This is a genomic window from Caballeronia sp. ATUFL_F2_KS9A (assembly GCF_023630765.1).
Classification (GTDB): Bacteria; Pseudomonadota; Gammaproteobacteria; order Burkholderiales; family Burkholderiaceae; genus Caballeronia; species Caballeronia zhejiangensis.
The window spans coordinates 1-56,435 of record NZ_JALQEK010000046.1 but is presented as its reverse complement, the minus strand read 5'-3'; the positions used below and the strand labels follow the sequence as shown (position 1 = coordinate 56,435).

The 56,435-nt window shown below is 63.2% G+C and carries 53 protein-coding genes and 1 pseudogene (1 of these 54 running past the window's edge); 28 read left to right on the top strand and 26 right to left on the bottom strand.

The features are described 5' to 3' along the window. The 4 genes in view from NCS67_RS27145 to NCS67_RS27130 are tightly spaced (at most 20 nt apart) and all read left to right on the top strand, a layout consistent with a single transcriptional unit that may run on beyond the window. Window positions 1-503, top strand: partial view of an NAD(P)/FAD-dependent oxidoreductase gene (locus NCS67_RS27145; RefSeq protein WP_250437409.1) — the end only. It extends 811 nt beyond the left edge of the window; 503 of the gene's 1,314 nt are visible here — the last part of the coding sequence; its start codon lies beyond the left edge, outside the window; its stop codon occupies window positions 501-503. Beyond that, on the top strand, window positions 500-1,411 hold the full coding sequence (locus tag NCS67_RS27140) for an ABC transporter permease (protein WP_008346976.1): 912 nt from the start codon (window positions 500-502) through the stop codon (window positions 1,409-1,411). The genes NCS67_RS27145 and NCS67_RS27140 overlap by 4 nt, the downstream gene beginning before the upstream one ends. After that, window positions 1,408-2,205 carry an ABC transporter permease gene (locus NCS67_RS27135; RefSeq protein ID WP_008346975.1) on the top strand — a complete coding sequence of 266 codons (798 nt, stop codon included), beginning with the start codon at window positions 1,408-1,410 and terminating at the stop codon, window positions 2,203-2,205. Before NCS67_RS27140 ends, NCS67_RS27135 begins: the two co-directional genes overlap by 4 nt. Before the next feature lie 20 nt (window positions 2,206-2,225). Further along, on the top strand, window positions 2,226-3,653 hold the full coding sequence (locus NCS67_RS27130) for an aldehyde dehydrogenase family protein (RefSeq protein ID WP_250437408.1): 1,428 nt from the start codon (window positions 2,226-2,228) through the stop codon (window positions 3,651-3,653). Here the strand turns inward: NCS67_RS27130 and NCS67_RS27125 are convergent. The 11 genes from NCS67_RS27125 to NCS67_RS27075 form a co-directional block, all read right to left on the bottom strand. Beyond that, window positions 3,641-5,356, bottom strand: coding sequence for a GMC family oxidoreductase (locus NCS67_RS27125; RefSeq protein WP_250437406.1), 1,716 nt, complete (start codon window positions 5,354-5,356; stop codon window positions 3,641-3,643). The two genes, NCS67_RS27130 and NCS67_RS27125, sit on opposite strands and share 13 nt — an antisense overlap. Before the next feature lie 7 nt (window positions 5,357-5,363). Further along, window positions 5,364-6,425 carry an ABC transporter substrate-binding protein gene (locus tag NCS67_RS27120; protein WP_008346971.1) on the bottom strand — a complete coding sequence of 354 codons (1,062 nt, stop codon included), beginning with the start codon at window positions 6,423-6,425 and terminating at the stop codon, window positions 5,364-5,366. Window positions 6,426-6,621: 196 nt separating this feature from the next. Beyond that, window positions 6,622-6,966, bottom strand: coding sequence for a cupin domain-containing protein (locus NCS67_RS27115; protein WP_008346969.1), 345 nt, complete (start codon window positions 6,964-6,966; stop codon window positions 6,622-6,624). Window positions 6,967-7,803: 837 nt separating this feature from the next. After that, window positions 7,804-8,784, bottom strand: a complete 981-nt coding sequence (locus tag NCS67_RS27110; RefSeq protein WP_250437404.1) for a M14 family metallopeptidase — start codon at window positions 8,782-8,784, stop codon at window positions 7,804-7,806. Further along, window positions 8,781-10,253 (bottom strand): NAD-dependent succinate-semialdehyde dehydrogenase, encoded by a 1,473-nt coding sequence (locus tag NCS67_RS27105; protein ID WP_250437402.1) that lies wholly within the window; start codon window positions 10,251-10,253, stop codon window positions 8,781-8,783. Before NCS67_RS27105 ends, NCS67_RS27110 begins: the two co-directional genes overlap by 4 nt. Before the next feature lie 17 nt (window positions 10,254-10,270). Then, window positions 10,271-11,335: a tartrate dehydrogenase gene (locus tag NCS67_RS27100; RefSeq protein WP_008346962.1), complete on the bottom strand. Its 1,065-nt coding sequence runs from the start codon at window positions 11,333-11,335 to the stop codon at window positions 10,271-10,273. 95 nt (window positions 11,336-11,430) lie between these two features. Beyond that, entirely contained in the window at window positions 11,431-11,928 is a 498-nt protein-coding gene (locus tag NCS67_RS27095) for an Lrp/AsnC family transcriptional regulator (RefSeq protein ID WP_008346961.1), read from the bottom strand. Between the two features lie 43 nt (window positions 11,929-11,971). Further along, window positions 11,972-13,381 (bottom strand): aspartate aminotransferase family protein, encoded by a 1,410-nt coding sequence (locus tag NCS67_RS27090; RefSeq protein ID WP_250437401.1) that lies wholly within the window; start codon window positions 13,379-13,381, stop codon window positions 11,972-11,974. A 172-nt stretch (window positions 13,382-13,553) separates the two neighbouring features. Beyond that, window positions 13,554-14,480, bottom strand: a complete 927-nt coding sequence (locus tag NCS67_RS27085) for a 2-hydroxyacid dehydrogenase (protein WP_250437461.1) — start codon at window positions 14,478-14,480, stop codon at window positions 13,554-13,556. Between the two features lie 5 nt (window positions 14,481-14,485). Beyond that, window positions 14,486-15,358 carry a GNAT family N-acetyltransferase gene (locus NCS67_RS27080; RefSeq protein WP_250437399.1) on the bottom strand — a complete coding sequence of 291 codons (873 nt, stop codon included), beginning with the start codon at window positions 15,356-15,358 and terminating at the stop codon, window positions 14,486-14,488. A gap of 74 nt (window positions 15,359-15,432) precedes the next feature. Beyond that, complete coding sequence (locus tag NCS67_RS27075) at window positions 15,433-16,632, bottom strand: YbfB/YjiJ family MFS transporter (protein ID WP_250437397.1); 1,200 nt, start codon at window positions 16,630-16,632, stop codon at window positions 15,433-15,435. A gap of 97 nt (window positions 16,633-16,729) precedes the next feature. Between NCS67_RS27075 and NCS67_RS27070 the strand changes: the two genes are divergently transcribed. Beyond that, window positions 16,730-17,620 carry a LysR family transcriptional regulator gene (locus NCS67_RS27070; protein WP_008346954.1) on the top strand — a complete coding sequence of 297 codons (891 nt, stop codon included), beginning with the start codon at window positions 16,730-16,732 and terminating at the stop codon, window positions 17,618-17,620. 46 nt (window positions 17,621-17,666) lie between these two features. Here NCS67_RS27070 and NCS67_RS27065 read toward each other — a convergent pair whose 3' ends face one another. Both NCS67_RS27065 and NCS67_RS27060 read right to left on the bottom strand, forming a co-directional pair. After that, complete coding sequence (locus tag NCS67_RS27065) at window positions 17,667-18,650, bottom strand: phytanoyl-CoA dioxygenase family protein (RefSeq protein WP_250437396.1); 984 nt, start codon at window positions 18,648-18,650, stop codon at window positions 17,667-17,669. A 156-nt stretch (window positions 18,651-18,806) separates the two neighbouring features. Continuing rightward, the gene (locus tag NCS67_RS27060) at window positions 18,807-19,430 is read right to left on the bottom strand and encodes a TetR/AcrR family transcriptional regulator (RefSeq protein ID WP_175981473.1); all 624 of its coding nucleotides are present in this window, start codon (window positions 19,428-19,430) and stop codon (window positions 18,807-18,809) included. 122 nt (window positions 19,431-19,552) lie between these two features. Here NCS67_RS27060 and NCS67_RS27055 point away from each other — a divergent pair, with 122 nt between their 5' ends. Next, window positions 19,553-21,589, top strand: a complete 2,037-nt coding sequence (locus NCS67_RS27055; protein ID WP_250437394.1) for an NADH:flavin oxidoreductase — start codon at window positions 19,553-19,555, stop codon at window positions 21,587-21,589. A 6-nt stretch (window positions 21,590-21,595) separates the two neighbouring features. Here NCS67_RS27055 and NCS67_RS27050 read toward each other — a convergent pair whose 3' ends face one another. Continuing rightward, on the bottom strand, window positions 21,596-22,189 hold the full coding sequence (locus NCS67_RS27050) for a BPSL1445 family SYLF domain-containing lipoprotein (RefSeq protein WP_008346946.1): 594 nt from the start codon (window positions 22,187-22,189) through the stop codon (window positions 21,596-21,598). Window positions 22,190-22,314: 125 nt separating this feature from the next. Between NCS67_RS27050 and NCS67_RS27045 the strand changes: the two genes are divergently transcribed. Continuing rightward, on the top strand, window positions 22,315-22,773 hold the full coding sequence (locus NCS67_RS27045; RefSeq protein WP_250437392.1) for a septal ring lytic transglycosylase RlpA family protein: 459 nt from the start codon (window positions 22,315-22,317) through the stop codon (window positions 22,771-22,773). Window positions 22,774-22,787: 14 nt separating this feature from the next. On the opposite strand, the gene NCS67_RS27040 is transcribed toward NCS67_RS27045, so the two are convergent. Further along, window positions 22,788-23,675: a PTS sugar transporter subunit IIA gene (locus NCS67_RS27040; RefSeq protein ID WP_239295252.1), complete on the bottom strand. Its 888-nt coding sequence runs from the start codon at window positions 23,673-23,675 to the stop codon at window positions 22,788-22,790. A gap of 606 nt (window positions 23,676-24,281) precedes the next feature. Here NCS67_RS27040 and NCS67_RS27035 point away from each other — a divergent pair. After that, entirely contained in the window at window positions 24,282-25,829 is a 1,548-nt protein-coding gene (locus NCS67_RS27035; protein ID WP_250437390.1) for a methyl-accepting chemotaxis protein, read from the top strand. A gap of 56 nt (window positions 25,830-25,885) precedes the next feature. Then, a complete protein-coding gene (locus tag NCS67_RS27030; RefSeq protein WP_175981487.1) occupies window positions 25,886-26,392 on the top strand; it encodes an NUDIX domain-containing protein in 507 nt (168 codons plus the stop codon). Here the strand turns inward: NCS67_RS27030 and NCS67_RS27025 are convergent. Continuing rightward, window positions 26,383-26,829 (bottom strand): type II 3-dehydroquinate dehydratase, encoded by a 447-nt coding sequence (locus tag NCS67_RS27025; RefSeq protein ID WP_008346936.1) that lies wholly within the window; start codon window positions 26,827-26,829, stop codon window positions 26,383-26,385. The two genes, NCS67_RS27030 and NCS67_RS27025, sit on opposite strands and share 10 nt — an antisense overlap. A 4-nt stretch (window positions 26,830-26,833) precedes the next feature. Further along, window positions 26,834-28,117: an MFS transporter gene (locus NCS67_RS27020; protein ID WP_250437460.1), complete on the bottom strand. Its 1,284-nt coding sequence runs from the start codon at window positions 28,115-28,117 to the stop codon at window positions 26,834-26,836. Window positions 28,118-28,305: 188 nt separating this feature from the next. On the opposite strand from NCS67_RS27020, the gene NCS67_RS27015 reads away from it, so the two are divergent. Further along, the gene (locus NCS67_RS27015; RefSeq protein ID WP_250437389.1) at window positions 28,306-29,091 is read left to right on the top strand and encodes an IclR family transcriptional regulator; all 786 of its coding nucleotides are present in this window, start codon (window positions 28,306-28,308) and stop codon (window positions 29,089-29,091) included. A gap of 132 nt (window positions 29,092-29,223) precedes the next feature. Here NCS67_RS27015 and otnC read toward each other — a convergent pair whose 3' ends face one another. Next, on the bottom strand, window positions 29,224-29,859 hold the full coding sequence (gene otnC / locus NCS67_RS27010) for a 3-oxo-tetronate 4-phosphate decarboxylase (RefSeq protein WP_008346930.1): 636 nt from the start codon (window positions 29,857-29,859) through the stop codon (window positions 29,224-29,226). Beyond that, window positions 29,859-31,160: a 3-oxo-tetronate kinase gene (gene otnK / locus NCS67_RS27005; RefSeq protein ID WP_250437387.1), complete on the bottom strand. Its 1,302-nt coding sequence runs from the start codon at window positions 31,158-31,160 to the stop codon at window positions 29,859-29,861. Before otnK ends, otnC begins: the two co-directional genes overlap by 1 nt. A gap of 186 nt (window positions 31,161-31,346) precedes the next feature. On the opposite strand from otnK, the gene NCS67_RS27000 reads away from it, so the two are divergent. The 4 genes from NCS67_RS27000 to NCS67_RS26985 all read left to right on the top strand — a co-directional run bounded on the left by NCS67_RS27000 (window position 31,347) and on the right by NCS67_RS26985 (window position 36,850). Beyond that, a complete protein-coding gene (locus NCS67_RS27000; protein ID WP_250437385.1) occupies window positions 31,347-32,726 on the top strand; it encodes a homoserine dehydrogenase in 1,380 nt (459 codons plus the stop codon). 59 nt (window positions 32,727-32,785) lie between these two features. Further along, on the top strand, window positions 32,786-34,135 hold the full coding sequence (locus NCS67_RS26995; RefSeq protein WP_033537184.1) for a GntT/GntP/DsdX family permease: 1,350 nt from the start codon (window positions 32,786-32,788) through the stop codon (window positions 34,133-34,135). A gap of 54 nt (window positions 34,136-34,189) precedes the next feature. Further along, on the top strand, window positions 34,190-34,999 hold the full coding sequence (locus NCS67_RS26990) for a DeoR/GlpR family DNA-binding transcription regulator (RefSeq protein ID WP_008346923.1): 810 nt from the start codon (window positions 34,190-34,192) through the stop codon (window positions 34,997-34,999). Window positions 35,000-35,269: 270 nt separating this feature from the next. Then, the gene (locus tag NCS67_RS26985) at window positions 35,270-36,850 is read left to right on the top strand and encodes an isocitrate lyase (RefSeq protein WP_250437383.1); all 1,581 of its coding nucleotides are present in this window, start codon (window positions 35,270-35,272) and stop codon (window positions 36,848-36,850) included. A 72-nt stretch (window positions 36,851-36,922) separates the two neighbouring features. Here NCS67_RS26985 and NCS67_RS26980 read toward each other — a convergent pair whose 3' ends face one another. Beyond that, a complete protein-coding gene (locus tag NCS67_RS26980) occupies window positions 36,923-37,369 on the bottom strand; it encodes an SRPBCC family protein (RefSeq protein WP_239295253.1) in 447 nt (148 codons plus the stop codon). Here NCS67_RS26980 and NCS67_RS32120 point away from each other — a divergent pair. Both NCS67_RS32120 and NCS67_RS26970 read left to right on the top strand, forming a co-directional pair. Continuing rightward, window positions 37,359-37,835: a hypothetical protein gene (locus NCS67_RS32120; protein ID WP_502801877.1), complete on the top strand. Its 477-nt coding sequence runs from the start codon at window positions 37,359-37,361 to the stop codon at window positions 37,833-37,835. The two genes, NCS67_RS26980 and NCS67_RS32120, sit on opposite strands and share 11 nt — an antisense overlap. Further along, window positions 37,832-38,542, top strand: a pseudogene (locus tag NCS67_RS26970) (GNAT family N-acetyltransferase); the annotation flags it as partial. The gene NCS67_RS32120 and the pseudogene NCS67_RS26970, both read left to right, overlap by 4 nt. A gap of 36 nt (window positions 38,543-38,578) precedes the next feature. Here NCS67_RS26970 and NCS67_RS26965 read toward each other — a convergent pair. Continuing rightward, window positions 38,579-38,977, bottom strand: a complete 399-nt coding sequence (locus NCS67_RS26965; RefSeq protein ID WP_008346914.1) for an FKBP-type peptidyl-prolyl cis-trans isomerase — start codon at window positions 38,975-38,977, stop codon at window positions 38,579-38,581. Window positions 38,978-39,027: 50 nt separating this feature from the next. Beyond that, window positions 39,028-39,324 (bottom strand): DUF4148 domain-containing protein, encoded by a 297-nt coding sequence (locus tag NCS67_RS26960; protein ID WP_175981500.1) that lies wholly within the window; start codon window positions 39,322-39,324, stop codon window positions 39,028-39,030. Window positions 39,325-39,562: 238 nt separating this feature from the next. On the opposite strand from NCS67_RS26960, the gene NCS67_RS26955 reads away from it, so the two are divergent. After that, window positions 39,563-40,810 carry an MFS transporter gene (locus NCS67_RS26955; RefSeq protein ID WP_250437381.1) on the top strand — a complete coding sequence of 416 codons (1,248 nt, stop codon included), beginning with the start codon at window positions 39,563-39,565 and terminating at the stop codon, window positions 40,808-40,810. A 57-nt stretch (window positions 40,811-40,867) separates the two neighbouring features. Next, a complete protein-coding gene (locus tag NCS67_RS26950; protein ID WP_008346907.1) occupies window positions 40,868-41,797 on the top strand; it encodes a LysR family transcriptional regulator in 930 nt (309 codons plus the stop codon). Window positions 41,798-41,845: 48 nt separating this feature from the next. On the opposite strand, the gene NCS67_RS26945 is transcribed toward NCS67_RS26950, so the two are convergent. Continuing rightward, window positions 41,846-42,727, bottom strand: a complete 882-nt coding sequence (locus tag NCS67_RS26945) for a LysR family transcriptional regulator (RefSeq protein WP_250437379.1) — start codon at window positions 42,725-42,727, stop codon at window positions 41,846-41,848. A gap of 113 nt (window positions 42,728-42,840) precedes the next feature. Between NCS67_RS26945 and NCS67_RS26940 the strand changes: the two genes are divergently transcribed. Then, complete coding sequence (locus NCS67_RS26940; protein WP_250437376.1) at window positions 42,841-44,040, top strand: amidohydrolase family protein; 1,200 nt, start codon at window positions 42,841-42,843, stop codon at window positions 44,038-44,040. Window positions 44,041-44,043: 3 nt separating this feature from the next. Here NCS67_RS26940 and NCS67_RS26935 read toward each other — a convergent pair whose 3' ends face one another. From NCS67_RS26935 to NCS67_RS26925, 3 genes are all read right to left on the bottom strand, one after another. Further along, window positions 44,044-44,880, bottom strand: coding sequence for a bifunctional allantoicase/(S)-ureidoglycine aminohydrolase (locus tag NCS67_RS26935; protein WP_250437373.1), 837 nt, complete (start codon window positions 44,878-44,880; stop codon window positions 44,044-44,046). Window positions 44,881-45,096: 216 nt separating this feature from the next. Continuing rightward, a complete protein-coding gene (locus NCS67_RS26930) occupies window positions 45,097-46,437 on the bottom strand; it encodes an ArsB/NhaD family transporter (RefSeq protein WP_250437371.1) in 1,341 nt (446 codons plus the stop codon). Between the two features lie 18 nt (window positions 46,438-46,455). Continuing rightward, a complete protein-coding gene (locus NCS67_RS26925; RefSeq protein WP_250437368.1) occupies window positions 46,456-47,493 on the bottom strand; it encodes an amino acid ABC transporter substrate-binding protein in 1,038 nt (345 codons plus the stop codon). A gap of 193 nt (window positions 47,494-47,686) precedes the next feature. On the opposite strand from NCS67_RS26925, the gene NCS67_RS26920 reads away from it, so the two are divergent. The 9 genes from NCS67_RS26920 to NCS67_RS26880 all read left to right on the top strand — a co-directional run bounded on the left by NCS67_RS26920 (window position 47,687) and on the right by NCS67_RS26880 (window position 56,415). Further along, window positions 47,687-48,088 carry a hypothetical protein gene (locus NCS67_RS26920; RefSeq protein WP_250437366.1) on the top strand — a complete coding sequence of 134 codons (402 nt, stop codon included), beginning with the start codon at window positions 47,687-47,689 and terminating at the stop codon, window positions 48,086-48,088. A 99-nt stretch (window positions 48,089-48,187) separates the two neighbouring features. After that, on the top strand, window positions 48,188-48,691 hold the full coding sequence (locus tag NCS67_RS26915) for a MaoC family dehydratase (protein WP_008346896.1): 504 nt from the start codon (window positions 48,188-48,190) through the stop codon (window positions 48,689-48,691). Between the two features lie 174 nt (window positions 48,692-48,865). After that, window positions 48,866-50,212, top strand: coding sequence for an MFS transporter (locus NCS67_RS26910; RefSeq protein WP_008346894.1), 1,347 nt, complete (start codon window positions 48,866-48,868; stop codon window positions 50,210-50,212). Further along, entirely contained in the window at window positions 50,209-51,606 is a 1,398-nt protein-coding gene (locus tag NCS67_RS26905) for an MmgE/PrpD family protein (protein WP_250437365.1), read from the top strand. The genes NCS67_RS26910 and NCS67_RS26905 overlap by 4 nt, the downstream gene beginning before the upstream one ends. A 27-nt stretch (window positions 51,607-51,633) precedes the next feature. Then, on the top strand, window positions 51,634-52,818 hold the full coding sequence (locus NCS67_RS26900) for an acyl-CoA dehydrogenase family protein (RefSeq protein ID WP_008346890.1): 1,185 nt from the start codon (window positions 51,634-51,636) through the stop codon (window positions 52,816-52,818). Continuing rightward, window positions 52,815-54,005 carry a CaiB/BaiF CoA transferase family protein gene (locus NCS67_RS26895; protein WP_008346888.1) on the top strand — a complete coding sequence of 397 codons (1,191 nt, stop codon included), beginning with the start codon at window positions 52,815-52,817 and terminating at the stop codon, window positions 54,003-54,005. Before NCS67_RS26900 ends, NCS67_RS26895 begins: the two co-directional genes overlap by 4 nt. A gap of 71 nt (window positions 54,006-54,076) precedes the next feature. Then, window positions 54,077-54,826 carry a GntR family transcriptional regulator gene (locus NCS67_RS26890; protein WP_051078976.1) on the top strand — a complete coding sequence of 250 codons (750 nt, stop codon included), beginning with the start codon at window positions 54,077-54,079 and terminating at the stop codon, window positions 54,824-54,826. A 19-nt stretch (window positions 54,827-54,845) separates the two neighbouring features. Next, window positions 54,846-55,640 carry an HpcH/HpaI aldolase/citrate lyase family protein gene (locus NCS67_RS26885; RefSeq protein WP_250437364.1) on the top strand — a complete coding sequence of 265 codons (795 nt, stop codon included), beginning with the start codon at window positions 54,846-54,848 and terminating at the stop codon, window positions 55,638-55,640. A gap of 25 nt (window positions 55,641-55,665) precedes the next feature. Then, window positions 55,666-56,415, top strand: coding sequence for an electron transfer flavoprotein subunit beta/FixA family protein (locus NCS67_RS26880; protein WP_250437363.1), 750 nt, complete (start codon window positions 55,666-55,668; stop codon window positions 56,413-56,415). The last annotated feature ends 20 nt before the right edge of the window (window positions 56,416-56,435 follow it).

Genomic DNA, 56,435 nt, shown 5'->3' with positions numbered 1-56,435 from the left:
TCGCGACCGCGCCCTTATCTCCGGAACTCGATGCGCAGTTGATGGTGAACCGCCGCAGCTACACCGAAACGCGCCGCATGATGAAGTGGTTCCGCAAGGTCGATGGCCGCATGTTGTTCGGCGGCCGCGACGCGTTCGGCAAGGAAGGCGAGCCGACCGGCTTCGATGCGCTGCAACGCGCGATGGTCGCGCTCTTTCCGCAATTGAAGGACGTGCCGGTGGAATTTCGCTGGTCGGGTTATGTCGGGATGACCTTCAACGCATTGCCGCACGTGGGCCGCAGCGACGATGCGACCACGTTCTGTCTCGGCTATAACGGCGCCGGTGTCGCGATGGCGAGCCTGATCGGTCAGCATGCCGCTGCGCTTGCGCTCGGTGAGAAGCCCGAACTCGCGCTGCTCGCGCAAGACGGCTTGCGGCCCGTACCGTTTCATGCGTTGCGCGCGCCGGGTGTGCGGCTCGTCGCTGCGTGGTATCAGTTCCTCGATGCAGTAGGTGCATGATGACGACAGCCAAACGGATTCTCCAGGACCCCGCCGTGATGCAACCCGCGACGATCGATCCATCGGTGCGGCATCAGCGACGCGAAGACCGCGCGATGCTGCTGTTGATGGCGCCCGCGCTGTTCGTGGTCGTCGTATTGCTCGTCGTGCCGCTCGCGTGGCTGTCGTGGCAATCGTTCTATCACGACGGCGTGTTCTCGCTCGTCAATTACAAGCGTGTCTTTACCGGTGCCTATCTCGACACCTTTCTGCTGACGTTCAAGCTCAGTTTCATCGTGACGGCGATTACGCTGCTGCTCGGCTATCCCGTCGCGTATTTCGCGGCATCGATATCGCCGCGATGGAGCGCGCTCGTGCTCGGCATGGTGATTCTTCCGTTCTGGACGAGCGTGCTCGTGCGAACGTACGCGTGGCTCGTGCTCTTGCAACGCACCGGTCTCATCAACAAGGCGCTGCTCGGCATGGGTCTGATCGAGCGCCCCTTGCAGCTTTCGTATAACCAGTTCGGCACGATCATCGCGATGGTGCATATCCTGTTGCCGTTCATGGTGCTGCCGCTCTACTCCGCGATGCAGAAGATTCCGCCGAATCTCTCGCAAGCAGGTGCGAGTCTCGGCGGTTCGCCGCTGCATGTGTTCTTGCGCGTGTTTCTGCCGCTGTCCATGAGCGGCGTGCTCGCGGGCGTCACGCTCGTCTTCGTGCTGTGCCTCGGCTTCTATATCACGCCCGAGCTGATGGGCGGCGGCAAGTCGATGATGGTCTCGATGATCGTGAGCCGCAACGTCGAGATCTACAACAGTTGGGGCGCGGCAAGCTCGGTGAGCGTGGTGCTGCTTATTTGCGTGTGCGCGATCTTCTATTGCGTGAGCCGCGTGATTCCGCTCGAAAAGACACTGGGGGCGAAATGAATACCTTATCGTTCGGCCGCGTGACGCTCGGTGCATCGGTGATGCTGATTCTCGCGTTTCTGATGATTCCCGTGGTCATCGTCGTGCCGCTGTCTTTCTCGGATGCGCGTTTCCTCACGTTTCCGCCGCCTGCGTATTCGTTGCGCTGGTATCACGCGTTCTTCGATAATCCCGCGTGGATCGATGCGGCGAAGACCACCTTTGCGGCCTCGACGTGCGCGGCCTTGATCGCGACGCCGGTCGGCATCGCGGCGGCATACGGCATCCAGTATGGATCGCACTGGTCGTTGCGCTATCTGCGCACATTGCTGATGCTGCCGCTGATGGTGCCGATCATCATCGTTGCAGTGGGCGTGTTCTTCGTCTTCACGCAGATGGGTTATGTGAACACGCTTGGCGGTCTCATCATCGCGGATACGATGCTCGGCCTGCCGTATGTGCTCATCTCCGTCGGCGCGGACTTGCGCACGTTCGATCGCACGCAGGAGATGGTCGCGCGCAGTCTCGGCATGAATCGCTTTCGCGCGTTCATGGCGGTGACGTTGCCGCAGATCAAGGCGAGCGTGATCTCGGGTGCCGTGTTCGTGTTCATTCAGGCGCTCGATGAAACCGTCGTTGCGCTCTTCATTTCGGGCGGCAACAATCAGACGCTCACGCGCCGCATGTTCGTCACGCTGCGCGATGAAATCGATCCGACCATCGCCGCCATCAGCACGATGCTGACGGCGTTGACCTTGTGTCTCGTGATGATCGTCGTCGTGAGCCGGCGATCTTCGGCTGCGGCGCGAGCCTGAATCTTTCACAACGAAAAACCATGCGACATCTACAGCAGTTCTATATCGACGGCGAATGGGTCGAACCGTACGGCGATACACGTTTGCCGGTCATCGATCCATCGACTGAAGAAGCGATCGGCGAGGTCGCGCTCGGCGATGCGCGCGATGTCGATCGCGCGGTCGCGGCGGCGCGGCGTGCGTTCTCATCGTTTTCACGGGCGAGCGTCGCAGAGCGCGTTGCGTTGCTCGAGCGTTTGCTCGAAGCGTATGTCGCGCGTTACGACGAGATGGCCGATGTCATCTCGCGCGAGATCGGCGCACCGGCGAAGCTCGCTCATGCATGGCAGGCCGCGCTCGGCAAGCGTCATATCGAAGAGACGCTGCGCACGGTCGAACGCTTTCAATGGCAACGCAAGAAGAACACGACGCTCGTCAATCACGAGCCCGTGGGCGTGGCCGCGCTCATCACGCCGTGGAACTGGCCGATCAATCAGATTGTCTGCAAGGTCGCGCCTGCGCTCGCGGCGGGATGCACGGTGGTGTTGAAGCCGAGCGAAGTGTCGCCGATGAACGCCGTGCTTTTCGCCGAAATCATCGATGCGGCCGGCGTGCCCAAAGGCGTCTTCAATCTCGTCAATGGCGATGGTCCGACCGTCGGCGCGGCATTGAGCGCGCATCCGGATGTGGATATGGTGTCGTTCACCGGATCGACGCGCGCGGGCATCGAGATCGCGAAGCTGGCCGCGCCGACAGTGAAGCGCGTGCATCAGGAACTCGGCGGCAAGTCGGCGAACATCCTGCTGGACGATGCCGATTTCGAAGTAGCCGTCACGGCCGGCGTGAATTCGTGCTTCAGCAACAGCGGTCAATCCTGCAATGCGCCGACGCGAATGCTCGTGCCCGCATCGCGGCACGACGAAGTGGTGCAGATCGCGTTGCGCGCGGCGCAGAAGCAGCGCGTCGGCTCACCGAGCGATCCGGCGACGACGATGGGCCCCGTCGTCAGCGACGTGCAGTTCGAACGCGTGCAGCGGATGATCGATGTCGGCATAGAAGAGGGCGCTGCACTGGTGACGGGCGGCGCGGGGCGTCCCGCTGGACTCGAACGCGGTTATTACGTGAAGCCGACCGTGTTCGCTAACGTGAATCCTTCGATGACCATCGCGCGCGAGGAAATCTTCGGCCCGGTGCTCGCGATCATGCCGTATCGCGATGAAGAAGAAGCGATCGCCATCGCGAACGACACGCCTTATGGCCTGGCGGCTTACGTGCAATCGCAGGATCAGGAGCGCGCGCGCCGCGTGGCGATGAGAATGCGCGCGGGCAGTGTCTACGTGAACTATCCGGCGTGGGATCCGGGCTCGCCGTTCGGCGGCTACAAGCAGTCGGGCAATGGGCGCGAATATGGCGAGTGGGGACTGGAAGCGTTTCTCGAAGTGAAGGGCATCGTGGGTTACGGCGCCTGAGTCACGGCGTGCGCGGCCGGTTCATGCTTGTCGAGGACCGTGCCGCGCAATGCATCCGCCACGCGCTCGGCGATCATGATCGTCGGCACGTTCGTATTCGCGCATGGAATCGACGGCATCAACGACGCGTCGCATACATGCAGACCTTCGATGCCATGCACCGCGCCGCGCGCATCGGTCACGGCCAGCGGATCGCTCGATGAACCCATGCGGCACGTTCCCGACGGATGCCATGTCCCGCCGACATGGCGCATGACGAACTCGATCATCTTGCGATCATCGGCGAGCAGTTCGTCGATCGTGATGCCTTGCGTCACGACGCCTTTGATCAACGCACCACGCAACGGCCCGGCGATATCGAGCAGCGCGCTCAACGCGCCGCGCTGGAGCGCATTCCATGTTCCCGGCACCGCCACCGCTGCAACGCGCGGTGAATAGCTCGATGGAAAGATCGCATCCATCGAAGCCGATGCAAGCGTTGCAGCGCCGAAACGCAGCGCGAGCTTGAGCCGTTCGAGATCGCGGGAATCGGAGAGCATCGCGAAGTCGACGTTGGGTTCATCGAATGCATTCGCCGATGCCAGCGTGACGCGTCCGCGCGAATAGGACTTGTTGACCCAGAAGAAGATCGTGCCCAGCCGATAACCCACCGAATGCCAGCCCGAGCGCGACAGGATCGCGCCGTGCATGTCGCCTTGAACGGTGTCGGCCAGGCCGGATGAAAAGCGCACGATCGCCTGCTCGTGATGTTCATCCGGAAACGGCGTGCGTGCGGCGCGCGGCAAAAACGCGGAGACCGCTATCGAAGGATGTTCCATCAGATTGCCCCCGACGCCGGGACGATCGGCCACTACGTCGATGCCGAGCGCGGCGAGTTCATCGCCGGGGCCGATGCCGCTTCGCATCAGCAATGCGGGACTGTGAATCGCACCCGCCGATACGATCACGCGATGCGCGCGCAAGTCTTCACGCGTGCCGTCGGCGCGAACGATGCGCGCACCGATCGCGCGCTTGCCATCGAACAGAATGCATTCGACGACATCGCCGGTGCGTATCGTCAGATTGCCGCGAGCGCGCGCGGCATCGTCGAGATAGCAAACCGAGGTCGGTATGCGTTCTCCGTTCGCGCTGACCGCGATCGAACCGATGAACGTGCCGTCTTCCCAAGGTCCGTTCTGATCGTCGCGCAAGGCGTGGCCCCTATCGGCAAGCGAGGCGAGCACCGTGCGCACGAACGGCGAAATGCGCGGCCATGCCGTGCGTTGAATGCGTAACGGGCCATCGCTGCCGTGCAGCGGGCCGGTGACATCGCAATCGGTTTCCAGCTTGCGAAAGTAGGGCAGACACGCTTGCCAGTTCCAGCCATCGGCGCCGAGCGCTTCCCATTCATCGTAATCGGATGGAGAGCCGCGATTGGCCATTAACGCATTGATCGCCGAGCCGCCGCCGAGAAGCCGCGCCTGTTCATAGCGTCGCAGCGCCGCGGCGCGTTCGCTCATGCGCGCTTTCAATGCCTGCCAGATGTTGCGCGTGTCGAGATATGCGCGGCCCGGATAGCGGCTGCGGATGGCATCGGGCATCGTGCGCGCGGAGATGTCGCGGCCCGCTTCGACGAGACACACGGTCGCGCGCGCATCTTCGGAAAGGCGCGCGGCCAGCACGCAGCCGGCCGAGCCGCCGCCAAGAATCAGAAAGTCGAACACGTCGGCGTTATTGCATGAACTTGAGCCAGCGCGCCTTCGCCTGAATGCCGGACTCGGAAGCCCACCATTCTTCGGAAAGCAACGCCTGCTTCGCCGCATTCGCGGGCGCGCTCGGCAATTCGGATGCGCGCTTGTCGGTGATCTTGCCGGTCTTGAATGCAGCCGGATTGCCCGGACCATAATCGATATAAAGCGGCAGATTCGCCTGCAATTCCGGCGATACGGCCGCGTTAAGGAAGCGCACGGCTTCGTTCATGTTCGGCGCGTTCTTGAGGATGCAAAGCTGCGTGTTCTGCAGAATGCCGTCGTTGAACGTGAAGGCGACATCCGGATTGTCCTTCATTACGGCGCTCGCGCGGCCGTTCCAGATCATCGTCATGTCGACTTCGCCGTCGTGCAGCAATTGCGCCGACTGTCCGCCCGAAGTCCACCACACCGTGACGTTCGGCTTGATCTCTTCGAGCTTCTTGAACGCGCGATCCACGTCGAGCGGATAGAGCTTGTCGCGCTGCACGCCATCCGCGAGCAGTGCGGCTTCGAGCACCGTCATCGGATCGTTGCGCAGTGCGCGCGTGCCGGGGAAGTTCTTGACGTCCCAGAAGTCCTTCCAGCTTTGCGGCACTTTCTTCAGCGACTTCTTGTTATAGCCGATGACCGTCGAATAGAACTCGTACGCCACCGAATAGGGCGTGCGGTATTTTTCGGGAATGGCTGCGGCGTTGGGTAACTTCGAGAAGTCGAGCTTTTCGAGCAGCCCTTCGCGCCCGCCGCGCAAGCAGTTCGACGTGGGCGTATCGACGACGTCCCAGATCGGCTTGCCGGTTGAGCCTTGCGCCTTGATCTGCGGCCACGCATCCGGAATGCTGTCCTGGTTGATCGTGATGCCGAGCTCTTTCGCGGCGGGATCGAGAATCGCCTTGGTTTGCGCTTCCTGATACGCGCCGCCTTGCGATACGAACGTGATCTTGCCCGCTGCGAACGACGGCGCCGCGCTCGCGATGGAGAGCAGCAATGTCATGGCCAGCGGACGAACGGGAAAGTGCGGGCAGCGGAATCTTGCAATCTTCATCACGGCGTTTTCCTCGACAAGATTGAAGCAGTGGACGTCCTGCAGATCGCGGTCCCGTCCGGCTTCGAGCGAAGACGAGGACGGCGCGCGGATGACTAAAAATATATTGAGTCAAATACGCGGGGGCAACGCCGGAATTGTTGGAGTGACCATGACCTGATGTTATGTCAGCGCAATGGCCACGTCCGATGCACGTTCAGAAGATCACGTAGACCTTGCGCATGGTTTCATCGACTTCCCATGTGCCTTCGGTGTTCGCCGCGAAGAAGAGCGTATCACCGCCGGTGAAGTGGATCGTGTCCTCGCCATCGGGCGTGAAGCGGCCACGGCCGGCCAGAAAATGCATGACCTCCGCTTCCTTCACCGAACGCCGGTACGTGCCCGGCGTGCATTCGAATACGCCCGTATCGATTGCTTCGCTGCCGGGAATCACTTTTTGCACGCCGGATATCTTTATTTCCTGCGTGCCGGGAAGTCCCGCCGTGCCCCAGTCTTCCAGTCCTTCGATTGCTATGCTCTGTTTGAGTTGCTGTACTTTCATTTGCTTTCTTGCCTCTTGATGGTTTTGGGTGATTGCCGGATCCCGTTATCGCGTCGGTCTATTAGCGTTGCCCCTGTGCGGGGCGGCAGTCACTTTCTTTGCCGTCGACCAGAGTTAGCGCTTTAGCGCTTACTCTGGTCCTGTGCAAAGAAAGCAACCAAAGAAAGCAGCTTCCGATACGCCCGCGGTCACACGCAATTTGGGTAGTCCTCTCGTCGTTCGTGGGCTGCCTAAAGAGTGCCCTCATAGGCCCCATCGGGCTTGGCTCGCGCACGGTCTGTCTCATCGCACCACACAACAAACTGGTTCAGCACCAAATAGCTCCGGCTCGCTTCGCGGCCGACCGGTCAATCGGGAATGCGCGTGCTTCTCTAAAAACGTCTCCATCTCGCCGCCTTCGCCGGACGTTGGTTTCCCTTGCATACCCGGCGGCAGCGCGTAGCGCTGTGCCGAAGGTCTTTCGTGCTGAACCAGCGCGCTCGAAGTTATTGGGCGGCGGACCGTGCGCGAGCCAAGCCCGGTTATTGTGATGAGGGCACTCTTTAGGCGAGTGCCATCGAGGACGAGAGAACTACCCAAATTGCGTGTGACCGCGGGCCTGAAAAGCTGCTTTCTTTGCTTACTTTCTTTGCAGCAGCAAAGAAAGTGAGTGCCGCCCCGCACAGGGGCAACGCTAATAGACCGACGCGAAAGCGGGATCCGGCGACTACTGGAAGGAAAGTGAGTGCCGCCCCGCACAGGGGCAGCGCTGATAGACCGACAAGTACACGGGATCCGGCGACCTCACATCACAACCGTAGAACAGTGCTTCAACGAGCCAAACCACCTGCCACGGTTCTAAACAGCTCGAATGCGCCGTTCGACCTTGCCGAGCCGCACGACCGTCACGCCCGGACGCAACTGCCGCAGCGACGGCATCACGAGCATGCAATCCTCATAGGGCGTTTCGACCGCAACGCCCTCCGCCCAGCCGATCACGCTGCCCGCTTTCGGAAACACTTCGAGCCCCGTGTAGGCATCGGCGAAACGGAAGTCCATGCTCCTGGCTACGACCGGTTCCGTCACACGGACAACGAGCATTTCCTGCGGCGATGGCTGAACCCATCCGGCGGGCAAGTCTTCTTCGTCGATCACGCCGGATAGCAAAAGAAAGCGCGCGGTCACGTCGCGCGCGACGGTCACGGCATTCGCTTCCCAGTGCTGTCCGCATTCGATGAGCAACGCGTTCTTGTCGCTCGACGGATCGCCGAAGCCTTCGTAATCGCGCATGCGCCGTCCTTCCGGATGACCTTCGTCGCAGATCACGGTCGCAGGCGTGCCGAGCCTCGCCGACAAGTCGATGCCTTTATCGAGCGGTCCCGCGACGATCAACGGCTTGCTCTTCTCGTGCATCGAATGAAGATCGAGCAGGAGGTCCACCGTATCGATGACGGGCCGCATCGCGCGGGCGCGGCGCAGCTCGCTCGAATCGCGCGACATGTCATCGAGCGCTTGCGCGGTCCATACGCGATTGAAGTCCTGATCGACGAAGCGCGATGCATCGGGCTTGCTCGCATCGAAACGCGCGTAAGCATCGACGTTCGCGAACGCGAGCGTGAGCTTGCCGCGCCGCGGGCGCAGTCCGGCACGCAGCAAGGCATCGACGACGATCGCGCCGCACACTTCGTTGCCGTGCGTGAGCGCGTTGATCATCACATGCGGACCGTCGATGCCCGAATCGAACGTATGCACATACGGCACGCCCGCGTTGCCCGAGGCATGCGCGCCGATATCGGGGAACGCGATCTCGATCGGGTATGCGTTGGAATGCGCGTTCATTCGAGCCCGCCCTGGCAGAGATATTTGATCGAGAGGTAATCGTCGAGGCCGTACTTCGAGCCTTCGCGACCATAGCCCGATTCCTTGACGCCGCCGAACGGCGCGGCCTCGCTCGCGATCGCGCCTTCGTTGATGCCGACGAGTCCCGATTCGAGCAGACGCGATACGCGATCGATGCGCTTCAGGTTTTGGCTATAGAAATACGCTGCGAGGCCGAAAGGCGTGTCATTGGCGGCGCGGATCGCCTCGGCTTCGTCGTCGAAGCGAAACAGCGGCACGACCGGGCCGAAGGTTTCTTCGCAGCTCAACTGCATGTCGGACGTTGCATCGGCGAGCACGGTCGGCGCGTAATAGTTGGGGCCGAGTTCCGCGAGACGCTTGGCGCCCGTCAGCGCGCGTGCGCCGCGCTTCAACGCGTCGTTTACATGACGCTCGATCTTTTCGACCGCGCGCGCGTTGATCATCGGGCCGATCTGCGCATCGGAATCAGTTGCAGGCGCAACTTTCAATGCGGCGACGCGCTTCGCGAGCAGGTCAGCGAACTTGTCATACACGGACGACTGCACATAGACGCGATTCGGGCACACGCAAGTCTGTCCGCCATTGCGGAATTTCGATGCCATCAATCCGGTGACGGCGGCATCGAGATCGGCATCGTCGAATACGATGAAAGGCGCATTGCCGCCGAGTTCCAGCGACAGCTTCTTCAACGTGCCCGCCGATTCCCGCGCGAGATACTTGCCCACCGGCGTCGAGCCGGTGAAGGTGATCTTGCGCACGCGGCCATCTTCGAGCCAGTCGGCGACCGCGTCCTGCGCGTTTTCGCGCGATGCGCTGACGAGATTCAACGCGCCCGCCGGCACGCCCGCTTCATGGGCGAGCATCACGAGCGCGAGCGCCGTGAGCGGCGTATCTTCGGCCGGCTTGCCGACGACCGTGCAACCCGCCGCGAGCGCGGGCGCGATCTTGCGCGCAATCATCGCGAGCGGGAAATTCCACGGCGTGATCGCAGCGACGACGCCGACCGGTTCCTTCACCGCGCTCATGCGCTTGCCGCGTTGCTGCTGCGGAATGATGTCGCCGTAGATGCGCGTGGCTTCGTCCGCGAACCACGCGACGTAAGACGCGCCGTACATCACCTCGCCGCGGCCTTCCGCGAAGGGCTTGCCCTGTTCGAGCGAGATGAGACGTCCGAGCGCATCGGCATGCTCGACGATCAGCGCGTGCCAGCGATGCAGGACCGCGGCGCGATCTTTCGGCAGCGTATCGCGCCACGCGGGGAAGGCGCGCGCGGCGGCATCGGTGGCGGCGCGGGCATCGGCGGGGCCGCTGTCGGCCACTTGCGCGATGACGTCGCCCGTCGCGGGATCGGTGACGGCGAAGCGTCGGCCGCTTGCAGCGGCAACCCATTTGCCGTCGATGAAGTTATCGGCGCGAATCAGATCGCTCGGTTCATATCGTTGCGTCATGGTGGTCTCCAGAAAAGTCAGGCGAGCATTTGCGCAATGGCCGCGCCGACTTCCGTCGTCTTCGCCTTGCCGCCGAGATCGCCCGTATGCGGACCTTCCTTCAATACCGCCGTGATCGCGGCAAGCATCGCATCGTGTGCTTCGCGTTCGCCGAGGAAGTCGAGCATCATCGCCGCCGACCAGATCATCGCGACGGGATTCGCGATGCCCTTGCCCGCGATATCCGGCGCGGAGCCATGCACCGGCTCGAACAACGACGGGAAGTTGCGCTCCGGATTCATGTTGGCCGAAGGCGCGATGCCGATCGTGCCCGTGCAGGCCGGACCGAGATCGGAAAGAATGTCGCCGAAGAGATTGGTGGCGACGACCACATCGAAGCGATCCGGGCTCAGTACGAAGCGCGCGCACAGAATGTCGATGTGCTGCTTGTCCCACTTGATCTCGGGATACTGCGCGGCGATTTCGGCGGCACGCGTATCCCACCACGGCATGCTGATCGAAATGCCGTTGCTTTTAGTTGCGACCGTAACTTTCTTCTCGCGCTTTTGCGCAAGATCGAATGCGAACTTCAACACGCGCTCCGCGCCCTTGCGCGTGAAGATCGACGTCTGCGATACGAACTCGCGTTCGGTGCCTTCGAACATCGTGCCGCCGACCGATGAATACTCGCCTTCGGTGTTCTCGCGCACGATCATGAAGTCGATATCGCCCGCCTTGCGATTCGCGAGGGGCGAGGGCACGCCGTCGAAAAGACGAGCGGGGCGCAGATTGATGTATTGATCGAACTCGCGCCGGAATTTGAGCAGCGAGCCCCACAGCGAGATATGGTCGGGAACGGTATCGGGCCAGCCGACCGCGCCGAACAGGATCGCATCGGCATCTTGCAACTGCGCCTTCCAGTCGTCCGGCATCATCTGGCCGTGCTGCGCGTAGTAATCGCAACTTGCCCATTCGATATGCCGGTACTCCAGTTCGATACCGAAGCGCTTGCTCACCGCGTCGAGCGCGCGCACTGCTTCGGGCATCACTTCCTTGCCGATGCCGTCGCCCGGAATCACGGCAATACGATATTTGCTGGACATGTGCTACTCCGCGTGAAAATGATCGACGATAAAAAGCACGCACGTGCATAAAGCGCGTGCGTCCGTTGAATGCATGAGAATGAGAGGCGCGCGCCTCAGTGATGGTTCTGCGAGAAGAGCGTTTCGAGCGGGTAATGCGTCTTCACGAACGACGTCTTGATGATGACGTAGCTGAAGTACTTCTCGATGCCGATGCCGCGCTCCAGCAGCCCTTCGATAATACTTTGATAGTGACTCACGCTGCGCGTGACGAACTTGAGCAGATAGTCGTAACCGCCGCTCGCGAGATGACATTCGACGATCTCGTCGACATCCTTCACGGCATTCACGAAGTTGATGAAGTCTTCGCGGCGATGATCGGCGAGCGTGACTTCGGTGAAGACCACCTGCACGTCGCCGAGCTTTTCGAGCTGAATCTGCGCGCCATAACCGACGATATAACCCGCCTTTTCCAGCCGTTTCACGCGAATCAGGCAAGGGCTGGGCGAGAGGCCGACCGCATCGGCGAGTTCCACGTTCGTGATGCGCCCGCGCTTCTGCAATTGCGAGAGGATACGCAGATCGATTCGGTCCAGCTTGCTGTCGGTGCTCATCGCGGCGGGTTCGGTCTCGCATGTCGGCGGTCGGTCGATGTTATCACGCAGCCGCGCGCGAACTAAAGCCCGATGCGCCTTTCAATGCATCGCGCACGTCGCTTTGCGCGAGTACATCGTCGAGTGTCTTCGTGAGGCGCTCGAACAGCATGTCGAAGTTCGCTTCGGTATAACAAAGCGCGGGCGCGAAGCCGAGAATGTTATCGCCGAATGCGCGGAACACGAGGCCGTTTGCATAAGCTGCGGCGGCAATGCGGTCGGGCAGCTTGAGCGATGCATCGAAGCCGCGCTTGCTGTTTTTATCGGCGACGAGTTCGAGCGCGCCGAGCAAGCCGCGATGCCGCGAATCGCCGACGAGCGGATGATCGAGCAACGCATCGAGCCCTTGCGCGAAACGCGGCGCCAGCGACTGCGCATTCGCGAGCAGGCCGCCTTCGTGATACAGCCGCATCACTTCGAGGCCGATCGCTGCGCTCACCGGATGCGCCGAATACGTATGTCCATGACCGATGACCGCCGACACATCTCCGCCATCCGCGATGCCCTGGTAGACCGCATCGGACATGAGGACCGCGCCCATCGGCGCATAACCCGCGGTGAGTCCCTTCGCGACCGTCATCAGATCGGGCTCGACGCCTTCGCCTTCGCACGCGAAGAGCGGGCCAGTGCGGCCGAAGCCCGTGATGACTTCATCCGCGACGAAGAGGATATCGAGCTTGCGGCACGCTTCGCGCATCGCCTTCAGCCAGCCTTTGGGCGGCACGATCACGCCGCCCGAGCCTTGAATCGGCTCGCAGAAGAATGCGGCGACGTTGTCTGCGCCGAGTTCCGCGACCTTGGCTTCGAGCGCTTGCACCGAAGCGGCGATGAGCGCGGCGTCATCGGCGTAATCGTTGCGGTACGCGTACGGCGAAAGAATGTGATGCTGCGTCGGCAGCGGCAAATCGAAGTTGCGATGGAACGCAGGCAACGCGGTCATGCCCGCGCCGATCGACGACGATCCGTGATAGCCGCGTTGCAGCGCGATGAAATGCTTCTTCGACGGACGGCCCGTCGCGTTGTAGTAGTGCGTGATGAAGCGCAGCGCGGAATCGACGGCATCGGAGCCGCCGAGCGTGAAGTACACATGTTGCAGCGAAGCAGGCGCGAGCTCGACGAGCTTCGCGGCGAGTTCGATGGCAGGCTCCGAGCCGAAATGAAAATAGCCCGTGGCGTAGGGCAGTTTCGCCATCTGCTTCGCGGCGGCCTCGACGATGCTCGCGTGTCCATAACCCGTGTTCACGCACCACAGGCCGGAGAACGCATCGAGCAGTTCGCGGCCTTCGATGTCGCGCAGGAACACGCCATCGGCGGAATCGAGCACGGTGACGCCGCGCGCTTCATGCGCGCGATAACTGACGACTGGATGAATCAGATGCTTACGGTCGGACTCGACAAGCGACTTGATCGACATGATGCGGCTCTCTCTTCGCGAAGGGGGCGGAATGGCTCTTGACCGTTTCATACTATCGGCAGAGCCGCATCGCGTGCATCGCCAAAAAAATCGCCAAAAAGCGAATCCGCAGCGTTTTGCGGGGGGCGCGCAGCATTTTCTGCTGCGGCCTTCGCGGTCTTTGCCCGACGATTCAATAGCCGCGCGTGCGGTCGATTTCGCCGATCATGCGCTCGCCCGCGCGATGACGGCGCAAGTTCTCCAACACCATTTCGACGGCGGTTTCGGGCCGCGTGGCGCTCGCGATATGCGGCGTGAGACGCACACGCGGGTGCGTCCAGAAAGGATGCTCGCGCGGCAAGGGCTCGGGATCGGTGACGTCGAGAATCGCGGCGTTCAGATGCCCGCTATCGAGCGCATCGAGCAGATCCTGCTGGATCACATGCGGACCGCGTCCGACATTGATGAACGATGCGCCCTTCGGCAAGGTCTCGAACACGCGTTTGCCGATAAGCCCGCGCGTCGCATCCGTGAGCGGCAGCAGGCACACGAGGATATCGGTGCGCGCGAGAAACGCATCGAGCGATGCCGCGCCCGCATGACATTCGACGCCTTCGATCTCATGCGGCGAACGGCTCCAGCCCGCGCAATCGAAGCCGAACGCACGCAGCGTGTTCAGCACGGCGGTGCCGAGCATGCCGAGACCGAGCACGCCGACGCGCCGCGTCGAAGCCGCGCGCACCGGCATCTCGCGCCACACGCGCTCGCGTTGCTGCGCGGCGTAATCGAAAAGATCGCGATGAATCGTGAGCACGGCTTGCGTCACATACTCGACCATGCCTTCGACGATGCCCGGCTCCGTCATCCGCACGACCGCGACATGCGGCGGCACGCCGGACAGGTCGAACTGATCGATGCCCGCGCCGACCGAGAAGATCACGTCGAGATTGGGGAATGTCTGCATGACATCCGCGGGCGGCTGCCACGCGGCGAGATAGCGCACGGCATTGGCATCGCCGATATCGGGCCATACGCGAAACGGCACGTCGGGCGCTTTCAGCGCGAAGTGCGTGGCCCATTGCTTGCCGCGTTCGGGATCGGCTTTATAGAGGATCGTCATCGTGTTCAACCCAGCGCCTGGTTGATGATCGCAAACTGCGCTACCGATGCGTCATGCGGCGGCGTGCCATTGCGCGCCATCTTGATGACGGTATCGACGCGCTTCATGCCGATGCTTTCGAGCCACGCCGACAAGCCGCTTTCATCGGGCGTGTCGATGCGCGTGAACTTGCCTTCGTCATGCGCGAGCCAATGGGCGATGAGCGCTTGCGCGCGGCGCGCGTGCTGCGCGTCGGCGGTGACGGAAACCACCGGACCGATTGCATGGCCGCGCCCGAATTCGCGGATCAGCGCGAAGCCCAGCACTTCGCCGTCGCGTTCGAGCACGATGCCGTCGGCAACTTTCAGCAGCGCAGGCAGGAGCGCGCTTCGATCGAGTCCGCTTGCGCGCGATGCAAGCGCGACGAGTGCATTCGTATCGCGCGGATCGATTGCACGCAGGCGCTCGCCTTGCGCGAGATCGATGCGCGGCACGGCGAAATCGGCGGATTGATGCTGATGAATCGCACCGATGCGCGCGAACCCGAGCTTCGCGTAAAGCGGCTCGCCTGCGGGCGTCGCGTGCAGCACGGTGATGCGCTTGCCGAGCGCTTCGAGCAGCAGTTCCATCAGCTTGCGGCCGATGCCTTTGCCCTGGCAGTCCGGCGCGACGATCACCATGCCGAGCGATCCGCCATCGTCGCCGTACTTCCAGCACAGCGCGGTGCCGACGACACGCTCGCCTTCCTGCGCGATGAAGCCCGCGCCGGCGTCGAGCACGAAGCGCCAGTCGTCGGCGCGATGCGGCCATTTGACTTCGACCGAAAGCGCGTGAGCGGCGGCGATGTCATCGGCGGTGAAAGGGCGATACAGCAGAGTGGATGTTTCGGCAGCGGACACGGCATGCTCCACGTCAGAGGATGCCCGCCACTGTGACACGCGGCCCGCGCGCGCGGATAGGACGATCCTGTTGCTTACGCGGCGCTTGCCTTGTTGCGCATTCCGAGCCACGTCAATCCGGCCGCGCCGAATCCGAGCGCCGCGACCGCGATCCACAGCGCGATGGAAAACGATCCGGTGTGCGCGGCGATCGGTGCGGCGACGAGCGGTCCCGCGATCTGACCGAGCCCGTATGAGGCGGTCGCGTGTCCCATCAATCCGGCTGCGGCTTCGCCACGCAGACGGCGCGCTTCGCGCATCGCGAACAGGGTGATGGCGGTGAACGGCAAGCCCAGCAGCAGACTGCCGATGCCGAAGCCGAGCGCGCTCGGAAACACGATGCCGAGCAAGATGCCGAGCGCCTGAATCAGATAGCACGCAGCGCAAAGCAGCCGGTTGTCCCACGACAGCGGCAGCCGCGCGGCGACCAGCGCGCCGGCGATCAGCGCCAGTCCGAAGGCAGGCCAGAAGAGATCGGGCCACGGCGAGCCCGGCAAGGCCTGTCGCGCGATGACGGGCAGAAACGTCGCGGTGATGATGTAGCCGAATCCCGCGAGACCGTAAAGGCCGACGAGCCCGATCGAATCGACGCGCGCCGATGCGTTCGCCACGCTTTTGGCGGCATGCGCCGGGCTGCGCGCGACCGGCGCCCGATGCGCGAACGCCTGCCACACGAACACGCCCGCCACCGCCGAGCAGAGCGCGAATCCGATCCATACCGATGGCGCGGGCACGCCGAGCGCCGCGGCGGCCGCGCCGAGCAAACCGGTCGCGACGATGCCCACGCCCGGCCCCGCGTAGATGACGCCGGCGAGACCGTGCGCATCGAGTTCCGCGAGCCGGCGCAATCCCCATTGCGACGCGAACACGAAGGCCCACGCGCTGACGACGCCCGCCGCGAAACGTATCGCGGCCCACATCCAGAAGAGATGGATGATGCCCATCGCGAGCGTCAGCGCGATGGTCCACGCGAGCGCGAGACGCACCATGCGCGCGTGATCGATGCGGATCGCCGCGCACGACAACGCGCCGATCAGATAGCCGGCGTAATTGGCCGATGCGAGCCAGCCGCCGTGCCGGATATCGAGCGCGCCGCTGTTGAGCATCAGCGGGAGGAGCGGCGTGAAGGCGAACCGGCCGACGCCGAGCGCCACCGCCAGCACGACGGCGCACGCGAGCGCGGCGTTTCGGGCGTGATGCGCGGGCAGCGGCGAAGCGTGAGCGTGCGAGGCCATGAGTCGGTCGGCGAAGAAGGGATAAACCCCATCGTAGCTTGACCGATCCATCTTGAAAAATGAATAATCGAGATGAGATCAATCTTCGGAAAAGATCATGGATTTGTCTGCATTGAACATTTTCAGGGCCGTCGTGCGCGAAAACGGCGTGACGCGCGCGGCCGCGAAGCTCAATCGCGTGCAGTCGAACGTGACGACGCGCATCCGTCAACTGGAGGAGACGCTCGGCACCGATCTCTTCATCCGCGATGGCCGCCGTCTCGTGCTGACGCCCGCCGGCGAAACCCTGCTGCCGTATGCCGAACGTCTGCTCGCGCTCGCGGAGGAGGCGCGTCATGCGGTCAGCGAGAATCGTCCGCAGGGGCGGCTGCGGCTCGGGACGATGGAGAGCACCGCCGCGAGCCGTCTGCCGCGCGTGCTGGCCGCGTATCACCAGCGCTGGCCGCAGGTCACGCTCGAACTGACGACGGGCGTGACGCGCGCGCTCATCGACAGCGTGCGTGCGTTCGAAGTCGACGCGGCGGTGATGGCGCGGCCGATCGAGCCCGACACGCTGCCCGCCGAGCAATTCGAGTCCGTGCCAGTGTTCGAGGAGGAACTGACGCTCGTCACGCCGCGCGGGCAGCATCCGTCGACGATGGCGCAGGCGAGCGCCGGCCTCACGCTCATCGCGTTCGAGCGTGGCTGCGCGTATCGCTCATACGCGACGCGCTGGTACGAGCAGCAGGGCATCCGTCCCGCGCGGGTGCTGGAACTGGGTTCGTATCACGCGATCGTCGCGTGCGTGGCGGCCGGTGCGGGCGTCGCGGTGGCGCCGCGCTCGGTGCTCGAACTCGCGCGTCTGGATGACGAAGTGGATCTGCATCCGATGGGCGAATTCGGTCGCATCGACACCTTGCTCGTCTGGCGCAAAGGGCATTTTTCGGCCGCGCTCAACGCGATGCGCGAGCTTCTGGCGGAACGTCCCGATGACGCAAAGGCGGCGTGACGATGTCGTCTGGCATCCGCTCGCTATCGAATGACTCGAGCGAATCTCATTTCACGAGCGCCTTGATGGCCAGTTTCTTTGCCATCTGGAATGTCTTGGGAAAGGTCGTTTCGATGCCCAGCACGACGCGGCTCGATAACCGCTCCATGTCCTTCGGGCAATTGAACGCCATGCCGTTGAACTCGCGCAGATTCAGCGGCTTGATCTTCGACTGGAACTGCAGGAAGCGGTGAGAAACCGGAATGAAATGCGACGTCAGAGAGCTGCGCGAAAATTGCGGACGCGTCGTGCGCAGACTGCCGTGAATCGTTTTCGAATTCCATAGAAGCACGTCGCCCTTTTGCAGGAATGGCACGCGAAATTCGAGCCGTTGTTCGGAGAGGATCTTCTTGACCAGTTCCTTGTACTGGCCGTGATTGAACGCGACGTCGAAGTTTTTTCCGTTCTTCACCATGTCGATGCGATGACTTTGCGGCACGACGAAGAAACGCCCGGCTCCCGCGTCGATATCTTCGAGCGCGTACCAGCATCCGACCATCGTGCCGATCAGTTCGCTATCGAGGTAATACGTGTCCTGATGCGGCCACGTCTCCGCGTTGCCTTCGAAATACATGCTCTGCACGAGCTTGCCTTCTTCCGAAAAAATCTCGCGTGTAATGGCTTTGACAGGCGTGCTCGCGAACGCCTTCACCGCGAGATTCTTGAGCGGCGCGAACGCTACGTCGCCGAGCGACTGAAGGTTGAGCAGCGGATTCATCACGAAGCCGTATTCGTTGATCCGGTTTTTTTCCGGATTCGCAGTGGCCTGCCGGTAGATGTATCCGGGGTACTGCTTGACCGTTTTATCGAATGCATTGCGGATCGAATCGCACGCGGCCCCGTCCACGACGCGGCGCACGACCACATAGCCGTTTTCCTCGTAGTATTGCTTTGCGCCAGCGAGGTCGGTCAGGTCGAACGTGGCCGAATTTTCTTCGACCGTTTCCGGAATTTCTATCTCGGTTCCAATCGGACTGAGGATTTTGTACATGATGGCCCCAAAGGCGGAATAGACCGGCTGCACGCGGACTGAATGTTCCGCACAAGCCTATGCCGGGCGATCGGACTCACGTCGCACCTGACCGATTCCGCCAAGGGATTGGCCTCAGGCGGCAATAAGCTGCAATAAGCGGCAATAAGCGGCCGCTCACTCGAACTCGAAGTTGCGCCGCGAGTAAAAGCGCTGAAGCTCGTGTTGCTGCGGCCGCACGCCGGTGAAAACTTCGACGTATTCCGGAATGCGCGACATGCGCACCGCCATGTCTTCGTGGAGCTTCATCGACACATAGCCGGCCTGCGTGTAATACGCGACGCGCGCGCGGACGTCGGCGGCGCGCGGTTCATAGTCGAAGCGCACGAACAGCGCCGTCAATGCCGCGATGCGTTGCGCATCGTCCTGCGCCATCTGCTCCGCGATCTCCTGCGATTGCTGCGACCAACTGCGCATCGCGGCTTCGAAGCGCGAGTCGAAGAGCGAATCGTCGAACCAGCAGTCGAAGACGTTGAGCATCGCTTCGCACACGCTGTCCGCGTATGCCTCGGTTCGTTCGATCCAGTGGCCGGTGTTCTTCTGCTTCCATCGGCCGAGCAACGCGGCAAGCAGTTCCTCGCGGTCCTTGAAGAACCAGTAAAAACTCGTGCGCGAAAGATTCAGCTTCTTTGCGAGCGGAAGTATGCGGACCGCATCCACGCCTCCTTCGAGAAGCCCTTCGTACGCCGCGTCCAGCCACATGTCGGCGGAGCCGCGCACCGCGTCGAGGGTCTGATCCATTTCGTTTTTTCCTGTATGCGTTCCGCTGTACACCATTGTCTCTCTACTTGACACATGTGTACAGAGCTTCTACGCTTGATTCACAACCGGCGTTCGTTCCCACTTGCTTCGAAGAGGCGCTCATGTCCACGGATCCGCTGCTGCAGCCCTATACGCTGAAACATCTCACGTTTCGAAACCGGATCATGACGACCTCGCATGAACCGGCTTACGCCGACGACGGGATGCCGAAGGAGCGTTATCGGGCGTATCACGTCGAAAGGGCGAAAGCGGGAATCGCGTTGACGATGACAGCCGGCTCCGCAGCGGTTTCGAAGGACAGTCCGCCGGTCTTCAACAACATCCTCGCGTACAAGGACGAAGTGGTGCCGTGGATGAAGGATCTCGTCGACGAATGTCACGAGCACGGCGCGAAGGTGATGATCCAGCTGACGCATCTGGGCCGGCGCACGCGCTGGGACACGGGCGACTGGCTGCCCGCGGTGTCGCCTTCGCATTGCCGCGAGCCTGCGCACAGGACCTTCCCGAAGAAGCTGGAAGACTGGGACATCGAACGCATCGTGCGCGATTTCGCGGATGCCGCCGAGCGCATGAAAGCAGCCGGGCTCGACGGGATGGAGATCGAATCGTATGGTCATTTGATGGACCAGTTCTGGTCGCCTCTGACGAATACGCTCGAAGGTCCATATGGCGGTTCGCTCGATAACCGCATGCGCTTCACATTCGATGTGTTGCGCGCGATTCGCGAGCGCGTCGGGGAGCGCTTTCTCGTCGGCCTTCGCTATACGGCCGATGAAATGCTCGCGGGCGGCATCACGAAGGAAGAGGGCATCGAGATTTCGATGCGCCTCAAGAACAGCGGTCTCGTCGATTTTCTCAACGTCATTCGCGGGCATCTGGAAACGGATGCCGCCCTGACCGACGTAATCCCGATCATGGGCATGAAGAGCGCGCCGCATCTGGAGTTCGCGGGCGAGATCAGGCGGGCGACGGACTTTCCGACGTTTCATGCCGGGCGCATTCAGGACGTCGCCACGGCGCGCTATGCGATCGAAGCCGGCAAGCTCGACATGGTCGGCATGACGCGCGCGCACATGACCGATCCGCATATCGTGCGCAAGATCATCGAGCGCAGGGAGGACGACATCCGTCCGTGCGTGGGCGCGAACTATTGTCTCGATCGCATCTATCAGGGCGGCATGGCGCTGTGCATCCACAATGCCGCGACGGGCCGCGAACTCGAGATGCCGCACACCATCGCGCCGGCCGCGACGAAGCGCAGGATCGTCATCGTCGGCGCGGGGCCGGCGGGACTCGAAGCGGCGCGCGTCGCGGGCGAGCGCGGGCATGACGTCGTCGTGCTCGAAGCGATGAACGATCCCGGCGGCCAGATTCGTCTCACCGCGCAGAACGTCCGCCGCAAGGAGATGATGGGCATCATCGACTGGCGCATGGCGCAGTGCGAAAAGCTCGGCGTGCGGTTCAAGTTCAATACGTGGGCGGATAAGGAAACGGTGCTCGCGGCGCAACCCGATGTAGTGATCGTCGCGACCGGCGGCATGCCGCACACGGAGGTTTGCAGCGAAGGCAACGAGCATGTGGTCTCGTCGTGGGACATCATTTCCGGCGACGTGAAGCCCGGCGCGAACGTGCTCATCTTCGACGATGCCGGCGATCACGCCGCGCTTCAGGCTGCCGAAACGATCGCGCAGGCGGGCGGCAAGGTGGAAGTGATGACGCCCGACCGCTCGTTCTCGCCCGAAGTCATGAGCATGAATCTCGTGCCCTACATGCGCTCGCTGCAAAAGCTCGCGACCACCTTCACGGTGACGTTCCGGCTGGAATCGGTGCGTCGCGAGGGCGGTGAACTGGTGGCGACCATCGGCAGCGATTACGGCGGCGTGACGAAGGAGCAGCGTCACGATCAGATCGTCGTCAATCACGGCACGATTCCGATGGACGAGCTTTACTTCGAGCTCAAGCCGCTATCGAAAAACCGCGGCGCGGTGAATTACGACGAACTCATCGACGGCAGGCCGCAGAGCGGAGAGACGAATCCCGAAGGACAGTTCCAGCTTTTCAGAATCGGCGATGCGGTATCGGCGCGCAACACGCACGCCGCGATCTATGACGCACTTCGTCTGGTGAAGGATCTGTGAGCGCGGTTACGGACTCAGCCGGCTGACCTTCGTGCCTTCGAGCGACACACCGGCCATGAGACCGGCATTCGTCAGCACGAAGACCTCGACGGGATTGGTGGCCGTGGTCGTATCGAGCTGGCCGTTCGCGCCGAGCCTGGCGACCGCGACGGTCGCATCGGTGCCGGCCGCCCAGCCGTCGCGCCGACGGAATTGCGCGAGCGCATCGTCGGTCAGGAACACATAGATGATCGCTTTCGATTGCGCGCCAATCTGCAAGCCGAACGAGCCGCCCGCCGTGCTGTAGTAGCCGTCGGTGCGGCCATCGATACGCAATGCGCCTTCGCCATATTGCGCGCCGAACCAGAAGCCCGCCGCGATCACGCGAGGAAAAACGAGCACGCCGCGCGCTTTGCTCACGAGTTCGCGCGAGCCGTTCACGGAAACATATAACCGTTGCAGCGTCGCATCGACGGCGGCGTCGATGGCGCGATCGCGATCGGCCGTGCCGGCTGCGGTTTCGCCGGACGACGGACCCGTGGTCGTGCATCCGGCAATGCACAGCGCCGCCGCCGCCATGCCGCCGGTGAGCAAAAGACGCCTCTTGTTCTTCTGATTCATACGGTTCCTCTCATCGACAGTATCGTGGGCTCTCGCACTATACAAGCGTATTGCGCAGAGGGAAACGGTTTGAAGTCTGCTACGCCGATGCAAAGTCGGGACATCGGATTCGAGAGGATAAGAACATGAAGCGGCTTCGGGCATTCGTATATGTGTTGATGTCGACGTGTTTGAGCAGCGCTTATGCGGCGCACGAGACGGCATCGCCGAATCATCATCGTCATCACGCCAAGGCGAAGGCCGCGCATGCAGGCGGGATCGATCGCTCAGGCAAGCCGCGCAAGGGCGAGGCTTCGTACTACGGCCGCAAGTTCTACAAGAAAAAAATGGCCGATGGCACACACATGGATCCGCAGTCCAACGCGGCCGCGAGCAAGACCCTTCCGCTCGGCACCAAGGCGCGCGTCACGAATCTCGAGAACGGCAACAGCGATGTCGTCGAGATCAAGGACCGCGGTCCTTATGCGAAGAACCGGATCGTCGATGTATCGCCGAAGACGGCGGACAAGCTCGGGATCAAAAAGGATGGCACCGCACCCGTCGAAGTAAAGCCGATCGAAGTTCCGCAGGCGAAAACAAAGTAGGATGGCGAAATAAATTACGTCGCGCTTCGCGCGGGTCCGCTGACGGGGAAATCCGCGAAAAGCCTGCATACCGCAGTCGCATTGCGGCAGAAATGAAGTTGCTCGCGGAACCGATGATCGCAAAAGTGCTCCGCGACTTCACCGAGCAAATGCAGATGCGTCATGCTCACGCGCTCGGGAACGAAGAGGGCGATCACATCCGTCACCGGCTTTCCATCGGGCGCGGCGTAGGGAATCGGCGCTGCGGGGCGGATATACAGCGCCATCGCCTGATTCACTTCTTCGAGTTGTCCGTGCGGGACGGCAACGCCTTCGCCAAGCGCGGTCGAACCGAGCGCCTCGCGGGCCGCGAGGCATGACGTGACTTGATCCGCCGCGAATCCATATCGATGGTCGACGAAGCGCCCGATCGTGCTGAAAAGCGCGTCCCGATTCGCGATATCCGCGCCGAGCAATATGTGCTCCGGCGTCAGCAGGCCGGATAGCGAAGTCGGTTCGTCGCGCGGCTTGACGATATGCGCCGCCGAATCACCGCCGATCGAAACGCTGCGTTCCATGAGGTTGCGCCAGGCATCGGAAGGCGTGTCCGGAACTTCGAGCAAGCCGCTTACTTTTGCCGATGGCGCGACGTCGGACAGACGATCGATCGCGCCGTGGAGGGCCGTTCGCGGCAGGATCAGCGTGAGCCGGACGCGATCGCGTTCGTGCAGTGGCGTGACGCGTATCGTCCACGGTTCGCCCACGCAGTCGCGCACGAGCGAGCGGCGCAGCGGCGTGGCATGTTTTGCGTCGATGGTTACGTGAACCATCACATGACGGCTCTCGCCGAATGGCGCGACGCGGCCCGGCGCGGTTCTCGCGAAGCCCAATCGCGCGATGAAGGCTGACAGCGCGCTGACCATGTCGACTCCTTTATGGACGCGTGGCGAAGCAAGCACTTCAGCATAAACCCGCGCACATGAAGACGACGTAAAAATGCTCAGGCGTGTGGAGAGCGAGACTCGTATGAAGCGCTCACGGCGCTTTGCATCGTGATCAGAGGGACGGAAGGGACAAATCGCGCACGTCGGAAGAGCAAAACGCGACGCGCGCGCCGATCAGTGCATGCAGGTTATGTTGCAGGCAGCGTAGAAGATACGCGGAAGACTGATCTTCGCGTCCGAGTTGCCTTTGCTTTGCGAGGCGCGTCTGCTGCCGGGCGATCATCCCCTTGCAGTCTTGAATATGGCGGTCGATTACCGTCAATTCTTTGCTCAATCTGTCACCGATACGAGAAAAAGCCCGCCGTGAGAGAGGGCGGGCCATGCGTTGCGAGCGCGCCGAGGCGGGGGCCAAAGCGCCATTTCAGAATAGCCCGGTTCGTCGATGGAATGGCCGTCCGTAACTGATCCCAAACGGGCGGCTCATGGCGTTTTTCGGGCTCGCCGCCCTCCAGTTCCCGCCGGGGTTGCCGATAAACCAGCGATCCGCGTCCCAAAGCGCTCGCAGCGTCTATCCACACTTTCCCGATGAAACTCAGTCTCAAGATTCCCCTCGCATTCGCCGCCGCGCTCGTTTTGATGTTCGCCGGCGCCCTCTATGGCATTTTCGCGCTCAACGGCTCCATCGACGCGTACCGCACCGAAGTCGCGGCCAACGTCGCCAGCGAGCGCATGGTTTCGGAGATGCTCGTCACGTTCAAGCTGCAGGTGCAGGAGTGGAAGGACACGCTCCTGCGCGGCAAGGATCCGCAGAAGCTGCAGAAGTACTGGAGCGCTTTCGAAACCCGCGAGCGCACCGTCAACAAGCTCGCGGACGAACTCAAGCGCACGCTGCCCGCAGGAGAAAGCCGCGATCTGATCGAGCGATTCGCGTCCGCGCACCTCGCGATGGGCACGGGATACCGGCGCGGCTTCGAAGCGTTCAAGTCGGCGGAATTCGAGGCATCTGCCGGGGATAGCGCAGTTGCAGGCGTCGACCGTGAACCGGCCGAGCTGCTCGAACAGGCCGCGAGGAAAATCGCCGCCGACAGCGCCCGCGTCTCCGCGCAAGCCGACGCCGATGCGCGGCAGGCATCGTTCGCGAGCATCGCGTTGATGCTCGTCGTGCTGGCGCTCGCGCTCATCGGCGGATATGTGTTCAGCCGCAGCGTGTCGCGTCCGCTCAATCGTGCGCTGGGCTGCGCGCAGGCTGTTGCAACGGGCGATCTGTCGCTCGAGTTCGATGCGCGCGGCAAGGACGAAATCGCGGAACTGCTCGTCGCGCTCAAGCACATGCAGACGAGTCTCGCGAAGGTGGTCGGGCAGGTGCGTCATAACGCGGAAGGCGTCGCGACCGCGAGCGCGCAGATCGCATCGGGCAATCTCGATCTGTCCTCGCGTACCGAGGAACAGGCCGCATCGCTGCAGGAAACCGCGGCCAGCATGGAAGAAATCACGGCGACCGTGCGGCAGAACGCGGAGCACGCGGCCGCTGCGTCGTCGCTCGCGCAAACCGCATGGCAAACCGCTGCGTCCGGTGGCGACACGATGGAGCAGGTCATCGAGACCATGCAAGGCATCTCCGAAAGCTCGGGCAAGGTGAGCGAGATCATCGCCGTCATCGATGCCATCGCGTTCCAGACCAACATCCTCGCGTTGAACGCGGCCGTGGAAGCAGCGCGCGCCGGCGAGGAAGGGCGCGGCTTTGCGGTCGTCGCGGCCGAAGTCCGCTCGCTCGCGCAACGCAGCGCGTCGGCGGCGAAGGAGATCAAGGTGCTGATCGAACAGTCGACGGGGCGCGTCGAAACCGGCGCGGCGCTGGTGCGCGATGCGGGCGCGATCATCGCCGATATCGTCGGTTCGGTGCAACGCGTGTCGGGCGTCGTCGGCGAGATTTCGGCGGCGTCGGAAGAGCAGCGCAGCGGCATCGAGCAAGTCAATCTGGCCGTGACGCAAATGGACGAAGTCACGCAGCAGAATGCCGCGCTGGTCGAGCAGGCGTCCGCGGCCGCGCACGCGCTGGCGGAACAGTCCGCGTCGCTGCGTGACGCGGTGGCGGTGTTCAGATTGCGCGGTGACGCGGTTCAGGCTGCATGAGCACGCGCGATAAACTGTGCCGCATGAACGCAACGAAACGGAAAGACTCTCTGACGATGCAACGAAAGGAGCGAGCCCCCACGCGCAATCACGACCAGGCGCGGCCGGCCACGCTGATCGACTCTGTCTGGCGCGTGATGCTTCGCGTCGCGTTCCGGCTCGCGCGCGCGTGGTGGAGCCTTCGACAGCCTGAGCACGAAGGCGCGCTCGTGGCGATCTACGTCGGATCGATGCTCCTCCTGGTGAAGCCGTCGTATCGGCTCGAATGGAACTTGCCCGGCGGAAGTATCGACCCGGGCGAGACGCCTCATGCCGCGGCGCTGCGCGAACTCGAAGAAGAGATCGGCCTCACGTCGCATCCGCTACGCCCTGCGGGCAGCGCGTGCGGCATATGGGACGGGCGGCGCGACACCGTGCATTTCTTCGAGCTGCATCTCGATGCGATGCCCGAATTGCGGCTCGATAATCGCGAGATCATCGCCGTGCATTGGGCGTCGCCGGAAGAATTGCGCGGCCTTGCGTTGACGGACGCAGCGGCCGCGTATTGCGAGACTCAGCTTTGATCGCCCCAGAGGTCGTCGACCGCGCGGATCGCGAGCAAGTAGCCGTTCGCGCCGGCTCCGCAGATGACCGCGGTGGCGGCCACCGAGATCGTCGAATGGCGATATTCCTCTGAGCGCCGATGAATGTTCGTGATGTGCACTTCCACCACCGGCCGGCGAATCAGCTTGACCGCGTCGAGCACCGGAATCCGCCCGAACGAAAAACCTGCCGGGTTGATGATCAGCGCGGCGTCCTGCAAGAACGCCTCCTGAATCCAGTCGATCAGTTGACTTTCGCTGTTGGTCTGACGGAATACGCAGTCGAACTTGAGCGTCTCGCCGAGCGCGAGACAGTTCTGTTCGATGTCCTTTAGCGTCGTATGCCCGTAGATGTGCGGCTCCCGTGCGCCGAGCATGTTCAGATTGGAGCCGTTGAGAATGTAGAGTTTGCGAGCCATGGTGTCAGTGGGTAGCGCTGCGTTCGAGGGACGTGTCTTTGGTTTCCCGCGACGTCGCGATCATGAGGAAGGAAAGCAGGTTCAGCGAGCCGCAGACAGCGACGATGGCCCACGGTGAACCGTGAAAGGCATTGAGCAGCGCGACCGCGACGATCGGCATCGGTCCGCCGGTGAGCAGATTGGCGCCGGAGTAGGACAGCGCGGAGCCCGTGTAGCGCGCTTCGGTCGGAAACGATTCTGCGAACCACACCGGCTGAATGCCGCTCTGGAACTGTGTGAAGCCGAGGAAGGCGCCCATCACGGCCATCGTCATGGCGATGGAGTGCTGATTGAGGATCGGAAAGTAGATCAGGCAGCAGATCAGCGTGCAGAACGAGCCGATCATCAGCGCGCGCTTGCGTCCGATCCGGTCGCTCAGATAGCCGCCCGCCAGAGCGCCCACGATGGCGCAGACATTGGCGACCATCAGCAGCATGAAGCCGGTCTGTTTGGGCACGCCGAGGTTCTTCGTCAGATAGCTGAGCGAGAACACCACGATCAGATAGAACAGCGCAGCCGGGCCGCAGAAGAACAGCGTGAGGCGCAGCGCGGTGCGCCAGTGGAACTTGAATACGACGCCGAGGGGATTCGCGGCGCGCGCGCCTTCGCCTTTCTTCCTGAGCGCCTCGAATGCCGGCGTCTCGCTGACCTTCATGCGGATATAGATGCCGAGCAGCACGAGCACGAAACTCGCGAGGAACGGGATTCTCCATCCGAACGATTCGAAGTCATCGGCCGGCAGCAAGGCGGACAACGTGAAGAGCGCGAGATTGGCGAGTATCTGGCTGAGCGGCGAGCAAATGCCGAGCAGGCCCGAATACAGCCCGCGCTTCGAAGCGGATGCGTGTTCGACGGCCATCAATTGCGCGCCCGTCGATTCCCCGCCGAGCGCGAAACCCTGAACGATGCGCAACGAGACCAGCAACGTGGGCGCGAGGATGCCGACTTGCTGATAAGTGGGCAGCAGTCCCATCAGGAACGACGACGCGCCCATCACCGAGACCGTTATCAGCATGAGGTTGCGGCGTCCCCAGCGATCGCCGAGCATGCCGCAGATCACCGCGCCGAGGGGCCGCGCGGCAAGCCCGGCCCAGAAGCTCGCGAGCGATGCGAGCAGTGAGGCGGTCGGGTCGAGGGACGGGAAGAACAGCTTGGGAAAGATCGTGGCCGCGACCACGCCGTACAACGCGAAGTCGAACCATTCCAGCGCCGTACCGACGGTTGCGCCCGCCACCGCGCGACGCGCCATCAAGTGAGCCTGTGCGGATCGTTCGCTCGCGGCAATGTTTGGGTCAGCGATGACTGACATGACGTCTCCTGAATTTTCGGTATCTTCAAACGTTCGTTTCTGGTGACGAACAGATGCTATTGTTTGCGCTGCCAAAGCGAGGCGTTCCGCACCGGAACTGCGTTTCATATCACGAAAATAGCCAAACGATGTCGCTGAAAAACGGTCTGCGTGTCCTCGACTTTCTCGCGTCGCAAGGCGAAGGCGCGGGCCTTTTGGCCATCGCCGATGCGCTCGGCTTGCCGCGCAGCACATGCCACCGCGTGCTCGTCGAGCTCGTCGAAGGCGGCTATGTCAGGCAGATGGCCGATCAGGGCCGCTACATCCTGACCATGCGGATGACATCGAACGGGCTGGAATTCCTGAGTCTCACGGGCATCGCGGATATCGCCCAGCCGATCATCGAACGCGTCGCCGCGCGGACCGGCGAACTGGCGCGTCTGTCGCTGGTGGACGGTGAAGCGATCATCTGGGTAGGGAAGGCGGACGGGCAACGCACCGGCTTTCGCTACGATCCCGACATGGGCCAGGCAGCGCAGCTTTCGTGCACATCGACCGGACACGCATGGCTCATGACGATGTCCGACGAACGCGCGGCCGCGCTCGTGCTGAAGCAGGGCTTCGGGCAGCCGAACGAGTTCGGACCCAATGCGCCGACGACGCTCAAGGCGCTACTCGGTTTCCTGCACGCGGCGCGCGTGCGTGGCTACGCGATGATCGACGAGGTGTTTGCGCCGCGCATGTCGGCGGTGGCCGTGCCTGTGGTCAGCGGCTCGCGCTGCGTCGGCGTGATCAGCCTGGCCGGTCCGCGCGTGCGGCTGACCGCCGAGAAGATTCACGAGTATTCGGTCCTGCTACTCGAAGCTTCCAATGAGCTGGCCCAGTTGAGCAATCTCGCGGGATTTCCGAGCCGGCCGCCGCTCGGCAAGGGATGAGCGTTCGGCCCTTTCGGTCGCGCCCGGCAGCGACTCGCGCGGCATCGGGATCGGCCTGGTGCACAAGTTCTGATCGCGACGGCGTTCTGTCGACGATCGAACGCACATCTCACCGGTTCGCTTGCTGCGCCGCTACCAGCGCACGCCAAAAGCCGCGCACAAGTCAGCGATGGCGGACTGATCCAGCGGAGCGGGACGCGGCGTCGTCATGAGCCACAGACGCGCGGTTTCTTCGAGTTCCTCGAGCGCATACGAAGCGTGCGAGACGCTGCGTTCCCACACTACCGGCCCGAGCCGTTCGAGCAATACGGCCCGCACGGACGACGCACGCCGCGCGATTTCCGCGGCCACCTGCGGGTCGCCCGGACGCCGGTATCGCACGAGCGGCACATGCCCGACCTTCATCACGTAGTACGGCGTGATGGGCGGCAGCACGTCTTCATCGCTCCATACGCCCGCGAGCGTCAGCGCGACGAGCGAAGTGGAATGCGTATGCACGATGCCGCGCGTGTCGGCGTTGTTTTCGTAGATTCGGCGATGCAGTTCCAGCGTCTTCGATGGCCGCGCGCCCGACACATGCCGGCCTTGCGCATCGACCTTCGCGATGTCCGCCGGATCGAGCCGCCCGAGACAGGCGTCGGTCGGCGTGATGAGCCAGCCATCGTCGCAGCGCGCGCTGATATTGCCCGCGCTGCCCACGGTATAGCCGCGCGCATAGAGGCTCGCGCCGACCGCGCAGATTTCCTCGCGCAATTTCGCGTCGGTCATCACGAACGTTCTCCTTCGGCATAGCGCAGGGCCTTCGCGAAGAAATCGCGTGCGCCGAAGTTGCCCGACTTGAGCGCGAGCACGAGCGGCGTCTCGCCGAGCGCGACCGTGACGGGCACGCCCGGATCGATCGGCGGTCCGATCTGCAGCATGTCGACGCCGAGCGCCTGCACCACCGCGCCCGAGGTCTCGCCGCCCGCCACCACGAACTTGCGCACGCCGCGCGCCTTCGCCTCGCGGGCGATGGCGGCGAGCGCATCCTCGACGAGCTTGCCCGCCGCCGCGACGCCCAGCTCGCGTTGCACTTCGCTCACTTCGTCGGGCGCGGCGGTCGCATAGACCAGCACCGGCTGCGTCGCGTGCGTATCGATGAAAGCGAGCGCTGCCTCGACGACGGCTTCGCCACGCGCGAGCGCACGCGGATCGATGCGGCACGCGGGGCGCGTCTCGAGCCATTCCGCGACCTGCGCGTTGGTTGCCTTCGACGCGCTGCCTGCCAGAACGAGCGCCGGGCCGCTGACGGCCGGAAGATCGGCGGCCTTGTCGTTCGGCTCGATCAGTCCCGCGCGGCGGAAATTTTCCGGCAATCCGATGGCGACGCCCGAGCCGCCCGTGACGAGCGGCAACTCCGCGCACGCTTCGCCGAGCGTGCGCAGGTCGGCATCGGTGAGCGCATCGGCGATGGCGAGGCGCACGCCGTCGGCGCGCAGCTTCGCGATCGCGTCGCGCACGGCATCGGCGCCCGCCGCGACCGTCGCGCTCGCGATCAGGCCGACTGTCGACTTCGACTGACGCTGCAGCACGCGCACGAGGTTGGGATCGCGCATCGGCGTGAGCGGATGGTTCTCCATGCCGGATTCGTTGAGCAGCGCGTCGCCGACGAACAGATGTCCGCGATACACGGTGCGCCCGTTCTCCGGAAACGCCGGGCAGGCGATCGCGAAGTCGCCTTTGCCGCCGTCGGCGAGCGCATCGAGCAGCGCCTCGGCAACCGGTCCGATGTTGCCCGCATCGGTCGAATCGAAGGTCGAGCAGTACTTGAAGAAAAACCGACGGCAGCCCTGGCCGCGCAGCCAGTCGAGCGCGGCGAGCGACTGCGCGATGGCGTCGTCCGCAGCGATGGTGCGCGATTTGAGCGCGACGACGAGCGCGTCGACATCGTCGAGCACGGCGGATGCTGGCACGCCGATGGTCTGGATCGTACGCATGCCGCCGCGCACCAGCGTGCTGGCGAGGTCGGTGGCGCCGGTGAAATCGTCGGCGATGCATCCCAGAACGGGACGGCGATGGCTTGTTTGCATGGTGTTCCCTCCGGCGGCCGATTGTACGGCGCAGTGAACATTCCGTGTTAATCGATGTTAAAAAAATTGACTGTAATGATAAAGAGCGTTAACGTCTGCTCCATTGGGCGCGGGCTGTGTCCGCGACCTGTCACCCCGTTCGCCGGCTAACGTGCGTCGGCAACGCTTTTTTGCGCGGATCCCAAGATGAACTTCGAACTTCTGTTTTCCCCGGCTTCGTCGGCGCACGCGGGCCAGCCGGTGCGTTACGCGCTGACCGGCGCGAAGGGCGGTTTCGCCCGCACGCTGCTCGCGCAGACGCGGCTGATGGCGCGCCTCTTTCCGGCGGTCCTGTGCGATCTCGACGTCGCCGGGTTGCGCGCGATGTGCATCGAGCTGGGTTTCGATGAAGCCGCGCTCGTCGAATGCGCCGATGCCGCGAGCGTCGCCGCGCTCGACGCCGGCAAGATCGCGCTCGTCGCCGACGTCGCGCTGATCCCCTCGGCGCAGTACGACATCCTCGTCGAAGCGACCGGCAATCCGTCGGTGGGCTATCGCGTGGCGGTCGCGGCGCTCATCGCGAAGCGCCACGTCGCGATGGTGAGCAAGGAAGTCGATTCGGTCGCGGGCGTGTCGCTCGCGCGGCTCGCCCAGCGCCAGGGCGTCGTCTACACGACGGCGGACGGCGATCAGCCGTCGAACCTGATCGGCTGGGTGACGTGGGCGCGCGTGCTGGGGCTCGATGTCGTCGCGGCGGGCAAGTCGAGCGAATACGACCTCGTGTTCGACGATGCGACCGGCAAGGTCACACAGCTCGATCAGACGTTCGAAGCGCCGGAACTCGCCGGCCTCATGTCGCTCGGCGACGACATTCCCGCGACGCTCGCCGCGCGCCGCGAAGCGCTGCGCGGCCGCAAGACATCGGCGACGGCGGATTACTGCGAGATGAGCGTCGTCGCGACGAACACGAACCTCGTGTCCGACGTCGAACTGCTGCATTACCCGGTCGCGCGCACGACCGAACTTGCCGACATCTACGCGCTGCGCGAAGACGGCGGCGTGCTGTCGCGCTCGGGCGTCATCGACGTGTTCAACATGCTGCGCCGTCCCGACGAGGCGAGCTTCGCGGGCGGCGTGTTCGTCGTCGTGCGTACCTTCGATGCGCCGACGTGGGAACTGCTCGCGCAAAAGGGCCACGTCGTGAGCCGCAACGGCCGCTACGCGTGCCTGTATCTGCCGTATCACTTCATGGGCGTCGAGACGCCGATCACGCTGCTCGACGCGGTGCTGCACGGGCGTCCGTCGGGCGCGGCGAAGCCGGCGCAATGCGTCGTGCTGGCGGGCCGCGCGAACGTGGATATCGCCGCGGGCACGGTGCTGCACATGGGCGGCCATCATCACGACGTGACCGGCGTGCAGGCCGTACTGCTCGATCGCAGGAACGCCCCCGCCGATGTCGCGCCGCTGTATCTCGCGGCTCACACGACGCTCGCACGCGATGTGAAGGCGGGCGAACTCATCACGATCGCCGATCTATACAACCCCGACGAAGCGCTGTTGAGCGCATGGACGACGGGCTGCGCCTGAGCGCCGCACGTTCCGATAACGACGAAATCATTCGAACACTGAATCAGGAAGGGGACACCATGCGGGGAGAATTCGGGACGATCACGATGGCCGTGATCGCGATTGTCGTGCTGATCGTTTTGATCGCGCGATACAGGCTGAGTCCGTTCATCGCGCTGACGCTGGTCGCGCTCGGACTCGGGCTCGCGGCGGGCGTGACGCCGGAGCACGCGATCGACAGCTTCACGAAGGGCTTCGGCGGCGCGCTGGCGCGCACCGGGCCGGTCGTGGGTCTGGGCGCGGTGCTGGGCGGCATCATGATCGGCACGGGCGGCGCGGACCGCATCGCGAATGCGTTCGTCGGCAAGCGGCCGTTGTGGCTCGCGCCGTGGACGGTCTGCGCGGCGGCGCTCTTGATCGGCATGCCGCATCTGTTCGACGTGAGCTTCATCATGCTCGCGCCGCTCGTCTATACGATCGCGCGGCGCACCGGCAGCCATCTGCTGTATATCGGCTTGCCGCTCGCCGCCGGCCTTTACGTGTCGCACGGTCTGCTGCCGCCGCATCCGGCGCCGACGCTCGCCGTGACCGCGTATCACGCCAACACCGGCCTCACGCTGCTTTACGGTCTCATCATCGCGATTCCGGCGGCGGTGATTACCGGTCCGCTCTTCACCGCGTTCGCGCGACGCAGCTTCGGCCCGGCGCCCGATCTTTCGAAGGGCCCCGGCGGCACGCGCACCGATGCGGAGAACGCCACCGACGTGTCGCTCGCGCTGTCCGTGCTGTGCCTGCTGATTCCGCCCGGACTGATGCTCGCGGGCACCGTCGGGATGGACTACAGCACGAAGGGCACCGGGCAATACGTGTTCTTCCAGTCGCTCAACGATCCGATCCTGTCGCTGCTTGCCGCGGTGATCTTCGCGTTCTTCGCGCTCGGCATCAAGGCGCGATTCCCGCTCGCGGACATGCAGAAGATGATCGGCAAGGGCATCGCGCCGCTCTCGGCGATCCTGCTGATTCTCGGCGCGGGCGGCGGCTTCAAGCAGATGCTGACATCGATCCATCTGGACACCATCATCGTCACGCACACGGCGAGCTGGGCCGTGAGCCCGCTCGTGCTGGCATGGGTGATCGCCGCGCTGCTGCGCGTGTGCGTCGGCTCGGCGACGGTCGCGACGGTGGCGGCTTCGGGCATCGTCGCGCCGCTGCTTATGTCGCATCCGGGCGTCTCGCCGGAACTGATGGTGCTCGCGACCGCATCCGGCGCGGTGATGCTGTCGCATGTGAACGACTCCGGCTTCTGGCTTTTCAAGGAGTATTTCCAGCTGACGGTCTCGCAGACCCTGCGGACGTGGACGCTGATGCTGTGCGTGCAGTCGCTGGTCGGGCTCGCGGGGGTGCTGCTCATCAACATGTTCATCGGCTAAGATAAGCGACCCCCGGCGAGCCCGCGCGCCGGGGCGCTTAATGAAGGTTTTCTCATGTCGAGCCAGGCCAAACCCGATGCATCCGATGTCCCGCTGATTCCCGATCAGCGGCGCGAGGCCATGCTGCGCCAGTTGCGCCGGGACAAGGTGCTGTCGGTGCATCAGCTGATGGAATCGTTCAACTGTTCGCACATGACGGTGCGGCGCGATATCGCCGCACTCGAGGAAGCCGGATTCGTCTATACGGTGCCGGGTGGCGTGCGGATCGCGAGTCATCTGAACAGCGAGCCGAGCCATCAGTCGAAGGCGGTCGTCGAACAGCCGCAGAAGCAGGCCATCGCGCGCCGCGCCGCAGAAGGTCTGCGCTCCGGCATGTCGATCTATCTCGATGCCGGCACGACCATGCTGTCGTTCGTGCCGCATATCGTCGAGCTGTCGGACATGACGGTCGTGACCAACGACTTCCAGATCGTGCGCGAACTCGCCAGCGCGACGCATGTGAACGTCATACACATCGGCGGACAGCTCGATCACCGGAACCTGTCGAGCGTCGGCACGCTCGCGGCGGCGACGCTGCGCCAGGTCGTGCTCGACGTCGCGTTCATCTCGGCGAGTTCGTGGGACTTGCGCCGTGGCGTGACCACGCCTTCCGCGCCGAAAGTCGAAGTCAAGCTCGCTGCGATGGAAGCCGCCTCGCGCAACGTGCTCACGGTCGCGAGTTCGAAATACGGCACGGTCGGGCTATACAAGGTAGCGAGTCTCGAAAGCTTCGATCAGGTCATCACCGACGATGGCCTCGCCCCGGCTGCCGCAACGGGCATCCGTCAATCGGGAATCGATCTGGCGCTGGCCGCGGTCGAGTGATCCCGGCGGCTCGCCGCACGCATCCATTTTTCGAAAGCGCGTTTCACATCGCGGGACACGCGTCGCGCGTGCGGCGCTTTGACTTTTCGCGGCTTGAAAGCGTGTTTTGCATCGCAAAAACGATCGGCCATCTCGTTGATTTGAAACGATAAATACTGTCTTGTGTCTTATATAAGACTTGGCTCGCCAGCGAAGAAAGGGCATTACCATGTAGTCATGCGGTTTCGCTTCGACTATTCATCTAACGCGCTTTGTTCTTAGGAGAGTCACATGGCCCAGTATCAAGACGACATCAAGGCAGTTGCCGGTTTGAAAGAGAATCACGGCAGCGCGTGGAGTGCCATCAATCCCGAATATGCCGCGCGCATGCGTGCGCAGAACAAGTTCAAGACGGGCCTCGACATCGCGAAGTACACGGCGAAAATCATGCGTGCCGACATGGCCGCCTACGACGCCGACCCGTCGAAGTACACGCAGTCGCTCGGTTGCTGGCACGGATTCATCGGCCAGCAGAAGATGATCTCCATCAAGAAGCACTTCAACAGCACCGAGCGCCGTTACCTTTATCTGTCCGGCTGGATGGTCGCCGCGCTGCGCTCCGAGTTCGGTCCGCTGCCGGATCAGTCGATGCACGAAAAAACCTCGGTCAGCGCGCTGATCCGCGAGTTGTACACGTTCCTGCGCCAGGCCGACGCGCGTGAGCTCGGCGGCCTGTTCCGTCAGCTCGATGCGGCCGAAGGCGCTGCCAAGGCCGCCATTCAGGAAAAGATCGACAACCACGTGACGCACGTCGTGCCGATCATCGCCGACATCGACGCGGGTTTCGGCAACGCGGAAGCGACGTATCTGCTTGCCAAGCAGTTCATCGAAGCGGGCGCGTGCTGCATCCAGATCGAAAATCAGGTGTCCGACGAGAAGCAGTGCGGTCACCAGGACGGGAAAGTCACCGTGCCGCACGAGGATTTCCTCGCCAAGATTCGCGCGATCCGTTACGCGTTCCTGGAACTCGGTGTCGACGACGGCATCATCGTGGCGCGTACCGATTCGCTCGGCGCGGGCCTCACCAAGCAGATTGCCGTGACGCGCACACCGGGCGACCTGGGCGATCAATACAATTCGTTCCTCGATTGCGAAGAACTGACGGCGGACGAACTGGGCAATGGCGACGTCATCATCAAGCGCGACGGCAAGCTGCTGCGTCCCAAGCGCCTGCCGAGCAACCTGTTCCAGTTCCGTGCCGGCTCGGGCGAGGCGCGCTGCGTGCTGGATTGCGTCACCGCGCTGCAGAACGGCGCCGACCTGCTGTGGATCGAAACCGAGAAACCGCATATCGCGCAGATCGGCGGCATGGTCAGCGAGATCCGCAAGGTCATTCCGAACGCCAAGCTGGTGTACAACAACAGCCCGTCGTTCAACTGGACGCTGAACTTCCGCCAGCAGGCGTACGACGCGATGAAGGCCGCGGGCAAGGATGTTTCGGCCTACGACCGCGCCCAGTTGATGAGCGTGGAATACGATGAGACCGAACTCGCGCAGCTCGCCGATGAAAAGATCCGCACCTTCCAGGCCGACGCGTCGCGCGAAGCGGGCATCTTCCATCATCTGATCACGCTGCCGACGTATCACACGGCCGCGCTGTCGACCGACAATCTCGCCAAGGAATACTTCGGCGACCAGGGCATGCTGGGTTATGTGGCGGGCGTGCAGCGCAAGGAAATCCGTCAGGGCATCGCGTGCGTGAAGCACCAGAACATGTCCGGCTCGGACATCGGCGACGATCACAAGGAGTATTTCAGCGGCGAAGCGGCTTTGAAGGCGGCGGGGAAAGACAACACGATGAACCAGTTCTGATCGCGCTCGTACTTCACGCGAAATGACAAATGGCCCGATCGGCTTGCGCTGATCGGGCCATATTTGCGTTCATCAAGACCTACCGGGGAACGCGCCGCGCTGAATCAGGAATTCGTCCAGTTGCTCGAACGTTTCGGGCATTGCTTCGTCCATTCCCTCGATGGCGACGTCGAGCGCTTCCTTCGACGGATACAGCTCGTGCATCACGAGCAGCGTCTTGCCATCTTTCTCTTCGAGGGTCACGGTCGTGACGGCGCCATCGTCGCTTTCCTCGTTGGTCCAGACGAGGCGCGCATCCGGAACCACGTCGAGGTATCTGCCGAAGAACGCCATGGGCGCCGATGCCTCGGGATGAGCGAACGCCAGCCGATAGCGCCCGCCGACACGCACGTCCTGTTCGCACGAGAGCAGGGTCGCACCGCTCGACTTCGGCACCCACCATTGCCGGAAAAGCTCGGGCGTGGTCCACGCTTCGAACACGAGCCGCGGCGGCGCGTCGAAGATTCGCGTGATGACCATCTCGCGCTCGGACTTGCGCTCCGATGCCGTGCGGTTGCTCGTGCGGTTGTTCGTGCGGGCGGGCTCATTTTCTCTGCTTGCGACCATCACGTTTCTCCTTGCGTTTGAGTTCCTCGATGACCGTGTCCAGCGCGTCGAAACGTTCATGCTTTCATGCACTGTCGATGCTCCGGCCGTTCGCCGCCACGAATGCGATGGTGAATTGTGCGCCACCTTCTTCGCGATTGACAGCCGCGATCCGCGCGCCGAATCCGTCGACGATGGGCGACGTGATCGCGAGCCCGAGGCCGGTCCGTGTCCGCGCGGCTTGGTCGTGACGAGCGGATCGAACAGATGCGCGAAGTTTTCCGAAGGCGAGGTTCGCGGCACGCGCCGCATTCCGAAATTTCAGAATCGCTCGATTTTCGATGGCCGAGCTTTTAGACTGCGAGTTGCCCTTTCACGCAACGGAGCGCTTCACGCATGACGAGAACCAACGAATATCAGCAGCCGATCGGCGAAGCGGTAACGGACTGGAAAACGCGTGAGCGCCCGGCGCGCATCGGCATCGACGGCAGGCATTGCCGCATCGAGCCGCTCGACTTGGATCGCCACGCGGCCGATCTCTTCGATGCCTACGGCCGCGCGCCGGACGGCAGCGACTGGACTTATCTTTTCGTCGGGCCGTTCGCGGATTTCGAAACCTTTCGCGACTATCTGGCGAAAGCCGCCGCGTCCGCCGATCCGCTGCATTACACGGTCATCGATTCGGCGAGCGGCAAGGCGGTCGGCACGCTCGCGCTGATGCGGATCGAGCCTGTGCATGGCGTCATCGAAATGGGCAGCGTCACGTTCTCGCCCCTGCTCAAGCAGACGCGCATATCGACGGAAGCGCAATATCTGCTGATGCGCCATGTTTTCGACGATTTGGGCTACAGGCGCTACGAATGGAAGTGCGACAGCCTGAACGCGCCTTCGCGCAAGACGGCGCTTCGGCTCGGCTTCGAGTTCGAAGGCATCTTCAGGCAGGCGATCGTCTACAAGGGACGCAATCGCGATACGGCGTGGTACGCGATCATCGATAAGGATTGGCCGCGCATCCGGCGCGGCTTCGAACGCTGGCTCGCCGACGATAACTTCGACGCGAACGGCAGGCAGCGTGCATCGCTCGCGCAATTGCGGGACGAGGCCGCTTAGAAAGCGCATCGCCCGCGATTGCGCGTGCTTCGATTACTTCTTGATCTCGAGCAGTTCGACTTCGAACGTCAGGTCGCTGTTCGGCGGAATCGTGCCGACGCCGCGGCTGCCGTAGGCGGTTGCGGCCGGGCAGGTCAGCTTCGCCTTGCCGCCGACCTTGATCTTCTGCACGCCTTGCGTCCAGCACGGAATCACGCGGTTGAGCGGGAAGGTCGCGGGGCCGCCGTGCTTGCTCGAGCTGTCGAATTCGGTGCCGTCGGCGAGCGTGCCGCGATAGTTGACGCTCACGGTGTCGTCGGCGGTGGGTTGCGCGCCGGTGCCTTGCTTGAGGTGCTCGACGACGACACCCGACGGCAGCTTCTCGGTGGTGTTGGCGGCGAACGCGGTGGTTGCGATGGCGGATGCGGCGAGCAGAGCGATGACTGATTTCATGCGATAACCTCGTTGAACGGAAGGGCCATTATATCGACAGCCCTTTGGCCTCAATTCGTCCGCGCCTCCGGGCATTCCGTCCGGTACCAGATATCGACCTGACGTTGCGCCGCATGCAGATCGTCGGGATAGTACGGGTCGAAAAATTTCGACGGATCGTAGCCCGCTCGTTCGAGCGCGGCCAGTTCGCTCAGATTGCGCTCGCGCGTCAGCGGCGCGTGGTTTCTGAGCGCGGTGAGATCGCGGCATTGCGCAGCGCTCAGATTCGGCGCGCCTGGCTGCGAGCCGCCTGCGGCACAACCGGCGAGCGCAATGGCGAGCGCCGGGATCATCGATAGTGTTTTCATGTTGCGTTTTCCTCCGGTTCGGGGCGTCTATCGGAAGTATCCCTAGTTGAGCGGAAATCCGCTCGAACTGCTTCGCGCAGCTCGGCGAGCGCTGCAGTCGCGCCATTGTTTGCGAATCGCGAATGACGCATTCGGCGGTTCGCCCGTTCTTTTCGAAGCGCGTCTGAGTCACCCTCTGTTGCGTCGACGATGCCGCATTTCAACCACGCGGCGCGCGATTCTGACTCAGGAGACAAAGATGACCTCGAACCGGTGGGATACGTCCTACGAATGGAAAGCCGTGACGCTGCTTGCGCTCGGATTCGGCCTTGTCGGCCTCGATCGATGGCTGATCGCGCCGCTCTTTCCGGCAATGATGAAGGACCTGCATCTCACCGCGCAGGATGTCGGCAACTGCATCGGCATACTGGGGCTGTCGTGGGGCGTGTTCGCCGCGCTGATGGGCGGCATCTCCGACAAGATCGGACGTCGCAAAGTGCTGATTCCCGCGATCATCGCGTTTTCGCTGCTATCCGGATTTTCGGGCGTCGCGGGCGGCCTCGCCAGCCTGCTCGCCGTGCGCTCGCTGATGGGCGTCGCCGAAGGCTCGTTCTGTCCGACGAGTTTCGCCGCGACCGCCGACGCCTCGCATCCGAAGCGGCGCGGCTTCAATCTCGGGCTGCAGCAAAGCGGATTCGCACTCTTCGGGCTTGCGCTTTCGCCGATCATCGCGACGCAACTGCTCAACGTCGTGCCGTGGCGCTGGGTGTTCGCGCTCGTGTCCATTCCCGGCTTGATACTCGGCGTGCTGATGTTCTTCGTGATTCGCGAACCGGCGTCGGCGCCTGCGCAACAGCAGGCCGCGAAGGGCAACTGGCGCGACGTGCTGAAGAGCCGCAACATTCCCGTCGCGATGGTCGCGCTCTTCTGCGCGATGACGGGCGTCTTCGTGCTCGGCGCGATGCTGCCGCTTTACCTCACCGACTATCTCGCGCTCGACACGCAGCGCATGGGCATCGTCGTATCGGCGATTGGCTTTGGCGGATTCGTCGGCCAGTTCGCGTTGCCGGGACTCTCCGATCTCGTCGGACGGCGGCTTGCGAGCATCGCCGGTTTCGCGGGCACGGCCGTCATGCTGTACGTGTTTCGCGGCGTCGGGGCGCAGCCGCTCGTTCTGTTCATCGTGCTGTTCGTGGCGTCGTTCTTCACGCTCGGCCTCGTTTCGCTGCTGTCCGGGCCGGTCGCGACGGAAGCGGCGCCGATCGGCATGGTGTCGACGGCGATCGGCATCGTCGTCGGCGCGGGCGAGATCTTCGGCGGCGGCGTGGCGCCCGCGATCGCGGGTTTCGTCGCTACACGATTCGGGATCCAGAATATTCTCTGGCTCCCGATTTGCGCGGTGATTCTGGGCATCGGCGTGAGCCTGCTGCTCGAAGAGACCGCGCCCGCCCGCGTGCGCGGAAAAGCGCGCGGCGTGGGGCTCGTCGGAGGCGAGCAGCCCGAGTAAGCGCATACGCGCGCTGCGGATACACTGACATGCTGGACACGCTCGAAAGGGACCAGCATGGATCGTTTTCTCAGCATAGAGGCCTTCGTGCGCGTGGCGGAGACCAGCAGCTTCGCGGAAGCGGCGCGGCAGCTCGGCGTCGCCAGTTCGGTCGTCACCACGCGCATTCAGCAGTTGGAGAAATTCCTCAATGTGCCGCTGTTTCATCGCAGCACGCGGCACGTCAGGCTATCCGATGTCGGCGAGGCGTTCTATCGGGACTGCGCGGAAGTGGTGGGGCGCGTCAACGAATTGACCGACCAGATGCGCGAGTTGCGCGCGACACCGACCGGGCGGCTGCGCATTCAGATGTTGCCGGGCTTCGCGCTGGGTCACTTCGGCGCATCGCTGGCCGAATTCAATCGACGGTATCCCGGCATCCAGCTCGACGTGATCGTCAACGACCGTGTCGTCGATCCGATCGAAGAGGGCTTCGACGTCGCGTTCCAGATCTTTCCGGCGATCTCCGAATCGCTGATCGAGCGGCGTCTCTTCACCGTCCGGCGGCTCTTTTGCGCCGCGCCTTCCTACGTGAACGAACATGGCGCGCCGCGGCATCCGCGCGAACTGCTCGATCACAGGACGGCGCTTTACTCGGGCTATCCGTCGCGCAATCGCTGGACGATGACGCGCGGCAGCGAGGTCGTCGAAATAGAACTGCCGGGCATCGTGCGTTCGAATTCGGTGCACTTGCTGCACGACTACGCGCTGACGGGCGGCGGCGTGGTGTGCCTGCCGACGCTCGTCGCGAGCGCGTCGCTGCTCAATGGCTCGCTCGTGCCGATTCTGCCGGACTACGCGCTCTCTCCGATGAACTTCGCAGCCGTCTATCCCGCGACGCAGCGGCAAGGGCTCAAGGTGAAAGCGCTGGTCGAATTTCTCGCCGAGCGGCTGGGTCCGGAGCCGGCGTGGGACGTGCCGCTCATCGAACGAGGATGGGTTAGTTAGCCATGCAACTAACTGTCCTTTCGCGCCCGCCCCTTGAACAACGCGCGCTCAACGACGCTGCGGCCCGAACATGCGCGACAAGGCCCGCGCGAGTTCCTTCACAACGGCATCGGCAGTCGGGCGATGCAGCAGCGCGATATCCATCGTCTCGATGGCGGGCAAGCCGCTCTTCGCTGTCAGCACGACGTGATCCGGCGATACGGCGCGCGCCGGAAGCAGGCTGATGCCCAGACCATCGGCGACGGCCGCCTGGATGCCGCTCAGACTCGAACAGATGAACGCGAGCCGCCAGCGTCGGCCGGTGCTTTCGATCGCATGGGTCATGTCGTCGCGATACAGCCCGCGCGGCGGAAACGCGACGAGCGGAATCGGATCGAGTTGAATCGACGGATTCGTCGCGCTGTCGATCCATCGCAATTGCTCGGGCCATGTCGCGACGGCTTCGCGGCTATTGCGCCGCTGCTTCACGAGGACGAGATCGAGATCGCCGCGATCGTAGCTGTTGCTCAGATCGCGGACCAGTCCGCTCGTCACTTCGAGCTTCACTTGCGGATGCTTGCGATTGAAGGCCGCGAGCATGTGCGTCGTCGGTCCGCCGACGAAGTCTTCCGGCACGCCGAGCCGGACCGTCACGCCGACGTTCGCGCCCGATAGCGCCTCGATCATTTCGTCGTTGAGCGCGAGCATGCGGCGCGCGTAGGCGAGCAGGGTTTCACCGGCGTCGGTCGGGCGAACATCGCCGCTGCCGCGTTCGAGCAGCTTGTGCCCCGCCATGTCCTCGAGCCGGCGCACCTTCTGGCTGATCGTCGATTGCGTCGAATGAAGCCGCGCGGATGCGGCGGTGAAGGTGCCGCAATCGGCCACCATGACGATGGCCTTCAGCAAGTCGAGGTCGAACAGCGGCGTGCGTGCGTTGGGAAGGTGTTTCATCGACCCGATGGATCTTCGAATGGGACATCGACTTCTATCACGCGCGAAGGGCGCTGGCAATCGCGTGATAGTGTTCCGGTAGGGCAGTGCGTCCGCTTACCGATATCGCCGACATGACTCGTTCTCTCTATCTCTGCAATGTCCGCCTGGCCGATGGCCAACGGGTTTCCGTATCCATCGTCGATGGCCGTATCGACGCGCTCGGCGCAGATGCCGCCGCCCCACGCGATGCGCAGATCGAAGACGGCGGCGGCGCGTTGCTGCTGCCGGGCTTCGTCGAAGGTCATACGCATGTCGATAAGAGCAACTGGGGGCGTCCGTGGTATCGCAACGAAGTCGGCCCGCTGCTCACCGATCGCATCGGCAACGAACGCGAATGGCGCAGGACATCGGGACACGATGCGGCCGCGCAATCGCTCGCGCTGTCGCGTGCATTCGTGGCTGCGGGCACGACGCGTCTGCGCACGCACGTCGATATCGACACCGACGCACGCCTGCGCCATCTCGAAGGCGTACTCGCAACACGGCAGACGATGCGCGATACGCTCGACATGCAGATCGTCGCGTTTCCGCAGTCGGGCATGCTGATTCGTCCGGGCACCGTCGAGCTGCTCGGCGAAGCGCTCGCAGAAGGCGCCGATGTGCTCGGCGCGCTCGATCCCGCGTTGATCGACGGCGATCCGGTCGCATCGTTGAACGCGACCTTGGCGCTCGCGCAACGCTATCGCAAGCCGATCGACATCCATCTGCACGAACCGGGCGAGATCGGCGCGTTCACGCTGAAACTGCTGCTGGATCGCGTGCAAGCGTCGGGCATGCAGGGACAGGTCGTCGTCAGTCACGGCTTTTGTCTTGGCTCGCTGCCGGAGCGCGAGCGCGATGTGCTGCTCGATCGCATCGCTGATTTGCGCGTGGCGCTGCTGACGAGCGCGCCGCCTTCGTGCACGGTGCCGCCGCTCAAGCTATGCCGCGAGAAGGGCATCACGATGTTCGGCGGCAACGACGGCATCCGCGATACATGGACGCCGTACGGCGTGCCCGACATGCTCGAACGCGCGATGCTGATCGGCATGCGCTACGACTTGCGGCGCGACGACGATCTCACGATCGCGTTCGATTGCGTGAGCGATGCGGCAGCGCGCGGCTGCGGTTTCGCGGACTACGGCCTGCGCGTGGGCGCGCGCGCGGATCTCGTGCTCGTCGATGCCGAGACCGTCGCCCATGCGGTCGTGACGCGGCCCGTGCGCAAGCTCGTCGTTGCGAACGGACGTATCGTCGCGCGCGACGGCGTGCTGACGCCGCCTCGCGCATGACGCTCAACGCGGTGCGTTGAGCGTCAGCTTCATATGGCGGTTCACGTCCTTGTACAGCAGATAGCGGAAGCGGCTCGGTCCGCCCGCATAACAGGCTTGCGGACAGAATGCGCGCAGCCACATGAAGTCGCCGGCTTCGACTTCGACCCAGTCCTGATTCAGCCGATACACCGCCTTGCCTTCGAGCACATACAGGCCGTGCTCCATCACGTGCGTTTCTGCGAACGGAATCACGCCGCCCGGCTGGAACGTAACGATGTTGACGTGCATGTCGTGACGCATGTCGCTGGTATCGACGAAACGCGTCGTCACCCAGCGGCCTTCGGTGCCCGGCATCGGAATCGGCTCGATGTCCTGCTCGTTCGTGACGAACGCTTCGGGAAGCGGCACGCCATCGACGGCTTCATAGTGCTTGCGAACCCAGTGAAAACGCGCCGCATCCTTATGACGATTGCGCAACTGCCAGTTCGTGCCGGGCGGAATGAACGCATACCCGCCTGTCTGCAGAACATGCAAGGTGCCTTGCAAAGTCAGTTCGATCTCGCCTTCGACGACGAACAGCACGCCTTCGGCATTCGGGTCCTGTTCGGGCTTTTCGCTGCCGCCGCCCGGCGCCACTTCCATGATGTATTGCGAGAACGTCTCGGCGAATCCGGTAAGCGGACGCGCGAGCACCCAGAGACGCGTCTTGTCCCAGAACGGCAGATGACTCGTGACGATATCGCGCATCACGCCTTTGGGAATGACGGCATACGCTTCAGTGAACATCGCGCGATCGGTGAGCAGCTCGGTCTGCGATGGATGACCGCCGTGCGGCGCGTAGTACGTGTTGCTTGACATACGAAAGTCTCCGTTAGGTTCACGCCGTCGTCGTGATTTCGACGCCTTGGTCGTCCGGCTTTCCCGGACGCGAATGACAGGCGCGACGAATTTACCCGGCAGAACACATACAAAATATCGGAGATGCGCGCTATCGACAAATTAAATGTTCGAATGCAGCGTATCCATTTCCTGAATGGGGCAGCGAACGATTCTTTATGCAGACGCTTACGAAGATCAGCGAAGAACATGCCCGAGCACGATCACATACACCGCCGTGATCGCAAGCTGACATAAGGTGAACGGCAATCCATAGCGCAGAAAGCGCCCGAAGCTGACCGGCGCGCCTTCCTGCGCGCAGATTCCCGCTGCCACGATGTTCGCCGCCGAGCCGACGAGCGTCGCGTTGCCGCCGAGCGTCGCGCCGTACATCATGCCGATGAAGACCGGAATCACCGCGTCGGGCCACTGCGTGAACTGGTCGGAGAGCGCGGCCTCCGGCACGAATTCCGCCGTGACGAGATAGCCCTTGACCATCACGATCGACGCAGCCGCGACCGGCACGTTCGCGAGCACGGAAGAGAGCAGGCCGATGCCGCCGATCATGGCGAGCGCGACGAGCGCGAGTCGCGTGCCGAACACTTCATACAGCTTGAGCGACATGACTTGCAGCAGTCCCGTCTTGGCCATGCCCTGCACGAGACAGAAAATGCAGGTGAGGAACAGCAGCGTCTTCCAGTCGACGTCGCGCAGCACGCGATCGGTCGGCTCGACCCTGAACGCATACGCGACGAGCAGCGCGAGCGCACTCGCGATCACGGCGACGACGGGTGGCACAATGCGCGTCGGCAACTCTTCGCCGAGCACGAAGAGGACCATCATCAGCGCGAGCACGACGACGGCGAGCGCCGCGTACACGGGCCGCTTGAGCTTCGTTCCCGGGCTGCGCGGCGGTAGCGGCGTGACGCTGCGCCAGATGCCGCGCATGAGGATCGGCAAGAGCGGAATCACGACGACGATCGCGAGCAGACCACCGAGGCTCGCGCGCCGCAGATACTCGCCGAAGCTCATGCCGATCGAACTGCCGACGAGAAACGTCGCCGGATCGCCGACGAGCGTCAGCAGGCCGGCGGCGTTGCTGAGCAGGGCGGTGAGGATCAGCGGCGGCACGATATCGAGTTCGAGCGCGCGCGCGACGCGAACGATGATCGGCGCGAGCAGGATCACCGTCGTCGCGTTGGGAAGCAAGGCGCATAGCGGCGCGACGATCACGATCAAGAGAAGCAGGAAGCGTTTGCCGCCGCCCGCAGTCGCGCGCAGATAGTATTCGCCGACGAGATCGAAGAGACCCGTCGTCGAAAGAATCCGCGCGACGATCATGCCGCCGAACAGCAGGCTGATCGGTCCTGCCGCGGTGCGCGCGGTCGCGATCAGATCCTGCTCGTCGATGATGCCGAGCGCGATCAGCACGCTTGCACCGACGAGCGCGGCGACGGCCATGTCGATCAGATCGAAGGCGATCACGAGGATCACCGCCGAGAACACGCCGACTACGAGATAGATTTGCCAATCGCTCATGATGGGCTCGCGCGGGCGCTATTGCATCGGCGGCGCGTACATCAGGCCGCCGCGTCGGTAGAGTTCGTTCAGTCCGCGTTCGAGTTTGAGCGGACTTCCGGTGCCGAGATTGCGGTCGAACATTTCTCCGTAATTGCCGGCGCTTTTCAGCGCACGAATCGTCCAGCCGGGGTCGATGCCGAGCGTCGCGGTGACGCTCGCATCCGGCACGAGCGCGCGGGCCACGATCGGATCGCGGACGCGCTCCGCTTCGTTGCTCCGCGTCACGCCGACTTCTTCGGCGGTGATGAGCGTGAAGAGCACCCAGCGGACGATGACGAGCCAGCGGTCATCGTCGCCGCGCACGGCGGGCGCGTGCGGCTGCTTCGAGATTCGCTCGGTCAGGATCGTCATGGACGACGGGCCGCCCGGCGCGCGGCTGCGCAGCGTGGCGAGCAGGGAGGTATCGGCGGTCACGGCGCCGCATCGGCCGGAGACGAACGCGTGCTCCAGTTCCGTCACCGAGCCGAGCACGAGCGGCTTCAGGTCGAGCGTGTTCGCATTCGAATAGCCGGCGAGATTGCTTTCGCTCGTGGTCTCGCGTTGCACGCAGACCGTGGCGCCCCTGAGCGACGCGAGCGTGCGAATGCCGCTCTTCGCCGGCACCATGAACGCCTGAGCGTCATAGAACAGCACGCCCGCGAACTGCACGGCGAGCGTGCCTTCGCGCAGCAGCGTCCAGGTCGTGTTGCGCGCGAGCAGATCGACGCGGCCCGTCCTGAGCGCCGGAAAACGCGCGGACGTCCTGAGTGGAACGAAGGCGACCTTGTTCGCGTCGCCGAGCGTCGCGGCGGCCACCGCGCGGCAGAAGTCCGCGTCGATGCCCGACCAGTGCCCGGACGCATCCTGCTGTGAAAAGCCCGCGATGCCGTCGCTGACGCCGCATCGCAGAACGCCGCGCGCCTTGACTTGCGCGAGCGTGTCCGATCCCGCCGCGAGGACGGGCGCGCCCGATGTCAGCAGCGCGAGCAGCACGGCGCCGACGATCGCGATGAATCTCCCCGATGCGTTTGCCATCGTCTTCTCTTGTTGAAGACTTCCGTTCACGGCGTATTGCCACGCAGTTCATGCTCGAAAGGCGAGCGTGTGATATTGCTTGTTTCTACCCGTTCGAAGAGACACGTGACAATAAGGTTGTAGACGAAAACGGATTCAGTTCAAGCGGTCATTTACCGGATACTGTTGCCCCGCCAGGGGCTGGGAGAATTCGATGCGCGCCTTCGTCTCGCTGCCGGTTCTTGCGTTGCCGATGCTTCTCGCCGCGTGCAACACGCCGCCGATTCCGCCGGGCAAATCGGTGGACATACCCACGGCGCTTCAGAACGTCCTCGATGGCGTGTGCAACTTCCGGAAGACGCAGGCCGAGCGCAAGCAGAACTACGGCGTGGCGATCGATTCGATCACCGTCGAACTCGATCTGACCGTCGATGGCGCGCAGACTCCGCCCGTCGCCGTCGCGCCCGATATCAAGTTCATCCCGACCGTCAGTTACGGGCACATCATCACGGCGAACACGGGAAGCAGGCTGCTCGTGTCGCTGAAGAATCTCGATGGCGCGAAAGGCGCGGACATGCAGTGCCCGCCGCCGCCGCCCGCCAGCCCCGCTAAGTAAGCGAGGGTTTACCGCAATCCATTCCTGCTTGACGCCGGCTGCGCTGCGCCTGATACTTTGTCCGTACAAAGTGATGTTTAAGACAGGAGGCATGACGCAATGCATTCGGACAGAGTAGGCAAGCAGCGATATCGGGCGAGTTACGGCCGTTATCTGGAGGATTTCACAGTCGGCGATATATACGAGCATCGCCCGGGCCGCACGATCACAGACGCGGACAACATTCAGTTCTCGCTGCTGACGATGAACTTTCATCCGATGCACTGCGACGCGCATCACGCCTCGAAGAGCGAGTTCGGCAAGCTTCTCGTGAGCAGCGGCCTCACGGTCGCGATCGTGCTCGGCATGTCGGTGAACGACGTGAGCGGCAAGGCCATCGCCAATCTCGGCTGGAAGGAAATTCGCCTGACGGGCCCTGTTTTTGCGGGCGATACGCTCTATGCGGAGTCGGAAGTGCTCGAAGTGCGCGAATCGAAATCGCGCCCGACGCAGGGCATCGTCACGGTGCACACGCGCGCGTTCAATCAGGACGGCAAGCCCGTCATGGATTTCATCCGTACCGCGCTGATCGCCAAGCGCGGCCACGGCACCGCCGAAGACTGACCGCACATATCGCCGGCGTTGTCGCGCGCCGGCGTCCCGTTTCCGTTTCGCATACAAGACCGTTCGATTGCATCGATGCATCGGCGCACGGCGGCGAGACGGTTCATCGTCACAGTACTGGAGACAACTGTGAGTCATTACGTTAGCTCGGGCGCCCGGCTGGACCGGCTGCCGATGTCGCGTTTTCACTGGAAGATTCTGGGCCTCATCAGCGCGGGCGCGTGCCTCGACGCGTTCGACGTCTATCTCGCGGGCGGCGTATCCGCCGCGATGCTCAAGGCGGGTTTCTCGACGATGCAGCTCAACGCATTGTTCGTGTCGTCGGGCTTTTTCGGCATGGTGATCGGCGCGGGCTTGTCCGGCTATCTCGGCGATCGCTTCGGACGCCGCTCGTCGTATCAGTTCAATCTCGCGCTCTTCGGTTTGATGTCCTTCGTCGCCGCGTTCGCACCGAATATCCAGTGGCTGATCGGCGCGCGCTTCGTCATGGGCATCGGGCTGGGCGCGGAGCTGGTCGTCGCGGCGGGCACGTTGTGCGAGTTCATTCCGCCCGCGTATCGCGGACGCTGGATTTCGCTGCTCGGTCTCATCGTCAATTCGGGTCTCGTGCTCGCGACGAGTGTCGGTTACGTGGTGATTCCGCATCTCGGCTGGCGCTGGATGTTCGGCATCGCGGGCATCGGCGCGGTGATCGTATGGGCGCTGCGTCATCGCATGCCGGAATCGCCGCGCTGGCTCGAATCGGTCGGACGCACGCAGGAAGCCGAGGACACCGTGAGCGCGATCGAAGCCGAAGTCGCGCATCAGAAGGGACCGCTGCCCGACTGTGCGCGCACGCAGAATCTCGAAGTGCCGCGCGCGCCGCTGTCGGCGCTGTTTCGCCGCGGCATGATCGGACGCACGCTGACGGCCGCATTGACGGCGATCGCGGTGAACGTCGCGGTGTACGGCTTCGTCGCGTGGCTGCCGACGTTCTTCGTCCACGAAGGGCGCGATATTGTCACGTCGCTCGGCTTCACGACGCTGATGTCGTTCGGCGCACCGTTCGGCGCAGTGCTCGGCTACCTCACCGCCGACCGCCTCGGACGCGCGAAAGGTCTCGTGTTCTATAGCGTCATCGCGATCGTGCTGGGCTTCGTCTATCCGCAGATGACGGCCAACGCGGCGATCGCCATCGTCGGCTTCACGCTCGTCAGTTGCATCTTCGGCATCGTCACGCTGGGTCTCTTCGGCTACGTGCCCGAGCTCTTCCCGACCGCGCTGCGCCTGCGCGGCACCGGCGTGGCGGGCGTGTGCGGACGTATCGCGTCGATGCTCACGTCGTATGCCGCCGTGATCCTGTATGCGCAACTCGGGCTGTTCGGCGTGCTCGGCATGGTCGCGGGCGTTCTGATCCTGCTCGTGATCGCCGTGCTGAGCCTCGGCGTGGACGCGAACCAGTTCTCGCTGGAAGAAGTCTCGCCCGATGAAGAAGCCAACGCAGACGATCTGCCGCTCAACCATCAGGGAGCCACGCGATGAACGCACGCAACGACATGCAGCAGGCGCAAACCGTATCGCAACGCCTTGCATCGTTTTCGACGCATCTGCAATTGAGCGACGTGCCGCAAAGCGTGCGCGAGCGCGCGAAGCATCTGATTCTCGACAGCATCGGCCTGGCTTATGCGACCTTGAAACTGCCGTACGCGACCTCGACGCTCGCCGCGATGCAGGAGCTCGGCAGCGGCGAAGCGACGGTGTTCGGCCACACGCAGAAGCTCGCATTGCGCGATGCGATGCTGCTCAACGGCCTTCTGATTCACAGCCTCGACTTCGACGACACGCATGCACGCGGCGTGATCCACTCGACGGCGAGCGCGTTTCCGGTCGCGTTCAATCTCGCCGAGCGCGAGAACGCGAGCGGCGCGGATCTGCTCACCGCGTATCTCTGCGCGATGGAAGTATCGACGCGCGTCGGCTCGGCGGCGAAGAGCGGCTTTCACAACGCGGGCTTTCATCCGACGGGACTCGTCGGCGCATTCGGATGCGCGCTCGGCGCGGCGCGTCTTCTGGGTCTGCCGGTCGAAGCGGCGCAGCATGCGCAAGGCATCGTGCTGTCGATGGCATCGGGCAATCTCGAGTTCCTGCAGGACGGCGCGTGGACCAAGCGTCTGCATCCGGGATGGGCGGCGGTAGCGGGCGCGACTTCGGCGACGCTCGCGAAGCATGGTTATATCGGTCCGGGCGCGGCCTATGAAGGACGCTTCGGCCTCTATGCGCTTTACATGAAGACGCCGCTCGAAGCGGGCGATATCGATATCGCAACGGCGGGCCTCGGCGAGACATGGGAGATCGACGGCGTTGCGTTGAAGCCGATTCCCGCGTGTCACTTCACGCATGCTTCGTCGGATGCGGCCATCGCGCTTCATCGCGCACATGGTTTGCAAGCCGACGACATCGAGCGTGTGATCGTGCGCGTGCCCGGCCCGACGATTCCCATCGTGTGCGAGCCGGTCGCGCCGAAGCAAAGGCCGTCGAATAGCTATGACGCGCAGTTCAGCATTCCGTACATCGTCGCGACGGGGTTGTTGCGCGGCCGCTTCACGCTCGACGATCTCGAAGCCGAAGCGCTCGCCGATGAAACCGTGCGCGCCGTCGCGGCCCGCGTCACGCACGAAGCGGATCAGGACTCGACGTTTCCGCGTCACTACACCGGCGAAGTGATCGTCCATACGCGGGACGGCCGCATGCTGACGCATCGCGAGTCGATCAATCGCGGCTCGTCGGACAGGCCGCTCACGAATGAGGACATCGTCGCGAAGTTCTTCGACAACGCGCAGCGCAACGTATCGCGCGATGCCGCCGAGCGCATCTGCGAAGCGGTGCTCTCGCTCGACACGCGACCGGCGCGCACGCTTGCGCAAGCGCTCGCATAAGACGTACACACGAATACAGGAGAAGCAATGGCCACCATCGACGCCGATCAACAGCAGGACATGAGCAATTACGAAGAGAACGAGACGCTCATTCTCGACATGCTCGACCGCTTCCTCAAGACGGAAGTGAAACCCTACGTGCACGAACTCGATGCGAAGGACGAGTATCCGCACGAGATCGTCGAGAAGATGAAGGACATGGGACTCTTCGGCTGCCTGATCTCGCCCGAGTACGGCGGCCTCGGTCTCACGACTTCGACGTACGCGAAGATCGTCGATCGCATTTCCGCGGTATGGATGTCGGTGAGCGGCATCATCAATTCGCATCTCATCATGGCGATGACGATCCAGCGCAACGGCACCGAAGCGCAGAAGCGCGAGTTCCTGCCGCGCATGGCGACGGGCGAGCTGCGCGGCGGCATCGGCCTGACCGAACCGGATTGCGGCACGGACCTTCAGGCGATCCGCACGGTCGCGAGGCGCGACGGCGATCACTATGTCGTCAACGGCAGCAAGACGTGGATCACGAACAGCAAGTACGGCAACATCCTCGCGCTGCTCGTGAAGACCGATCCGGAAGCGCAGCCGCGTCACAAGGGCATGAGCCTTCTGATCGTCGAGAAGGGACCGGGCTTCGAAGTGAGCCGTCAGTTGCAAAAGCTCGGCTATAAGGGCATCGATACGTGCGAGCTTACGTTCACCGATTTTCGCGTGCCGGTGTCGAGCGTGATCGGCGGGCAGGAAGGGCTCGGCCTCAAGCAGATTCTGAGCGGGCTGGAGCTGGGCCGCATCAATGTAGCCGCGCGCGGGGTCGGTGTTGCGCAAGCCGCGCTCGATGAAGCGGTCGCGTATTCGCAGCAGCGCAAGACCTTCGGCAAGCCGATCTGCGAGCATCAGGCGATTGCGCTCAAGCTCGGCGAAATGGCGACGCGCGTGGAAGCCGCGCGCCTTCTGACGGACTCGGCCGCGCGCGCATACGACAAAGGTCTGCGCTGCGACATGGAAGCGGGCATGGCGAAGTACTTCGCAACCGAAGCGGCTGTCGAGAACAGCATGGAAGCAATGCGCATTCATGGCGCGTATGGCTATTCGAAGGAATACAACGTCGAGCGGCTGTATCGCGATGCGCCGCTTCTGACCATCGGCGAAGGCACCAACGAGATGCAACGCCTGATCATCGCCAAGATGCTGATTGCGAGGAACCCTGCATGAGCCTGCCTCTTTCCGGCGTACGCATCGTCGCCATAGAACAATACGGCGCGGGTCCGTTCGCGACCCAACATCTCGCCGATCTCGGCGCGGAAGTCATCAAGATCGAAAACTTCCGCGAAGGCGGCGATGTGGGCCGCAATGTGGGACCGCATTTTTTCGGCGAAGGCGATAGCCACTTCTTCGAAGCGTTCAATCGCAACAAGTGCAGTCTGACGCTCGATCTGAAGAAGCCCGAAGGGCGCGACGTGCTGCTCGATCTCGTCAAGTCGAGCGATGCCGTCTTCAACAATCTGCGCGGTGATCTGCCCGTGAAGCTGGGTCTCACTTACGATCAGTTGAAGGACGCGAATCCGGCTATCGTATGCGCGCATTTGTCGGCATATGGACGCACCGGCAGCCGCGCATCGTGGCCCGGCTACGACTATCTGATGCAGGCGGAAGCGGGTTATCTCTCGGTCACTGGCGAGCCGGACAGTCCGCCGGCGCGCTTCGGTCTGTCGATCATCGATCTGATGACGGGCACCACCGCCGCGATGGCGCTGCTCGCGGGTCTCGTGCAGGCGCGCACGACGGGCATCGGCCGCGACATGGACACGAGTCTCTTCGATGTCGCGCTGCATAACCTCGCGTATGTCGGCACTTGGTATCTGAACGGCGGCACGGTGACAGGACGGGACCGGCGCTCCGCGCATCCGTCGCTGACGCCGAGCCAGCTGTACAAGACGAAGGACGGCTGGATCTTCCTGATGTGCAACAAGGAAAAGTTCTGGGGCGTGCTGGCGGAGATACTCGACAAGCCTTCGTGGATCACCGATGAACGCTTCTGCAATTTCAAGGCGCGGCTCGCGAATCGCGATCTCGTCGAACAGGAACTCGATGCGGCGCTTTCGCGCGCGACGACCGCCGAATGGCTCGCACGTCTGGGCGGACGCGTGCCCGCCGCGCCGGTGTACGACATCAAGCAGGCGCTCGACAATCCGTTCGTCGCGGAGCGGCAAGGCGTGACCGAAGCGGAGCATCCGCGCTTCGGCAAGGTGCGCAACGTGGCGGCGCCGGTTCGCGTGAACGAGACCTTGCCCGCGCGTTCGGCGCCCGAACTGGGACAGGACAACGCGAGGCTTTTCGCCGAACTCGGTTACGATGCTGGTCGGATCGCCCGGTTGCGCGAGAGCGGTGCGGTGCAATGACGATGCTCGCACCGGATGATGTCGCGCGACAGGCGGATCCCTCCGTCAATCCTTCATCGTGCGTGCAAAAGATGGTCAACGTGCTCGGTCAGCAGCCGCGCTATCTGCAATTGGCGCAGACGCTCATCAACGAAATACAGAGCGGGCGCTTTCCGGTGGGCTCCACCATTCCCACCGAATTCGAACTCTGCGAGCAGTTCGGCGCGAGCCGCTCGACCGTGCGCGAGGCAGTCAAGCAGCTCGTGCAGCTCGGCATGGTCGTGCGGCAGGCCGGCATCGGCACGACCGTCAAGGCCGTGAATTCGGAAGGCAGCTATCGGCAGGTCATGCAGCAGTTGAGCGACCTGCATCGCTATTCCGCCGATACCGCGCTCGAGGTTCTGAAGAAAGAGACCGTCGAAGTGAGCGATGCGTCGCTCTGCAAGATGTTGCAGGCGAAGCCCGGCGAAACGTGGTTGCGTCTCGAAGGCATTCGTCGTTCGCCGGAGAGCGTCGATCCGATCTGTCATACCGAGGTCTATATCCAGCCGGCGTTTCGTTCGCTGACAGGCATCGAGGATGATCCACACACGCCGATCTTCACGATGATCGAGCGTCAGTTCGGCGAGCAGATCGCGCGCGTGGAGCAGGAGATTCGCGCGGTGGCGCTGCCCGCGAACATCGCGCGTCTCGTCAACGCGAAGGCGCGTTCGCCCGCGCTATGGCTGTCGCGCCGCTACTTCAACAAGCGCGGCGAGATCGTCGAAGCGGCGGTCAGCATTCATCCCGCCGACCGCTTCAGTTATTCGGAGACGTTCCAGCGCGGCTGGAGCGGCACCTGACGCATTCGAGGAAATCCGCATGATTGCACGCAGTTTTTTGTTCGTTCCGGGCGATCGTCCGGAACGGTTCGACAAGGCATTGGCGACGCACGCGCATCGCGTGGTCATCGATCTGGAAGATGCCGTGGCCATCGATGCCAAGGCGCAAGCTCGCGCGCAGATCGCGCATTGGTTACGTGAGACGCATGAGCGCGTCGTGATTCGCGTCAACGCTTTCGGTACGCCATGGCACGAAGAAGACGTCGCGATGAGTCGCGCGGCGAACGTGCGCGCCGTGATGGTGCCGAAGGCCGAAGATGCGGCGCAACTCGCGGATATCGCGGCACGTTGCGCCGATGACGTCGAGTTGATCGCGCTGGTTGAGAGCGTTGCGGGCGTGGTGCGTATGCGCGAGATCGCGCAATGCGGGCGCGTTGCGCGGCTCGCGTTCGGCTCGTTCGATTTCGGCGTGGACGCGGGCATCGACGGCACCGGGCGCGAACTGGACTATGTGCGTTCGCAGTTTGTCATCGAGTCGCGGTTTGCGGGCCTGCCGCCGCCGATCGATGGCGTAACGCTCGCGACGGGCGACCTCGACGCGATCAACGCCGACGTGCTCGATGCGCGCCGCTTCGGTTTCGGCGGCAAGCTATGCATTCATCCGAAGCAGGTGGACGCCGTGAATGACGGCTTCGCACCGAGCGCCGCCGAACGCGAATGGGCGGCACGCGTGCTCGCTGCGCTGGAAGCGAATCCGCGCGGCGCGATCTCGGTCGACGGGAAACTGGTCGACAAGCCGATCGTCGATCGCGCGCGAAGAATTCAAGCCGCGTGAACGCGGTTCAACGGAGAGCAAGCGAATGAAGGTATTGGTTCCAGTGAAGCGCGTCGTCGATTACAACGTGAAGGTCCGCGTGAAATCGGATAACACGGGTTTCGATATCGCCAACGTGAAGATGTCGATGAACCCGTTCGATGAAATCGCTGTTGAGGAAGCGGTGCGATTGAAGGAAGCGGGCGTCGCTACGGAAGTGATCGCTGTGTCGTGTGGTGTTACGCAATGTCAGGAGACGTTGCGGACGGCGTTGGCTATCGGTGCGGATCGCGCTGTGCTGATCGAAAGCGCAGAGGAATTGCAGCCGCTGGCGGTGGCGAAGCTGTTGAAGGCATTGGTCGATCAGGAGAAGCCTGAACTCGTGATCCTCGGCAAGCAGGCTATCGATGACGATTCGAATCAGACCGGTCAGATGCTTGCTGCACTGGCGGGTTTGCCGCAAGCGACGTTCGCATCGAAGGTCGTTATCGCCGATGGTAGAGCGACTGTATCGCGTGAGGTCGATGGCGGCGCCGAGACGCTTTTGTTGAAGCTGCCCGCAGTAATCACGACAGACCTGCGCCTGAACGAGCCGCGCTATGTGACGCTGCCCAACATCATGAAGGCGAAGAAGAAGCCTTTAAGCACGATGACGCCTGCCGATCTTGACGTCGATGTTACGCCGCGTCTGAAGACGCTGAAAGTCGTCGAGCCGCCGAAGCGCAGCGCGGGCATCACCGTGCCCGACGTGAAGACGCTGGTCGAAAAACTGAAAACCGAAGCGAAGGTGATCTGAACATGACGATTCTCGTAATT

Coding starts and splice junctions, on each gene's coding strand:
- NCS67_RS27140 (WP_008346976.1), top strand. CDS start 500: ATGATGACGACAGCCAAACGGATTCTCCAGGACCCCGCCGTGATGCAA.
- NCS67_RS27135 (WP_008346975.1), top strand. CDS start 1,408: ATGAATACCTTATCGTTCGGCCGCGTGACGCTCGGTGCATCGGTGATG.
- NCS67_RS27130 (WP_250437408.1), top strand. CDS start 2,226: ATGCGACATCTACAGCAGTTCTATATCGACGGCGAATGGGTCGAACCG.
- NCS67_RS27120 (WP_008346971.1), bottom strand. CDS start 6,425: ATGAAGATTGCAAGATTCCGCTGCCCGCACTTTCCCGTTCGTCCGCTG.
- NCS67_RS27115 (WP_008346969.1), bottom strand. CDS start 6,966: ATGAAAGTACAGCAACTCAAACAGAGCATAGCAATCGAAGGACTGGAA.
- NCS67_RS27110 (WP_250437404.1), bottom strand. CDS start 8,784: ATGAACGCGCATTCCAACGCATACCCGATCGAGATCGCGTTCCCCGAT.
- NCS67_RS27105 (WP_250437402.1), bottom strand. CDS start 10,253: ATGACGCAACGATATGAACCGAGCGATCTGATTCGCGCCGATAACTTC.
- NCS67_RS27100 (WP_008346962.1), bottom strand. CDS start 11,335: ATGTCCAGCAAATATCGTATTGCCGTGATTCCGGGCGACGGCATCGGC.
- NCS67_RS27095 (WP_008346961.1), bottom strand. CDS start 11,928: ATGAGCACCGACAGCAAGCTGGACCGAATCGATCTGCGTATCCTCTCG.
- NCS67_RS27090 (WP_250437401.1), bottom strand. CDS start 13,381: ATGTCGATCAAGTCGCTTGTCGAGTCCGACCGTAAGCATCTGATTCAT.
- NCS67_RS27085 (WP_250437461.1), bottom strand. CDS start 14,480: ATGACGATCCTCTATAAAGCCGATCCCGAACGCGGCAAGCAATGGGCC.
- NCS67_RS27075 (WP_250437397.1), bottom strand. CDS start 16,632: ATGGCCTCGCACGCTCACGCTTCGCCGCTGCCCGCGCATCACGCCCGA.
- NCS67_RS27070 (WP_008346954.1), top strand. CDS start 16,730: ATGGATTTGTCTGCATTGAACATTTTCAGGGCCGTCGTGCGCGAAAAC.
- NCS67_RS27065 (WP_250437396.1), bottom strand. CDS start 18,650: ATGTACAAAATCCTCAGTCCGATTGGAACCGAGATAGAAATTCCGGAA.
- NCS67_RS27060 (WP_175981473.1), bottom strand. CDS start 19,430: ATGGATCAGACCCTCGACGCGGTGCGCGGCTCCGCCGACATGTGGCTG.
- NCS67_RS27055 (WP_250437394.1), top strand. CDS start 19,553: ATGTCCACGGATCCGCTGCTGCAGCCCTATACGCTGAAACATCTCACG.
- NCS67_RS27050 (WP_008346946.1), bottom strand. CDS start 22,189: ATGAATCAGAAGAACAAGAGGCGTCTTTTGCTCACCGGCGGCATGGCG.
- NCS67_RS27045 (WP_250437392.1), top strand. CDS start 22,315: ATGAAGCGGCTTCGGGCATTCGTATATGTGTTGATGTCGACGTGTTTG.
- NCS67_RS27040 (WP_239295252.1), bottom strand. CDS start 23,675: ATGGTCAGCGCGCTGTCAGCCTTCATCGCGCGATTGGGCTTCGCGAGA.
- NCS67_RS27035 (WP_250437390.1), top strand. CDS start 24,282: ATGAAACTCAGTCTCAAGATTCCCCTCGCATTCGCCGCCGCGCTCGTT.
- NCS67_RS27030 (WP_175981487.1), top strand. CDS start 25,886: ATGCAACGAAAGGAGCGAGCCCCCACGCGCAATCACGACCAGGCGCGG.
- NCS67_RS27025 (WP_008346936.1), bottom strand. CDS start 26,829: ATGGCTCGCAAACTCTACATTCTCAACGGCTCCAATCTGAACATGCTC.
- NCS67_RS27020 (WP_250437460.1), bottom strand. CDS start 28,117: ATGGCGCGTCGCGCGGTGGCGGGCGCAACCGTCGGTACGGCGCTGGAA.
- NCS67_RS27015 (WP_250437389.1), top strand. CDS start 28,306: ATGTCGCTGAAAAACGGTCTGCGTGTCCTCGACTTTCTCGCGTCGCAA.
- otnC (WP_008346930.1), bottom strand. CDS start 29,859: ATGACCGACGCGAAATTGCGCGAGGAAATCTGCGCGGTCGGCGCGAGC.
- otnK (WP_250437387.1), bottom strand. CDS start 31,160: ATGCAAACAAGCCATCGCCGTCCCGTTCTGGGATGCATCGCCGACGAT.
- NCS67_RS27000 (WP_250437385.1), top strand. CDS start 31,347: ATGAACTTCGAACTTCTGTTTTCCCCGGCTTCGTCGGCGCACGCGGGC.
- NCS67_RS26995 (WP_033537184.1), top strand. CDS start 32,786: ATGCGGGGAGAATTCGGGACGATCACGATGGCCGTGATCGCGATTGTC.
- NCS67_RS26990 (WP_008346923.1), top strand. CDS start 34,190: ATGTCGAGCCAGGCCAAACCCGATGCATCCGATGTCCCGCTGATTCCC.
- NCS67_RS26985 (WP_250437383.1), top strand. CDS start 35,270: ATGGCCCAGTATCAAGACGACATCAAGGCAGTTGCCGGTTTGAAAGAG.
- NCS67_RS26980 (WP_239295253.1), bottom strand. CDS start 37,369: ATGGTCATCACGCGAATCTTCGACGCGCCGCCGCGGCTCGTGTTCGAA.
- NCS67_RS26965 (WP_008346914.1), bottom strand. CDS start 38,977: ATGAAATCAGTCATCGCTCTGCTCGCCGCATCCGCCATCGCAACCACC.
- NCS67_RS26960 (WP_175981500.1), bottom strand. CDS start 39,324: ATGAAAACACTATCGATGATCCCGGCGCTCGCCATTGCGCTCGCCGGT.
- NCS67_RS26955 (WP_250437381.1), top strand. CDS start 39,563: ATGACCTCGAACCGGTGGGATACGTCCTACGAATGGAAAGCCGTGACG.
- NCS67_RS26950 (WP_008346907.1), top strand. CDS start 40,868: ATGGATCGTTTTCTCAGCATAGAGGCCTTCGTGCGCGTGGCGGAGACC.
- NCS67_RS26945 (WP_250437379.1), bottom strand. CDS start 42,727: ATGAAACACCTTCCCAACGCACGCACGCCGCTGTTCGACCTCGACTTG.
- NCS67_RS26940 (WP_250437376.1), top strand. CDS start 42,841: ATGACTCGTTCTCTCTATCTCTGCAATGTCCGCCTGGCCGATGGCCAA.
- NCS67_RS26935 (WP_250437373.1), bottom strand. CDS start 44,880: ATGTCAAGCAACACGTACTACGCGCCGCACGGCGGTCATCCATCGCAG.
- NCS67_RS26930 (WP_250437371.1), bottom strand. CDS start 46,437: ATGAGCGATTGGCAAATCTATCTCGTAGTCGGCGTGTTCTCGGCGGTG.
- NCS67_RS26925 (WP_250437368.1), bottom strand. CDS start 47,493: ATGGCAAACGCATCGGGGAGATTCATCGCGATCGTCGGCGCCGTGCTG.
- NCS67_RS26920 (WP_250437366.1), top strand. CDS start 47,687: ATGCGCGCCTTCGTCTCGCTGCCGGTTCTTGCGTTGCCGATGCTTCTC.
- NCS67_RS26915 (WP_008346896.1), top strand. CDS start 48,188: ATGCATTCGGACAGAGTAGGCAAGCAGCGATATCGGGCGAGTTACGGC.
- NCS67_RS26910 (WP_008346894.1), top strand. CDS start 48,866: ATGTCGCGTTTTCACTGGAAGATTCTGGGCCTCATCAGCGCGGGCGCG.
- NCS67_RS26905 (WP_250437365.1), top strand. CDS start 50,209: ATGAACGCACGCAACGACATGCAGCAGGCGCAAACCGTATCGCAACGC.
- NCS67_RS26900 (WP_008346890.1), top strand. CDS start 51,634: ATGGCCACCATCGACGCCGATCAACAGCAGGACATGAGCAATTACGAA.
- NCS67_RS26895 (WP_008346888.1), top strand. CDS start 52,815: ATGAGCCTGCCTCTTTCCGGCGTACGCATCGTCGCCATAGAACAATAC.
- NCS67_RS26890 (WP_051078976.1), top strand. CDS start 54,077: ATGGTCAACGTGCTCGGTCAGCAGCCGCGCTATCTGCAATTGGCGCAG.
- NCS67_RS26885 (WP_250437364.1), top strand. CDS start 54,846: ATGATTGCACGCAGTTTTTTGTTCGTTCCGGGCGATCGTCCGGAACGG.
- NCS67_RS26880 (WP_250437363.1), top strand. CDS start 55,666: ATGAAGGTATTGGTTCCAGTGAAGCGCGTCGTCGATTACAACGTGAAG.